The sequence below is a fragment of the Rahnella laticis genome (genome assembly GCF_015644585.1).
Classification (GTDB): domain Bacteria; phylum Pseudomonadota; class Gammaproteobacteria; order Enterobacterales; family Enterobacteriaceae; genus Rahnella; species Rahnella laticis.
The window spans coordinates 1-57,671 of the sequence record NZ_JADOBI010000004.1 but is presented as its reverse complement, the minus strand read 5'-3'; the positions used below and the strand labels follow the sequence as shown (position 1 = coordinate 57,671).

Sequence of the window (57,671 nt, the reverse complement as noted above, 5' to 3'; positions counted from 1 at the left end):
ATGTCGATAGCCGTCAGGGCTTCAGTGCTGTCGATAACAATCGAGCCGCCAGAAGGCAGGCGCACTTCACGCTGGAAAGCAGATTCAATCTGGGATTCAATCTGATAATGGCTGAACAGCGGGATCTCACCAACGTAAGGTTTGATTTTGCTGCTGAAATCAGGACGGCCAAGTGCAGCAATGTGCTCTTTTGCCAGATCGAGAATTTTAGGATTATCGATGAGGATTTCACCGATGTCCGGGCGCAGGTAATCACGGAATGCGCGGACGATAACATTACTTTCCTGATGGATCAGGAAAGGAGCAGGGCGGCCTTCAGCGGCTTTCTTGATGGCTTCCCAATGTTTGAGGCGGAAAGTCAGGTCCCACTGCAGAGCTTCAGCAGATTTGCCAACGCCTGCGGTACGAACAATCAGACCCATGCCATCAGGTAATTGCAGTGAAGACAGCGCTTCTTTCAATTCTGTACGGTCGTCGCCTTCAATACGGCGGGAAATTCCCCCAGCACGTGGATTGTTTGGCATCAGAACCAGGTAACTACCGGCCAGGCTGATAAACGTCGTCAGCGCTGCGCCTTTATTTCCACGCTCTTCTTTATCAACCTGAACGATCACTTCCTGACCTTCGCGCAAAACATCTTTAATGTTCGGGCGGCCATGGGAGGAATAGTTACTTGGGAAATATTCGCGGGAAATTTCTTTCAGAGGGAGGAAACCATGCCTTTCCGCACCGTAATCTACGAATGCCGCTTCCAGACTTGGTTCAATGCGGGTGATTTTACCTTTGTAAATGTTCGCTTTTTTCTGCTCATGGCCCGGACTTTCAATATCCAAATCATACAGTCGCTGTCCATCTACCAAGGCAACGCGCAACTCTTCTTGCTGAGTCGCGTTGATCAACATTCTTTTCATCTTAACTTACTCATTATTATTCCATTATTGACAGAGCTGCGGGCAAAATGACCTCATGACCGGATAAACCGTTGGCCCCGAGTCTTCTCGCAAATCGTCAACCTCACGGCTGTCGCTTGCATAGGGGCGCATTATTTCGGTAAGTCTGCTTTTGCTGTATTAAAGACACCAGCGTTATGAAAGCAGCACTTTTATTAGGGGAATAGCTTCTGAATTTACGTTAACAGATCTCATTCCGTTCGCCGGCCAAGCTGCAACCCGCAGCCCGCTAATTGCTTGATTTCACATTACGTCTTACGCCATTGCTGCGTTTTTGTGCGATCAGGCAAATCTATAATTCCTGCGTTTTCCCTAACTTAAGAGAAACAACGCCGAAAGTGACTTCATTATTCCATTGCAGGCACTCTGATAGCAAGGTGACTTTTCCCATGCGGGTAAGATATTTACCTCAATGAGATATGTGCCGCATTGTCTTAACTTTTGTATTCTTTAAAAACGGGGGAAGCAGGCAGGTTTTCCTCGGCAGTTACTGGTAAAGTAAGAGTTAAGCACATAAAAATCAGTGGCGCGAACCGTGCCGGATATTTAGAATCGCGAGCCATGAAAACTGAGAACCCAACTGTACAATTAATCCCCATTTCTGAAGATGAAGCCGGTCAGCGCATCGACAACTTCTTACTCAAAATCCTGAAAGGCGTGCCGAAAAGCATGATCTATCGCATCGTGCGTAAGGGCGAAGTCCGGGTTAATAAGAAAAGAATTAAGCCAGAATATAAGTTATTAGCTGGCGACGAAGTGCGTGTGCCGCCTGTTCGCGTAGCCGAAAGGGATGAAGCGCCGGTTTCTGCCAAACTGGATAAAGTAGCCGCACTAACCGACTGTATATTGTATGAAGACGATTACTTATTAATTCTGAATAAGCCGTCTGGTACCGCTGTTCATGGTGGTAGCGGCCTTAGCTTTGGTGTTATCGAAGGTTTACGCGCACTTCGCCCTGAAGCGCGTTTTCTGGAATTAGTCCATCGTCTGGACCGTGATACCTCAGGCGTATTGCTTGTCGCTAAGAAACGTTCAGCATTGCGTTCCCTGCACGAACAACTGCGTGTGAAAAGCATGCAGAAGGATTATCTGGCGCTGGTGCGCGGTGAATGGCCGTCACATTGTAAAGTTGTGCAGGCCCCCTTGCTGAAAAACATTTTGCAAAGTGGCGAGCGTGTTGTGCGCGTTAATGCAGAAGGTAAACCCTCTGAAACGCGATTCAAAATTGAAGAGCGTTATGAATTCGCGACACTGGTAAAAGCCAGCCCGGTAACCGGCAGAACGCACCAGATTCGTGTTCACGCCTTGCATGCAGGTCATCCGATTGCTTTTGATGACCGTTATGGCGAGCGTGATTTTGACGCAAAACTGGCAGCCACGGGGTTGAATCGTTTATTCCTGCACGCTGCGGCTTTGCGGTTTGAACATCCGAACACCGGTGAAACGCTGCGTATTGAAGCGCCGATGGATGCCAAACTGCGTAATTGCCTGAAAGTTCTGCGCAGTAAAAGCACTTCACGTTAACGCTTCTGGATTCGTTAATAAGGGGCGCACAGGTTGCGCCTCTTTTCTTTTCATCTACACCAGCGGATTCACACCGTGCGCCCGTAGCAAACCCAGCAGGGCAATAAGGGGTAATCCAATCAGCGTATTCGGGTCGCGCCCTGAAAGGCTGTCAAACAGCGTGATACCCAGCCCCTCAGATTTAAAACTTCCGGCACAATCGTAAGGCTGTTCGCGATGCAAATAGCCTGAGATCTCTTCGTTTGTTAATGCCCGGAAGACGACGTCAAAAGTTTCACACAGCGTTTGTGCCTGTTGCTTCTGGCTATCGTAAAGGCTGAGGCCTGTATAAAACGTCACGGTTTTCCCGCTCGCCGCGCGTAACTGGCGGAAGGCATTTTCGAAGGTATGTGGCTTGCCGGTAATATGCCCGTCGATCACGCAAACCTGGTCAGAGCCTATAATCAGGTGCTCCGGGTAGTTTGCGCTGAGTGCGGAAGCTTTAGAACGGGCCAGCCGTTTAACCAGTTCATCAGGTTTTTCGCCTGCAGATGGTGTTTCATCAATATCGGGCGATGCGCATGAAAAGGCGAGACCGGCCTTCGCCAGCAGGGCTTTTCGGTAGACTGAAGTAGAGGCCAAAAGTATTTTTTTCGTGGATGTCTGCATAATTTTTTTTCACAAAGCGTAGCGTTATTGAATCGCACATTTTAAACTGTCGGCCGCTGTGGAAGCGAATATTGGTGAAAGGTGCGGTTTAAAGGCCTTTTTCTTTGACTCTATGTCGTTACAAAGTTAATATGCGCGCCCTATGCAAAAAGTAAAATTACCCCTGACCGTTGATGCGGTCCGCACAGCCCAGAAGCGTTTAGACTATACAGGTGTCTATGCTGCAGAACAGGTAACGCGGGTAGCCCAATCAGTGGTTAGCGTGGATTCTGACGTACAAACCTCTTTGTCGTTTAATATCGACAATCAGCGCCTGGCTGTGATTACCGGCCACTCCGATGTTGCTGTAACTCTGGAATGCCAGAGATGCGGTAAGACGTTTGAACATCAGGTTCACACAACGTATTGTTTTAGTCCTGTCCAAAATGATGAACAGGCTGAGGCATTACCGGAAGCGTACGAGCCGATCGAAGTCGATGATTTTGGCGAAGTTGATTTGCTGGCAATGATTGAAGACGAAATTATTCTTTCTCTGCCTGTCGTTCCGGTACATGAATCTGAACACTGTGAAGTGTCCGACGCGGACATGGTGTTTGGTAAACTGCCTGCAGAGGCGGAGAAACCAAATCCATTTGCCGTATTAGCGAGTTTAAAGAAAAGTACTTAAGGAGTAAGGTCCATGGCCGTACAACAGAATAAACCAACCCGTTCTAAACGTGGCATGCGTCGTTCACATGACGCTCTGACCACTTCCACTCTGTCTGTGGACAAGACTTCTGGTGAAACTCACCTGCGTCACCACATCACTGCCGACGGTTTCTACCGCGGTCGCAAGGTAATCGGCTGATATTTGCCTGCAACTTATTCACGTGATAAGTGCTGGCAAGGCGATACCTTGACTCGTCTAACCGTCGCGTTAGATGTAATGGGCGGGGATTTCGGTCCTTCCGTCACAGTGCCTGCTTCATTGCAGGCACTGATTTCTAATTCTGAATTAGACCTTCTTCTGGTCGGTGATCCCGACGCAATCACACCTTTCTTAGCCAAAGCCGATCCTTCTTTAACAGAACGAATTCGGATAATTCCTGCTGAATCAGTAATAGCCAGTGACCTTCGCGCGTCGCAAGCTATACGGGCCAGTAAAGGAAGCTCAATGCGTGTGGCGTTGGAACTGATCAAAAGTGGTGACGCGCAGGCGTGCGTCAGTGCCGGGAATACCGGTGCGCTGATGGGATTAGCAAAACTGGTTGTAAAGCCTCTGGATGGCATTGAGCGCCCGGCGCTGATGAGCGTATTGCCCAATCAGCAGCGCAGTAAAACCGTGGTGCTGGATCTGGGGGCGAACGTTGAGTGTGACAGCACAATGCTGGTTCAGTTTGCCGTTATGGGTGCAGTGATGGCCGAACAGGTGGTGGGTATTAATAACCCCCGAGTTGCCTTGCTGAATATCGGTGAAGAGGAAAGCAAAGGGCTGGACAACATCCGTGAAGCCGCTGCCATTTTAAAAAATACCGCACTAATCAACTATATCGGCTATCTTGAAGGCAATGACCTTCTGACCGGTAAGACTGACGTGATGGTGTGTGACGGCTTTGTCGGTAACGTGACGCTCAAAACCATGGAAGGTGTAATAAGGATGTTTTTGTCACTGTTAAAATCCTCAGGCGAGGGTGGCAAGAAGGCCTGGTGGCTGAAATGGTTAGGTCGGATAGTACAGAAGAAATTGCTAAAGCGTTTTAGCCATCTCAACCCCGACCAGTATAATGGCGCATGTTTGTTAGGATTACGGGGCATCGTTATTAAAAGCCACGGCGGAGCAAACCAGCGTGCGTTTGCTGTTGCTATCGAACAGGCTGTGCAGGCGGTGCAGCGGCAGGTCCCTCAGCGGATCGCCGCGCGCCTTGAAGCTGTATTACCCAAGAGTGACTGATCGTACATGTATACAAAGATTCTCGGTACGGGGAGCTATTTGCCCGTGCAAGTTCGGTCTAATGCCGACTTAGAAAAAATGGTGGATACCTCCGACGAGTGGATTGTCACCCGCACAGGTATTCGTGAACGTCGTATCGCTGCACCGGATGAGACTGTGGCCACAATGGGCCTGCACGCAGCAGAAAAAGCACTCGAAATGGCCGGCGTCAGCGCGAGCGACGTAGGCCTGATCATTGTTGCAACAACCTCATCTTCACATGCATTCCCGAGTTCAGCCTGCCAGGTGCAGAACATGCTGGGCATCAAGGATTCTGCAGCGTTCGATTTGGCCGCCGCTTGTGCAGGTTTCACCTACGCACTGAGCGTTGCCGATCAGTACATTAAAAACGGCGCCGTGAAATATGCGCTGGTGATCGGCTCTGACGTGTTGTCCCGTAAACTCGATCCTGAAGATCGCGGTACGGTGATCCTCTTTGGAGATGGTGCTGGCGCAGTATTGCTGGGTGCATCCGAAGAGCAGGGCATTATTTCCACGCACATGCATGCAGATGGCCATTACGGCAACCTGCTGACGCTGGCTTACCCAAGTCAGTCTGAGCCTGAAAAACCGGCTTACGTCACCATGGCGGGTAATGAAGTCTTCAAGGTAGCCGTGACTGAACTGGCGCATATTGTTGATGAAACCCTGACGGCTAATAATCTCGACCGTTCCGAACTCGACTGGCTGGTTCCGCATCAGGCGAACCTGCGCATCATCAGTGCGACAGCGAAAAAGCTGGGTATGGGGATGGATAAAGTTGTCGTCACTCTCGATCGTCACGGTAATACTTCAGCGGCTTCTGTGCCTGCTGCGTTTGACGAAGCGGTGCGCGATGGCAGAATTCAGCGCGGGCAGTTAGTGCTGCTCGAAGCATTTGGCGGTGGCTTTACCTGGGGCTCGGCGCTGGTACGTTTCTGATTTAACAGGAAGATAAAAATGACAAAAATTGCAGTTGTTTTCCCTGGTCAGGGTTCTCAGACGCTCGGTATGCTGGCTGATTTAGCGACAGCACACCCGATTGTTGAAGAAACATTTGCCGAAGCTTCTTCGGCGCTGGGGTATGATTTATGGCAGTTGGTGCAGCAGGGGCCAGCTGAAGAATTGAATAAAACCTGGCAGACACAGCCTGCCTTGCTGGCAGCGTCCGTCGCTATCTGGCGCGTCTGGCAGCAGCAGAACGGCACTCAGCCTGTTCTGATGGCCGGCCACAGCCTGGGCGAATATTCAGCGCTCGTTTGCGCGGGTGTGCTGGATTTCAAACAGGCTATTTCCCTGGTTGAACTGCGCGGCAAACTGATGCAGGAAGCCGTACCCGCGGGTACCGGCGCAATGTACGCCATTATCGGTCTGGACAACGATGCAATCGCTAAAGCGTGTGAAGAATCTGCGCAAGGCCAGGTTGTTTCGCCGGTGAACTTTAACTCACCGGGCCAGGTCGTTATCGCCGGTAACAAAGAAGCCGTTGAGCGAGCAGGTGCTGCTTGTAAAGCCGCTGGCGCAAAACGTGCTCTGCCGCTGCCTGTCAGCGTGCCTTCACACTGCGCATTAATGAAGCCAGCTGCTGATAAACTCGCTGTTGCGCTGGAAAATGTGACTTTTAGTGCGCCACAATATTCCGTCGTGAACAACGTAGACGTGAAAGTTGAAACGTCTCCGGAAGCGATCCGCAGTGCTCTCGTTCGTCAGTTATACAGCCCGGTTCGCTGGACTGAATCTGTCGAATTCATGGCAGCACAAGGCGTTGAACAGTTATTAGAAGTGGGACCAGGCAAAGTTCTGACCGGTCTGACTAAACGTATTGTAGACACCCTGACGGCGGCCGCGGTAAACGACACGGCAAGCCTGACTGCGGCGCTTGAGCAGTAATTAAGAGGATGAGTATGAGCTTCGAAGGCAAAATTGCACTGGTAACGGGTGCGAGCCGTGGCATTGGTCGCGCAATCGCTGAAAAGCTGGTTGCTGGCGGCGCAAAAGTGATCGGCACCGCGACCAGCGAAAAAGGCGCTGAAGCAATCGGCGAATATTTAGGCGAAAACGGCAAAGGTATTATGCTCAATGTGGTTGATTCTGCATCTATTGAGCAAGTATTGGCGACGATTCGAGCTGAATTTGGCGAAATTGATATTTTAGTTAATAATGCCGGCATTACCCGTGATAACCTTCTCATGCGAATGAAGGATGATGAGTGGCAGGATATCCTGGACACGAACCTGACTTCAGTGTTTCGGCTGTCAAAAGCTGTCATGCGGGCTATGATGAAGAAACGGTGTGGACGGATTATTACAATTGGTTCCGTTGTTGGCACCATGGGTAACGCAGGGCAGGCGAACTATGCGGCGGCTAAAGCTGGCTTGATTGGTTTTAGTAAGTCTTTGGCACGTGAAGTCGCTTCACGTGGCATTACTGTCAACGTCGTCGCTCCCGGCTTTATTGAGACGGATATGACAAGGGCGTTGACAGATGATCAACGCGCAGGCATTTTGTCATCAGTTCCAGCCAACCGGTTGGGCGATGCCAAAGAAATTGCCAGCGCCGTTGCTTTTTTAGCCTCTGACGAGGCCAGCTACATCACGGGTGAAACATTACATGTCAATGGCGGCATGTACATGATTTAAAAATTACGAAATTATTTGCGTTTTTTGCGGTAAAAACCGCAAAATAGAGCAAATTCGTGGTTTGACCAGCCTGGATTTAGTTGCATCTTTTTCAACATTTTATACACTACGAAAACCATCGCGAAAGCGAGTTTTGATAGGAAATTTAAGAGTATGAGCACTATCGAAGAACGCGTTAAGAAAATCATCGTTGAACAGCTGGGTGTTAAACAGGAAGAAGTAGTGAATGCTGCATCTTTCGTAGACGACCTTGGCGCTGATTCTCTCGACACCGTTGAGCTGGTTATGGCTCTGGAAGAAGAGTTTGATACCGAGATCCCTGACGAAGAAGCTGAAAAAATCACTACTGTTCAGGCAGCTATTGATTTTATCAACGCTAGCCAACAGTAAGCGTACATGCTTTAAGTTTAGATAGTTAGGCGGTCATTCGACCGCCTAAGTTTTTTATATCCCACGGTATTACTACTTTTTCCCTCCCTGGAGGACACACGTGTCTAAGCGTCGAGTTGTAGTGACTGGACTGGGCATGCTGTCTCCTGTCGGCAATACTGTAGAGTCCACTTGGAACGCTCTCCTTGCCGGTCAGAGTGGCATTAGCCTAATCGACCATTTTGATACTAGTGCCTATGCAACGCGTTTTGCTGGCTTAGTTAAAGATTTTAACTGTGAAGACTTCATCTCCCGCAAAGATGCACGCAAGATGGACGCCTTTATTCAGTATGGTATTACTGCCGGTATTCAAGCGATGCAAGACTCCGGGCTTGAAGTAAATGCTGAGAATGCGACGCGTATTGGTGCGGCGATTGGTTCTGGTATTGGCGGCCTTGGTCTGATTGAAGAAAACCATTCCTCATTGGTTAACGGCGGACCTCGTAAAATTAGCCCTTTCTTCGTTCCCTCAACCATCGTTAACATGATTGCCGGTCATCTGAGCATTATGTTTGGGTTGCGCGGACCGAGTATTTCTATTGCTACGGCTTGTACCTCTGGCGTGCACAACATTGGTCATGCGGCACGTATCATTGCTTATAACGATGCGGACGTCATGCTGGCCGGTGGCGCAGAAAAAGCCAGTACACCGTTGGGTGTGGGTGGTTTTGGCGCGGCACGTGCACTTTCAACCCGTAACGATAATCCTCAGGCGGCAAGCCGTCCGTGGGATAAAGATCGTGATGGTTTCGTCCTCGGCGACGGCGCAGGCATTATGGTGCTGGAAGAGTACGAACATGCCCGTAAACGCGGTGCGAAAATTTATGCTGAGATTGTTGGTTTCGGTATGAGCAGCGATGCTTTCCATATGACTTCACCGCCGGAAGATGGCGCGGGTGCGGCTCTGGCTATGGAAAATGCACTTCGCGATGCCGGTATTTCTGCTTCCGAAATTGGTTATATTAACGCGCACGGGACATCTACCGCTGCCGGCGATAAAGCTGAAGCGCAGGCGGTTAAATCTGTTTTTGGTGCGGATGCAAAGAAAGTGCTGGTCAGCTCGACCAAATCCATGACCGGACACTTACTGGGCGCCGCTGGCGCAGTGGAATCTATCTTTACCTTACTTGCTTTACGCGATCAGGCCGTTCCACCGACCATCAATCTGGATAATCCGGATGAAGGCTGTGATCTGGACTTCGTGGCACATGAAGCGCGTCAGGTAAAAGATCTGAATTACTCACTGTGTAACTCGTTCGGTTTTGGCGGCACTAATGGTTCGCTGGTATTCCGCAAGATCTGAATCCGGTAAAAATCTGTCCGTCTGTAAAAGGCCCGTTATTGGGCCTTTTTGCTGTCTGCATAAAAGGTCTGACTTGTGCCAAACGGCAGTTCAACAAAATGCGTGTTCCAGCACTCTGCCTGGCCCGGTACGATAAAGTAAGAATGCTCCACTTGATGCAACAGGCCCGCTCGCGCAGGCTCTTCAGTCAGAGAATCTTAACGCCCGGAGGAAGTAACCATGTGGATCAACGGTGTGGCGCAAGCTGCATTGCCGGCAGGAGATCGTTCGGTGCAATTTGGCGATGGCTGTTTTACGACGGCCAGAGTGATGAACGGCGAAATTCAGTTTCTGGACGCCCATCTGCAACGTTTGCAGCGTGCGGTTGACGTATTACGAATTGAGGGCGTGGACTGGCAGGCGCTGGAGCGTGAAATGGTTGGGGCCGCGCAGCATGAGCAAGAGGGCGTGGTGAAAGCCATTTTGACGCGCGGGCAGGGCGGGCGTGGCTACAGCACGGCAGGATGCAGCGGCCCGACACGTATTGTGTCGGTATCGGGTTACCCGGCGCAGTATCACCAATGGCGCGAGCGCGGCGTGAAGCTTGCGTTAAGCCCGGTGATGCTGAGCAAAAATCCCCTGCTGGCAGGAATTAAACATCTCAACCGTCTTGAACAGGTCATGATCCGCATGCATCTTGACCAGACAGACGCCAATGAAGCGCTGGTGGTTGACACCTCCGGTTGCCTGGTGGAATGCTGTGCGGCCAATTTATTCTGGCGCAAAGGAAATCAGGTCTTTACGCCGGATTTATCGCAGTCGGGCGTCGACGGGATTATGCGTCAGCATCTTATCCGCGTGATTGAATCAGCCTCTCCCTGGGTTTTACATCAGGTCTCTGAAACGCCCGAAACACTATCGGATGCTGACGAAATCCTGATTTGTAATGCACTGATGCCCATTTTACCGGTGGCAGAAGCCTGTGAACGTCATTACGCCGGGCGGCATTTGTACAATTTCCTGCACCAGAGCTTTTAAAAAGTGAACAAACAATGACGAACAAAAAAACGAAATTTTTCGCCCTGATTGTCCTGATCCTGCTTGGGCTGGCGGCGCTGAGTTACCATAAAGTGAAGCAGTTCGCCGACCGCCCGATCAACGTCAGCAGCGAAACCATTTTCACCCTGCCAGCCGGTACGGGGCGTGTGGCGCTGGAAACGCTGCTCATTGATAAAAAACTGATTAAATCAAGTCACTGGTTCCCGTGGTTATTACGCCTTGAGCCTGAACTGAGCGAGTTCAAAGCCGGCACGTATCGTCTCGAAAAGGGAATGACCGTCCGTCAGATGCTGGAATTACTGAAAAGCGGCAAAGAAGCGCAGTTCAGCATCCGCTTTGTGGAAGGTTTCAAACTGAGTGACTGGATGAAAGTGATGGAAAAGTCGGAATATCTGAAGCATGAGCTGAACGGCAAGAGTGGCGAAGAGATTGCGGCGGCATTAGGCATTACCGACACCAAAAATGCAGAAGGCTGGCTCTATCCCGATACCTATCATTACACCGCCGGGATGACCGACATTTCTCTGCTCAAACGTGCGCACGTGCGGATGGAAAAAACCGTTGCCGACATCTGGAAAGGCCGCGCGGACTCACTGCCGTATAAAACGCCCGCCGATATGGTGACGATGGCGTCGATTATCGAAAAAGAAACCGCCGTAAAAGATGAACGCCCGGAAGTGGCTTCCGTCTTTATCAACCGTCTTCGTATCGGCATGCGTTTGCAAACTGATCCGACGGTCATCTACGGTATGGGCGAAAACTACACCGGTAATATCACCAAAAAAGATTTGGAAACGCCGACGCCTTACAATACTTACGTCATTACCGGTTTGCCGCCATCGCCAATCGCGATGCCGAGCGAAGCTTCGCTCCAGGCTGCAGCGCATCCCGCAAAAACGCCCTATCTTTATTTTGTCGCAGACGGCAAAGGCGGGCATACTTTTAGTACTAACCTTGTGAACCACAACAAGGCGGTTCGTGTGTATTTAGAGGCTCTGAAAAACAAGAATGAAAAGTAACTTCATTGTAATCGAAGGCCTTGAAGGGGCAGGAAAGACCACCGCACATGACGTGGTTGTGAATGCGCTGCGCCAGCATGGTGTGGAAGACATTGTGTTTACCCGTGAGCCGGGCGGTACGCCGCTGGCAGAAAAGCTGCGTGACTTATTCAAATGTGGCGTGGACGGCGAAAAACCTACCGTAAAAGCGGAAGTGCTGATGCTTTATGCCGCGCGCGTTCAGCTGGTTGAAACCGTGATTTTGCCTGCTCTGGCGCGTGGTGCCTGGGTTGTGGGCGATCGCCATGATCTCTCGTCACAAGCCTATCAGGGCGGCGGACGCGGTATCGATGCAAAACTGATGAGTTCATTGCGCGACACCGTGCTGGGCGATTTCCGTCCTGATCTCACGCTTTATCTCGATCTGCCACCGGCTGTTGGCCTGCAACGCGCCCGTGCGCGCGGTGAGCTGGATCGTATCGAACAGGAAGCGCTGCCATTCTTTGAGCGTACGCGTGCGCGTTACCTCGAACTTGCCGCCGCCGACAGCCGCATCAAAACTATTGATGCGTCGCAGACCATCGGACAGGTTAAAACTTCCATCGAGCTGACGCTGAAAAACTGGTTCGACGAACAGGCAGCAAAAGGCCTGATGTCATGAGTTGGTATCCGTGGCTCAGCGGCCCTTACCGCCAGTTAATCGGGCAATATCAGACCGGGCGTGGTCATCATTCCCTGCTGATGCACGTTGCGGCGGGAATGGGCGATGACGCACTGGTCTATGGCCTGAGCCGCTGGTTGCTTTGCCAGCATAAAGACGGTGAAAAGAGTTGCGGTAAATGCCACAGCTGCCAGCTGATGATCGCCGGAAACCATCCTGACTGGCATACCTTGCTGCCTGAAAAAGGCAAAAACTCGCTGGGCATCGACCCGGTTCGGCAGCTCATTGAAACGCTCTACAATTACTCGCAGCAGGGTGGCGCGAAAGTGGTGTGGATCCCGCAGATGGAATTGCTGACGGAAGCCGCGGCCAACGCCTTGCTCAAAACGCTGGAAGAACCGCCTGCCGGGACCTATTTCCTGCTGGGCTGCCGTGAACCTTCGGCGTTGCTGGCCACTATCCGCAGCCGCTGTTTCTACTGGCATCTGCCGGTGCCGGAAGAGGCGTTATCCGTACAGTGGATCAACCGCCAGCTCAGCGCGGATCCGGTGGCGATTAAGACCGCATTGCGGCTGACCAACGGTGCGCCGCTCTCTGCGCTGGAACTATTACAGCCGGAGCGCTGGAAACAACGTGTGGCGCTGTGCCAGCAGCTTTATACCCAATGCCAGCAGCAGGATATGCTCTCGTTACTGCCGCAACTCAATCATGACGATGCCGCTGACCGGCTGTACTGGCTGGCAACGCTGTTGCTTGATGCCATCAAATGGCAGCAACAGGCCGGACATTTCATCATTAACCACGACCAGCAGCCCCTGATAAGCCTGCTTGCCAGTGCGCAATCCAATGCTTCACTGCAACAATCCGTCAATGCGTGGATGCACTGCCGCCAGCAGTTACTTTCCATCGTGGGCGTGAATCGCGAACTGCTGCTGACCGAGCAGTTGCTGGAATGGGAGCAAATGTTGCGCGGCTCCGTTCCTTCCTCATTTTTCAGTTCGTCACTGACGCGCTGAAACCGAATTATCATCAACAGACCGTAACGAGTTAATACTATGTTTTTAGTCGATTCCCACTGCCATCTCGACAGCCTGGATTACAACGAGCTGCACTCCGGCGTTGATAACGTGCTGGAAAAAGCCCGCGAGCGTGACGTGAAATTTATGCTGGCCGTTGCGACCACATTACCGGGATACGAGGCCATGGCACAGCTGATTGGCGACCGTCCTCAAGTGGCTTTTTCCTGCGGCGTACATCCGCTGAACATTGATGACGGCTACGATTTTGCCGAGCTGCGACATCTGGCTGCCAGCCCGAAAGTGGTGGCGATGGGCGAAACAGGTCTGGATTATTTTTATCAGAAAGAAGCACATCAGCTGAAATTGCAGCAGGACTCTTTCCGTGAGCACATCCGCGTTGGCCGTGAGCTGAACAAACCGGTGATCGTCCACACCCGCGATGCGCGTCAGGATACGCTCGATATTCTGAAAGAAGAGAAAGCCGGTGAATGCGGTGGCGTTCTGCACTGCTTCACCGAAGATATCCCGACCGCAGAATTCCTGTTAGATCTCGGTTTCTACATCTCCTTCTCCGGCATCCTGACTTTCCGAAATGCTGAATCCTTACGCGAAGTCGCCCGTTATGTGCCATTAGACCGTCTTCTGGTAGAAACCGATTCTCCGTATCTGGCACCGGTTCCGCATCGCGGTAAAGAAAATCAGCCTGCCTACGTGCGTGATGTGGCCGATTACATGGCTGTTTTGAAAGGCGTCAGCGTCGAACAGCTGGCCGAAGTGACAACAGCAAACTTTTCACGATTATTTCACATCGATGCATCCTCTCTGACCTAAGCTTTCGCTAAGTCATATATTCCGGATTTATTTTTCATCTCGTAATTAATCGCCATATTGAGGTATCTTGGCACCGTTTTTCACGGTGTCAGGGCCACGTTTTTCGGATTTTGTGCGGGTAAGTGCGGGTTTTTAATACGCTCTTACTGCATTTTTCAGAAAAACGTGACTGCCATCAAACATTAACAAAGGGAATTATTTTACCCTGCGTAAAAATTAAAAGGGGTGCTTAGACACCCGACAGCAAAAGGCTCTCAGAGCCTTTGCAAAGCGGTTCGCTACTAAGCGAAATCGCATGAAGTATCAAAAAGCATCATTACTCAGGAGCACACTCAATTATGTTTAAGAACGCGTTTGCAAACCTTCAAAAGGTCGGTAAATCGCTAATGCTGCCAGTTTCCGTACTCCCAATCGCAGGTATCCTGCTGGGCGTCGGTTCTGCAAACTTTAGCTGGCTGCCAATGATCGTTTCCCATGTTATGGCCGAAGCCGGTGGTTCAGTCTTCGCTAACATGCCTCTGATTTTCGCTATCGGTGTGGCATTAGGCTTCACCAATAACGACGGTGTATCTGCACTGGCATCGGTTGTTGCGTACGGCATCATGGTGAAAACCATGGCGGTTGTCGCACCTCTGGTTCTGCATTTGCCGGCTGAAGAAATCGCAGCTAAGCATCTGGCGGATACCGGCGTACTGGGCGGTATCATCTCCGGTGCGATCGCGGCATACATGTTCAATCGTTTCTATCGCATCAAGCTGCCTGAATACCTGGGCTTCTTCGCGGGTAAACGTTTTGTTCCGATCATTTCTGGTCTGGCTGCCATCATTCTGGGTGTGGTTCTGTCCTTCATCTGGCCTCCAATCGGTACAGGTATCCAAACCTTCTCACAATGGGCTGCTTATCAGAACCCGGTGGTTGCGTTCGGTATCTACGGTGTGGTTGAACGTGCGCTGGTTCCGTTTGGTCTGCACCACATCTGGAACGTTCCATTCCAGATGCAAATCGGTGAGTACGTGAACTCTGCCGGTCAGGTCTTCCACGGCGATATCCCACGTTACATGGCGGGTGACCCAACTGCAGGTAAACTGTCAGGCGGCTTCCTGTTCAAAATGTACGGTCTGCCAGCAGCGGCTGTTGCTATCTGGCATTCAGCAAAACCTGAGAACCGTGCCAAAGTCGGCGGTATCATGATTTCCGCTGCTCTGACCGCGTTCCTGACCGGTATCACCGAGCCAATTGAATTCTCCTTCATGTTCGTGGCGCCGATCCTGTATGTGATCCACGCGATTCTGGCCGGTCTGGCATTCCCAATCTGTATCCTGTTGGGTATGCGTGACGGTACCAGCTTCTCCCACGGTCTGATTGACTTCATCGTACTGAGCGGCAACAGCAGCAAAATCTGGCTGTTCCCAATCGTTGGTGCAGTGTATGCGGTGATTTACTACAGCATCTTCCGTTTCCTGATTGCGAAACTGGATCTGAAAACGCCTGGCCGTGAAGACGCTACCAGCGAAACTTCTACTCAGGGCGGTTCTGAAATGTCTGCTTCTCTGGTTCAGGCTTTCGGCGGTAAAGAAAACATCACTAACCTCGATGCCTGTATTACGCGTCTGCGCGTCAGCGTAGCCGACGTCTCTAAAGTTGATCAGGCTGGCCTGAAAAAACTGGGTGCGGCAGGTGTGGTTGTGGCAGGTTCTGGTGTTCAGGCAATCTTCGGTACCAAGTCCGATAACCTGAAAACAGACATGGATGAGTACATGCGTAACCATTAATGGTGAACGCTGTCTGGTTCTGAGAAAGGAGGCTTCGGCCTCCTTTTTTCATTCCTGCGGTTTGTGGATAGAGACAGCGCCGCCTTCGGGTGGCGTTTTCTGCGTCAATTAAGCATCAAAAAGCGTAATCAGGTTGAAAGGAATGGAAATTCTAACCCATACTGCGTACAACGCTTTTTACTTTGTTAAGGACAGTTAAGATGGCCGAAGAGACAATTTTCAGCAAAATTATTCGCCGTGAAATCCCTGCCGATGTGGTTTACCAGGATGAGTTAGTCACGGCGTTCCGCGATATTTCTCCCCAGGCGCCAAGCCATATTCTGATTATCCCGAATGTCCTGATCCCAACGATGAACGATGTTGATGCCAGCCATGAAGCCGCTCTCGGCCGCATGATGACGGTCGCGGCGAAAATCGCCGAACAGGAAGGGATCGCAGAAAGCGGCTACCGTCTGATCGTCAACTGCAACCGTGACGCAGGGCAGGAGGTTTATCATATCCACATGCATCTGGTCGGTGGCCGATCGCTCGGTCCATTGCTGTCACGTCAGTAAGGATAAACATGCGTTTATTGATGGCGTTATTGCCGGTCGTTTTGCTGATAGGTTGTAGCAGCAAACCGGGCATTGCACTGAACAATCAGCAACGGGTGGTGATGGAATCTCCCGTCCTGACGGCGGGAATCATCCCAGGTTCGCCATCGGTGTCGGATTCAGGCGGGCAGAAAAAAGCCACCAGCACACTGGATAACAACCAGCCACATCCTGTGACCTTACATTATCGTTTCTACTGGTACGATAAACAGGGGCTGGATTTATTCCCGGTCGCTGAAGCGCGGACGGTGACGGTGCCGGCAAACAGCAGCGTAAAGATCAGTTCGCAGAACGGTAATCTTGATGCGTACAGCGTGCGTGTTTACCTTTATCTCTAATTTTTCGTACGGAGAAGGTTGATGAAAAAGTATTTTCTCATTGTGGCGATGGCCGCACTGATCCTGGGCGGTTGTACTTTGCCAAACCAACAACAAACGCAGCCACAGCAGCCTGAACAACCTCAGCAGCCGCAACAACCCCAGCCGCCGGTCAATCCGCCGGTTCCTGAGCAGCCGCAGATTCAGCCGGTTCCGCAGCCGCCGAAACTGGCCAGCATTGACTGGACTTCCACCGTTGAGCCGATGCTGGCAAAAATGCTCAAGGCCAATGGCGTCCAGGCTGGCAGCGTTCTGCTGGTCGATGGCGTGAAAAACAGCACTAATGGCACACTGCAAACCTCCAAAGCAACCGATGCTTTACGCAGTGCGCTGGCCAATAACACAACGTTCCAGCTGGTGCCTGCGGATCAACTGGCTTCCGCCAAGCAGTCACTCGGCTTATCTCCGGATGACAGCCTGTCGTCTGTGAGCAAAGCCATCGGGCTGGCCAACATCGTCAAAGCGCAGTACGTGCTTTACAGCACGGTGAGCGGCGATGTGAAAGCGCCGACAATGTCGATGCGTTTACTGACAGCGCCGAGCGGCGAAATTGTCTGGTCAGGTCGCGGTGCGGTTCAAAATTAAGGCTGAACTCAGCCCTGAAAATCAGCTACAGCAACTGATTGAGCAACATTATCCGGCGGTGAAAACCGCCGGTTTTCATTTATCACCCGTGGCCGGTCTGACGGGTGAAAGCTGGAAAATTGCTTCTCCGGCAGGCGATATGCTGGCGCGTCATCAGTCAGGTGAACGCCGGAACGCCGGTGTGGAAAGACAGCGTGAACATGCCATTTTGCGGCGTATTGCGCGGCAGAGTCTGGGGCCTTGTGTCAGACTCAGTTCACCGCCGTGGTTACTGGTGGAATGGATTGCAGGTGTGCCGCTCAGTGAGGCGGCGTTTGTCTCCGTGCAGGGGCAGAAATCCGTCTGCGGGAGCCTGGCAAAACTGCACCGGCTGGCATGTTCCGGTTATCCGCTGGATTTACGCCGTCAGTTTGCCCGTTACTGGCAGCATATTGACCGGCGCAGGCTGACACCGCGCTGGCTGGCGCTACACCAGAAAATGATACGGCGTAAATTGCCCGTGCCACTGAAAATGGCGCTTCTTCATATGGATATCCACGCGGGAAACCTGCTGGAAACGGAGAAGGGCGTGCGGATCATTGACTGGGAATATGCCGCCGACGGCGATATTGCGCTCGAATTTGCAGCGCTGTTTCGTGGCAATGGTTTAGATCCGCTTCAGCAGGACGCGTTTCTTCGTGAATATGCTGAGGTGGGCGGTTATCAGGATCTCCCGCTTTTCCGCCAGCAGATTAGCCGCTGGTTGCCGTGGGTGGATTATCTGATGCTGCTGTGGTTTGAAGTCCGCTGGGCGCAGACCGCTGATAAGAAATACAGTGAATGGGCGCAGCCGCTGCGGGTCAGGCTGTTTGGCCGTGCCCATGATTAACATGTGAAAACTTAAAAGGAGCGTCCATTTTGCTGGGACCTGTAATGCTGGATGTGGCTGGCTACGAGCTGGATGCCGAAGAACGTGAAATTTTGCAGCACCCGCTGGTTGGCGGGCTGATTCTGTTCACCCGAAACTACCATGACGTTGACCAGTTACATGAACTGATCCGCCAGATCCGCGCCGCTTCGCACGATCGTCTGGTGCTGGCCGTTGACCAGGAAGGCGGCCGTGTACAGCGTTTCCGCGACGGTTTCACCCGCCTGCCTGCCGCCCAGTCTTTTGCGGCGCTCAATGAAGCGCACGAGGCCGGACGTCTGGCACAGGAATCGGGCTGGCTGATGGCGTCTGAAATGATTGCGATGGACATCGACATCAGTTTCGCGCCGGTGCTGGATATCGGCCATATCAGTGCAGCGATTGGCGAACGTTCTTTCCACGCCGAACCGCAGAAAGCGCTCGACATGGCGGAGCAATATATTCTCGGCATGCATTCGGCGGGCATGAAAACCACCGGCAAACATTTCCCGGGGCACGGCGCGGTCACCGCCGATTCTCATAAAGAAACACCGCGCGACGACCGTCCGCTGGACGTAATCCGCGAGCACGACATGGCAATTTTCCGCCAGCTGAATGCGCGTAAATTGCTCGACGCCGTAATGCCGGCGCACGTCATTTATACTCAGGTTGATCCGCGTCCGGCCAGCGGTTCGCCGTACTGGTTACAGGAAGTGTTACGTAAAGAACTGAAATTCGACGGCGTGATATTCTCCGATGACTTATCGATGGAAGGCGCTGCGATTATGGGCAGCTATGCCGAACGCGGGCAGGCTTCTCTGGATGCCGGATGCGACATGATCCTGGTGTGCAATCACCGTGAAGGTGCCGTCAGCGTGCTGGATAACCTGTCACCGGTCAAAGCTGAGCGTGTTGCACAGTTGTATCATCGTGGGCTGTACAGTGGAAAACAGGCCCGTCAGGACCTGATGAATTCAAGCCGCTGGAAACAGGCGAACCGTGAATTAACGACGCTTGATGCCCGCTGGCAGGAGCACAAACAGGCGACCCGTTAACATTTTTCAGCGGGTCTGAGGGTGTCAACGCACATTCAGGATGAGGTAAACGATGATTATCTATTTACATGGTTTCGATTCAACCAGTCCCGGTAACCACGAGAAAGTGCTGCAACTCCAGTTTATTGACCCGGACGTGCGCTTTATCAGTTACAGCACGCTGCACCCGCGTCATGACATGCAACATTTGCTGAAAGAAGTCGATAAAGTGCTGCACGAAACCACCGATAAACTGCCGCTGATCTGCGGAGTAGGGCTCGGCGGATTCTGGGCTGAACGCATCGGTTTTCTGTGCGGCATCCGTCAGGTGATGTTCAACCCGAACTTATCGCCGCAGGATAATATGGCCGGGAAAATAGACCGGCCGGAAGAATACGAAGATATCGCCACCAAATGTATCAGTGATTTTCGCGAGAAGAACCGCGACCGTTGTCTGGTCATTTTATCCCGTGAAGATGGCGTACTCGACAGCAGCAAAACGGCGGAGAAATTGCACCATTATTATCCGGTTGAATGGGATGAACATCAGACCCATAAATTCAAGGATATCTCGACCCATCTGCAACGTATCAAAGCCTTTAAAAATATCATTTGATTAACATTTACCGCTGAAAACCACTGCCATTGTGCGGTGGTTTTTTTATATCTGAATCTCACGCCAAAAAGTTTTTTACCTGCATACCCAGTCCTAACTCCCTGATTTAAAAAAGTCAAAATACATGCCATTTCACTAAGTCAAATTAATCAAATGAATTTAAATTGACCTATATCAATTTTGGTATGACCAAATCACCACGCATGATATCCTCCATCTCAGATACCGATTTAACTTAAGCAACCCTATGTAATATAAGGATAATATTTTTACTCTTATATAACAATTGGTTCACATTTGAGGGGGTCATTTTGACATCACCAATGAAGAAAATTGTGATTATCGGCGGTGGCGCCGGCGGTTTGGAACTGGCTACCAGCCTGGGCCATAAACTTGGCCGCAAGAAAAAAGCGGAAATCATTCTGGTCGATCGTAACCACAGCCATTTATGGAAACCGCTGTTGCACGAAGTGGCAACCGGCAGCCTGGATGACGGCGTGGACGCGCTGAGCTATCTGGCGCATGCCCGCAATCACGGTTTCACTTTCCAGATTGGCTCGCTGACCGATATCGATCGCGAAAATCAGACCATCAAACTGGCTGAAATCCGTGATGAAAGCGGCGAAGTTCTGGTGCCCGTTCGCGACATCGCGTACGACACATTGGTTATGGCGCTGGGCAGTACGTCGAACGACTTCGGTACGCCGGGCGTGAAAGACAACTGCATTTTCCTGGATAACCCGCATCAGGCGCACCGTTTCCATAACGAAATGCTGAACCTGTTCCTCAAATTCTCTGCAAGCGCTGACAAGCAGAAGAAAGTAAATATCGCGATTGTCGGCGGCGGCGCGACCGGCGTTGAGCTGTCTGCCGAGCTGCATAATGCAGTGAAACAGCTGCACAGCTACGGTTTTGAAGGGCTGGACAGCGATGCGCTGAACGTCACGCTGGTGGAAGCGGGTGAACGTATTCTGCCTGCATTGCCTCCGCGCATTTCCGGTGCTGCTCATCAGGAACTGACCAAACTGGGCGTTCGCGTGCTGACGCAAACCATGGTGACCAGCGCCGATAAAAACGGCCTGAACACCAAGTCCGGCGAATTCATTGATGCTGACCTGATGGTTTGGGCTGCCGGGATCAAGGCACCTGATTTCATGAAAGATATCGCAGGTCTGGAGACTAACCGCATCAACCAGTTAGTGGTCGAACCGACGCTGCAAACCACGCGTGATCCGAACATTTATGCGATCGGCGACTGCGCGTCCTGCCCGCAGCCTTCCGGTGGTTTTGTGCCGCCGCGCGCGCAGTCCGCGCACCAGATGGCGTCCCGTTGCTTCGCTAACATCATGGCGCAGCGTAAAGGGCAGAGCCTGAAACCGTACGTCTACAAAGACCATGGTTCACTGGTTTCTCTGTCGCGTTTCAGTACAGTCGGCAGCCTGATGGGGAACCTGATGCGTGGCTCGATGATGATCGAAGGGCGTATGGCGCGTCTGGTTTATGTTTCCCTATACCGCATGCACCAGATTGCGCTGCACGGTTACATTAAAACCGGCCTGATGATGCTGGTCGGCGGGATCAACCGTGTGATCCGTCCGCGTCTGAAACTGCACTGATTCTGAACAGCCGGCTTTTTTTCTGAGCTGGCTGAATCGTTTCATACCTAAAAGCCTGTTTCTTACAGGCTTTTTTCATTTTTCACATTCTCCATACAAAAAGCATAAGATTCTGCCGTTTTTACTTTGTCAGCTAAGAATTCTCTGAAACACCCCGTTACACCCGTCATTCCTCTCACTTACAGAGTTCGTCTTATTGTTCACTTACGTTTCCTTGTGCAGACTTAACAATAAGTTTACAGAAGGCGATTCACGCACGCCGCTCCTCAGATGTGTTGCTGTCCGCTGAGGTGTCCCCGAAACCGGGACAATTGCGTGGTAACATTTTCGGAGGAAGTCCTGTGAACAAGTCAATGTTAGCTGGGGTCGGTATCGGAGTGGCTGCGGCGTTGGGCATTGCTGGCGTTGCGAGCATGAACGTTTTTTCATCGGGTCCGGAGTACGCGCAGGTTGTCAGCGCGACGCCAATCAAAGAGACCACTAAAACCCCGCGTCAGGAATGCCGCAACGTAACGGTGACTCACCGTCGTCCTGTGCAGGATGAACATCAGATTACCGGTTCCGTGCTGGGTGCCGTTGCCGGTGGCGTATTGGGACACCAGTTTGGCGGTGGCCGCGGACGTGATGTCGCGACGGTAGCCGGTGCGCTGGGTGGTGGTTACGCCGGTAACCGTGTGCAGAGCAGCATGCAGGAAAATGATACCTACACGACTCAGCAGCAGCGCTGTAAAACCGTGTACGACAAAGAGGACAAAACGCTCGGGTATGATGTGACCTACAAAATAGGCGATCAGCAAGGGAAAGTTCGTATGGACCACGATCCGGGCACTCAAATTCCGCTGGATAAAAGCGGTCAGCTGCAGCTTACCCGTTCGTAATCTCCGGTAAACCGGATAAAAAAGCCTGAGGTTTCCTCAGGCTTTTTTTGTGCGCCGGAATCAGCCATTGTTTCAGGCTGCGGCGTTTTCCTGCGCTATTCCGTTCTTGTGTTTCACAATGTCAGCCATCACTGCCAGCGCAATTTCAGCCGGGGTTTTGCTGCCAATAGCTAAACCCACCGGCGCGTGAAGCCGTGCGAAATCCTGCGTCGTGAAATCAGCAATAGTTTGCAAGCGCTCTCGTCGCCTTGCGCTGTTGCGCTGTGAGCCCATCGCACCGATATAAAACGCCGGTGTATTAATGGCTTCCATCAGCGTCAGATCATCCATTCGCGGATCGTGCGTCAGCGCCACAATCGCCGTGTTGGCGTGGCAACCTTGCTGCTCGAGATACCGCGCCGGAAACTGTTTTTCCAGCCTGATCTCCGGTTTCAGCGCGGGCAAAAAGTTTTCCAGAATCTCTTCGCGGCATTCACAAATCACCACTTCAAAACCCAGCGCACAGGCGAAATCCGCACAATACAGCGCGACGTTCGACAGCCCGGCGATCAGCAACTGCGGCGGGGCGGCAAGATGCAACATCACACAGTCGCCGTCGCGCATCACCTGAGTGGAATTACGGTAAGTCGTCAGCGCCAGATGATCACAGGCCGCAGGCAGCGTGAGCGATTTATCCAGTGCGTAATGTCCGGCCAGCGCCATGCCCATTTTTTGCAGATACTCGCGGTTTCCGGCCGTGGCAGGGAGATATTCAATCAGTACGTCGAGCGAACCCCCGCACGGCAGCGCGATATTGGGCGTGAGGCCACCTTCGCCATAACGCACAATCTGACTGGCCTGCTGATATTCACCCGCCGCGATGCGTTGTAAGAAATCTTCTTCCACACAGCCGCCGGACAGCGAACCGCAGTATCGCCCGTCGCTGGCAGCAACCAGCAGCGCACCGGGCGCTCGCGGGGAAGAACCGTAAGTTGTCAGCACGGTACACAGCCAGACCGGATGGCGCGTCAGCCAGTCGCTGGCCTGCGCGATGACCTGATTATCAAGATGTTGCATACATATTTCCGTCTGAAACGCGTGCTGAAAGTTGGGAAGGCAGATCGATATCGCGGATCAACGCCGGATTATTAAAATCTACGCGCAGCATTTCATGGCTGTGGAGCAGTTCCCGCGCGCCCTGGTCGCCGCGCAGTTGCAGCAACTTTTCCCTGAGCAGGCAGGCAAATCCTACCGGATGCCCCGGTTCGTTTTGCCAGTAAGGGCGAACAATCGAAGTGCTGCGCAAGGTATCAGCCACGGCGATAAAAATATCCGGTGTCACAAAAGGCATGTCCGCAAGATGAATTAACCAGCCGTCCCAGTCCGGTGTATCCCGCACGCCTGCTGCAATAGACTCACCGGTTCCGCCCGTTTCGGCCAGCGTCACCGGCACCTTCGCGCGTGCGCAACTGGCCTGAACCGGCACATTATCCGGGCGGGTAATGACGTGAACCGGCATTCCGCTGGCTATTACCTGCGCCAGCGTGGCGTCGAAAACCGTCACAGAATTTTCTGCTGTTTCCGTCATTACCGCATTGAGTTTATTGCCCGTGCCGCCCGCTGCGAGAAACCGGTTTCCTGAACCCGCCGCGAGAAGAAGAATGCCTGCCATATCTGCGTCTATCCCTTTTGTACATTGTTTGCGCAACACAAATAATTATCCCATTTTTTTGCGCAAGTTTGTGAACGAAATATTAAAAATGTGTATTCGATCATTACTTAATTCGAACTGAAAACCTATAATCACCCGCGATAAGCGGTATTTACAGCATTTGTTGCAAGCTGTAAATGTGCCGAAAAATAAGAAAGACAATAAGAAGCAAGGAAATTTATGAGCAATTTCAACCCGTCCAGGCGGCGCTTTGTCAAAGGCGCTGTGATCGCTGGCGTCTCTGTTTATCTCGCCCCGTTGCACAGCAAGGCCTACGCCGCGCTGTTCGAAGAGAAAATTCTCCAGTCACCACAATGGGATGCGCAAAACAAACGCGTCCGTTTCCGTATCGATGGCAAAGCGAAGGTTATGGGGCAAAAAGTCTTTGCCCGCGATATCCGCGCCAAAGACATGCCGCACTGGCCGCAAAAACAGGCCCATGCCTTTATCCTGCGCGTAACGCAGGCTGACCGTGTTTATTCCGGGCTGGATTTATCGCTGCTCGGCGATGATTTACAGCCAGATCAGCTGGTCACTGCCGATGTGCTGGCGCGCGACGGTCTGGCGTTCCCGGCGTTTTACGGCGAAGACATGCTCCTGCCGGAAGGCAAAACGCCCGCCTATCTCGGGCAGGCCGTGGCGATTCTGGTCTATCAGGATTTTGCCAGATTCCGTTTCGCTAAAAATGCCCTGAAATTTAAAGATGGCGTGGTGCGTTATGGCGAAAAAACCGGGCCGCTTGAACGTGATCCGTGGGGGACTTTCCGCTTTGTTCGCGTCGGGGGTGAAACGGCGTATGAAGACGATGCGTTCTCCAGCCTGAAAGATATGCCGGTCTTCCCGGTGGGCATGCGCAAACATCTGCCGGTCTGGCCGGAAGGGCGCGAAGGCGGCAAGCTGGACGAGCAGGGGATGTTCTATGCCGGTGAAATGGCTGACGAGCTGAAAACGCCACCGCCGGGCTGGCTGGTGATGTCGCGCCGTTTTACCACGCAATCGGTGGATACGTCTGCGCTTGAACCGGATAACGCCAACGGCTGGTACGACGCCGCTTCGCAAACGCTGCATATGGTGGTGCCAACGCAATCGCCGCAGGAAGTGGCTGACGAAATGCCGCGCATGATGGCAAAAGGTCACCGCACGGTGAAAACGCTGATCCTGCATCCGTGTTATACCGTCGGTTACGGTTCGAAAGATCACTATAACTTCCCGTACTACGGCGCTGTGGCGGCGATGTACGGCGACGGCGCGCCGGTACGTCTGGCGAACGACCGCTTCGAACAGTTCCAGTCTTCGCTCAAGCGCCATGCGTTTGATATGAACTACGACATTGCCGTGAACCGCGAAACCGGCATGCTTCAGTCATTTCACGCCGCGATGACCGCAGACGGCGGCGGCCGCAGCAACTTTACGCCGTCCGTTGTGATGGTCGGCGCAACCGCTGCGCAGTCGATTTACTACTTCCCGAAAAGTGATTTATCCGCCGTCGGACTGGCCTCCCGGGCGCTGGATGCCGGTTCCGCACGCGGTTACGGCACGCTGCAAAGCATGGCCGCCACCGAAATGATGATGGATGAACTGGCCGCTGAACTGAAACTGGATCCGATCGCATTCCGCATGCGAAACGTCCTGAAATCCGGCATGAAAAATACCCAGGGCGCCATTCCGGCGGGCGCAATCCGTGCGGATGAAGTACTGGAAAAAGCTGCTGTTCATCCGTTATGGACGGAGCGTCAGAAGCGCAAGGCAGACTTTGAAAGCCAGAATCCGGGCAAGCGCTACGGCGTCGGTTTTGGCTGTGTGCAGAAAGACTTCGGCACCGGGGCAGAAACCTCTTTTGCCCGCGTGGAAGTCAGTGAAAACGGGCAAATCAGCCTGTGGCACAGCGGAGCAGAAATGGGCACGGGAATGTCCACGTCTCAGTCCGTGTTATGCGCTGAATGGCTGGGGAAACCGGCTGAACAGGCACATTTCTCGGTAACCGACTGGTCCGTACTGCCGGTGGAAACCAGCGGCGATCCGTACATTATGTCGCAGGAAGATCAGGACAAACTGCAAACCAACCCGCGCTGGTCGCCGTCGTACTGTTCGCCGTCCAGCGCCAGTAACTCGGCCTATTACTTCTCACACAGCACCCGCGAAGCGGCGCGCCTGATCTTCGACCACGGCCTGTGGCCTGCGGCGATGGCAATCTGGCAAACCGGTATTGGCGGCGGACAGGCTGCGCCGTACATCGTGCGCAAAGAAGATGCGCGCTGGGTGGATGGCGGCCTGACGGCTAACGGAATGCAAATTCTCAGCCTCGAAACGCTGGCAAAAAAAGCTTATGAAATGAAAGGCCTGACCGGCGCGTCCGTTCATGTATTCAACCGCTGGCAGTGGGCAGAAGCCGATTTCACGCTGAACAACACCCGTCAGCGCGTGTCTGTCGACGGGATGTCAGTGCGTCAGGGCGCGGGCGAATACCAGACGCTCAACCGCGACGCCGTCTATTACCCGCCAACCCAGCGTAATAACGCGTCGGTGACCTATTACAGCGCGGTCGGCACACTGGCCGAAATCTCAGTGGAAATCGCGACCGGTAAAGTTGAGTTGCTGACGCATCATTCGATTATGGAGTGCGGCAATCTGATCGTGCCTGAACTGGTTTCCGGCCAGTTGCAGGGCGGGCTGGCGATGGGCATCGGCCATGCATTACACGAGTATTTGCCACTGTACGAAGACGGGCCGGGCAACGGAACCTGGAACTTCAACCGCTACCACTTGCCGCGCGCCAGCGACGTCGCCGTCTGGAAACAATCCAGCGACATCCTGCCTGCGCTTTCGGAAACCGATCCGCCGAAAGGCATGGCAGAAGTGGTGATGATCCCGGTCGTCGCCGCGCTGGTGAACGCCATCGCCCATGCCACCGGCCACCGTTTCCGTGATTTGCCCGTCCGTGCTGAAAATATTCGTGAGGTTTTACAATGAGCATCAAAACGCAGCCTTTAGAGCTGACTATCAACAATCAACATTACGGCCCGCTGGACGTTCCCGAAGGCCTGATGATGATCGACTTTCTTCACGAATATGTGGCGCTGACCGGTTCCCGCCTCGGCTGCGGGCAGGGGATTTGTCACGCCTGCGTGGCGATTGTCGATCATGAAAGCGGCACCAGCGAAGAAGTGCGGACCTGCATTACCGGCGCACATTTCTTTAACGGCAAAAAAGTGCGTACCGTCGAAGGACATGCCAAAACCGATGACAAAGGCGAAGTCACGCTGTCGCCGGTTCAGCAGGCATTTCTGGAACATTACAGTTTCCAGTGCGGTTACTGCACGCCGGGCTTTGTCAATGCGGCAACGTTGCTGCTTGAGCGTCTGGAAAAAAATCCAATCGCACTGAATGAGCTGGAAGGCGCGATTGAAGCGGCGCTGGAAAATCACATCTGCCGCTGTACCGGTTACGTGCGGTATTACGAAGCGGTGCGTGATGTCGTGATGAAAACTCCAGGCCTGATCCGGGAGCACGCGTGATGAAAAAACGTCTTTTTTTCCTGCTGCTGGCGGTGATTATCATCGTCGTGGCGGTGCTCTGGTGGCGTGAAAACCGCACGCCGGACGCGCCGGTGCAAAAAGTCACGGCTGACATCACGCAGATTGAACGTGGCCGCTATCTGGTTCAGGCGTCCGACTGTGCCGCGTGCCATACCGCGTCCGGCGGCGCACCGCTGGCGGGTGGTTATCCGCTGGAAACGCCGTTCGGCAAAATCTTTGGCAGCAACCTGACGCCGTCCGCAGATGACGGCATCGGCCGCTGGACGTCGGATGATTTCTATCTGGCGCTGACCCAAGGCGTTGCGCCGGGCGGGCGTCATCTGTATCCGGCGATGCCTTACACCTCGTATAAAGGCGTGACCCGCAAGGATTCTGACGACATGTACGCATTTCTGATGACGCGTCCGGCTGTGAATCAGCCGGTGCCGGAAAACGAAATGCCGTTCCCGTTCAACCAGCGTATGGCGATGATTGGCTGGAACCTGTTGTTCCGCACCGCCGATCCGATCCCCGCCAGTTCGCAGGGCGATTCTGCTGACTGGCAGCGCGGGCAATATCTGACGGATGTGCTCGGCCATTGCGGCGAATGTCATACGCCACGCGGTGCGCTGGGGCAGATGCATACCGATAACAACCTGAAGGGCGGAACGTTGGGGCGGATCACCGCGCCGGACATCACCCCGCAGGCGCTGGCGCAGCGCGGCTGGAACCCGGCAGATCTCAGCCGTTTCCTCGCCACCGGCATTGCACCGCAGGGATCGGCATTTGATGAAATGCACAAAGTCGTCGATCTCAGCACCCGTCATCTCACCGAAGACGATCACCGTGCGATCGTCACTTATCTGCTGGGCGACAAACCGCCTGCGGCTGTCCCGGTGGTTATCGGGCAGGGCGGCAATGATGCCGGGCGCATCACGTATCTGGATCAGTGTTCCGGGTGTCATATGGCTGACGGTTCCGGCAAACCGCACGTTGCCGTGGCGATGCAAAACAACGCCACGCTGCGTCAGCCTGATGGCCGTAACCTGATTGTTTCGGTACTTGAAGGCTTACCGGCGCAGGAATTCCCTAGCGGCGAAAGCATGCAGCCGATGCCGGGCTTCGCGGAGCGCCTGAACGACGCGCAGATTGCCGAAATGGTGAATTACCTGCGCGTAACGTTCGGCGGATTGCCGGGAGATATCACGGCAGAGCAGGTGAAGTCGCTGCGTAAACCGTAGCTTAACGCGTTGATAAAGCATAAAATAAAAAGCCCGGTGAATGTTTCATTCACCGGGCTTTTTATTTTATGACGATAGCCGTCAGATCAGATGCTCTGCGAACTCCCCGAGCATGTCGCCGACAAACTTCAGGCGTTTTGGCCGGTCGGTGAGATCGAGCATAAACTTCAGTTTGGTCGGGCCATCAAGGCGGTAAACCTGCGGCTGTTTTTGCAGCAGGCCAATCAGGAAGCCAGGATCTACACGGTTTTTATCGCCAAATTCAATGAATCCACCACGTTCGTTGCCTTCAATACGTTTGATGCCCAGCGTTTTTGCTTTCAGGCGCAGTACGGCAATCTGCAACAGATTACGCGCACCGTCCGGCAGCGTGCCGAACCGGTCAATCAGCTCGACACGCAGCTCATCCAGCTCGCCTTCGGTTTTGGCACTGGCGATACGCTTGTACAGCGACAGACGCGTGTTGACGTCAGGAATGAAATCTTCCGGCAACAGCGCAGGCATGCGCATTTCAACTTCGGTCTGGCTGGTGGTGAGATCTTCCAGCGACGGCTCGCGGCCTTCTTTCAGCGCTTCGACGGCGTTTTCCAGCAGTTCCATATAGAGCGAGAAACCGATGCTGGTCATCTGGCCGCTCTGGCCTTCGCCGAGCAGTTCACCGGCCCCGCGGATTTCAAGGTCGTGCGTTGCCAGCGCAAAACCGGCACCCAGGTCTTCGAGCGACGCGATGGCTTCCAGACGTTTGTGCGCATCCGTTGACATCGCTTTCGGCGGCGGCGTCAGCAGATAAGCATACGCCTGATGATGCGAACGCCCGACGCGGCCACGCAGCTGGTGCAACTGCGCCAGCCCGAAGTGATCCGCGCGCTCAATAATGATGGTGTTCGCCGTCGGAATATCGATCCCGGTTTCAATGATGGTGGTACACACTAGTACGTTAAAACGCTGATGGTGGAAATCATTCATCACGCGTTCGAGGTCGCGTTCGCGCATCTGGCCGTGGCCGATGGCAATACGCGCCTCGGGCACCAGTTCCGCCAGACGCTGCGTGGCTTTCTCGATATTTTCGACATCGTTGAATAAGTAGTAAACCTGCCCGCCGCGCAGGATTTCACGCAGAATGGCCTCGCGAACCACCAGGCTGTCGTACTCACGCACGAACGTTTTGACCGCCATACGGCGCGCCGGTGGCGTGGCAATAATCGACAAATCGCGCATGCCGCTCATCGCCATATTCAGCGTGCGCGGAATTGGTGTGGCGGTAAGGGTGAGAATATCGACGTCCGCACGCATCGCTTTGATGCGCTCTTTATGACGCACGCCGAAGCGGTGTTCTTCATCGACAATCAGCAGGCCGAGGTCTTTCCAGCGCAAATCACTTTGCAGCAATTTATGCGTCCCGATGATGATATCGACCTTGCCTTCGACCGCATCTTCCAGCACCGCGTTTTGCTCTTTGGCGCTGCGGAAACGGGACATCATTTCAATGCGCACCGGCCAGCTGGCAAAACGGTCGCGGAAGTTATCGAAATGCTGTTGCGCCAGCAGCGTGGTCGGCACCAGAACCGCGACCTGTTTGTTGTTGGAGACCGCGAGAAACGCCGCGCGCATCGCCACTTCGGTTTTACCAAAGCCCACGTCGCCGCACACCAGACGATCCATTGCGAGAGGCTGCGTCATGTCTGTGAGAACGGCGTTGATGGCCTGCGCCTGATCCGGCGTGGTTTCAAACGGGAATGCCTGGCAGAACAACTGGTACTGCTCTTTATCATGCTTAAACGCAAAACCGGCTTTCGCTTCGCGCTGGGCGTAGATATCCAGCAGCTCGGCGGCCACGTCGCGCACTTTCTCGGCGGCTTTCTGACGGGCTTTCGACCAGGCTTCACCGCCCAGTTTATGCAGCGGCGCACTTTCATCCGCGCCTCCGGCATAACGGCTGATCAGATGCAGGGATGACACCGGCACGTAAAGTTTGTCTTCACCGGCATAAGTCAGAATCAGGTATTCAGCGGTAATCCCGCCGGTTTCCAGCGTGGTCAGGCCAAGATAACGGCCTACGCCGTGCTCAACGTGGACCACCGGCTGACCGGGGCGCAGTTCTGCAAGGTTGCGGATCAGCGTATCGGTGTTAATCGAGCGGCGGGTGTCCTGACGACGACGTGCCACACGCTCACCGAGCAAATCACTTTCACAAATCAGCGCCAGCTGTTTATCTGAATCAAGAAAACCGCGTTCACACGCACCGATCATGATGTAGCGACCGGCCGTTTCGGCTTCTTCAATGCGGGTAATCAGCGCGGGCATCAGTTTGATGCGCGCCAGCAAATCTTGCAGCGTTTCGCGGCGGCCTTCACTTTCCACCGAGAACACCAGGCTGCCCGCGAAAGATTCATTGAACCGGCGCAGGTTATCCATCGGCGCTTTGTTTTGCGGCTGAACGGATAAATCCGGCAGTTTCTCGTAGCTCAGATTGGTGTTGGCGGCTTTCTTCGGCAGTGAATCCGTACGCAGCTGAACGCGAGGCCAGGCTTTCAGTTCGGCGTGCAGCGCATCGACGCGCAGCCAGAGATTTTCCGGTTCGAGCAGCGGACGCATCGGATCCACGCGACGGCTTTCATAACGCTGGCAGGCGTCCTGCCAGAAACGTTCGGCGGCGGCTTCCAGATCGCCGGTATTGAGCACCAGCGTGTTTTCCGGCAAATAGCTGAACAGCGTGGTCAGCGGCTGGCTGAAGAACAACGGCTGCCAGTATTCGATACCGGCGGGGAAGGTGCCTTTGCTGACCTGCTGGTAAACGTGCTCAGCGTCGCGGCGTACCTCGAACTTCTCACGCCACTGGCTGCGGAACAGTTCGATGGCGTTTTTGTCGGTCGGGAATTCGTGCGCAGGCAGCAGGTTAATGTGGTCGACTTCGGTCAGCGTACGCTGGGTATCCACGTCGAAAATGCGCAGGCTGTCGATTTCATCGTCGAAGAAATCGATGCGGTACGGCTCCTCGCTGCCCATCGGGTATAAGTCGAGCAGGGCGCCACGGGTGGCAAACTCACCGTGTTCCATCACCTGATCAACGCTGCGGTAACCCGCCTGTTCCAGCTGTGACCGCAGTTTGTCACGCGAAAGCTGCTGGCCTTTTTTCATCACCAGCGCATGGCCGTGCAGGAACTCATGCGGACAAACGCGCTGCATCAGCGTATTCACCGGCAGAATGATAATGCCGCGCTCCATCGTCGGAAGCTGATACAAACTGGAAAGGCGCGACGAAATGATTTCCTGATGCGGTGAAAAACTGTCGTAAGGCAGCGTTTCCCAGTCCGAAATACTCAGGACTTTATGATCGGTAAATTGTTGAATTTCATCGCGCAGGCGCAGGGCATTTTGCATATCCGGCGCAATCAGCAGGATAGGACCCGCGTGGCGTTCACTGATTTGGGCGCATTCAAGCGCGCAGGCGGAGCCGGTAAGCTGCCCTAACTGGCGGGTATCGCCCGGGCGTTCAGGCAGCGAATAACGATAATCTTGAGACATAGGCTGTTTTGCGTTCTCGTTTTTGGCGGCTGTCGGAGGCCAATTAGCAGACCGTATCTTGCTTTGCAGGGGTAATCGGGGTCAACCCGTTGTCTGTATAAAATGGTCAACGGCGTCACAAACTTAAACCGATTACTTTGGGTTAGTGGTTCCATAAAGCGGTGCTAGCCTTTATTATCCTTGATCACTTTAGTCTGCGCCATGCACTTATTTGCGGCCAAGCACTTAAAACGGAAGTCATGTATCAACCTGTCGCGTTATTTATAGGCCTGCGCTACATGCGCGGGCGTGCTTCGGACCGCTTTGGGCGGTTTGTCTCCTGGTTATCCACCATCGGCATCACTCTCGGGGTGATGGCGCTGGTAACCGTCTTGTCTGTGATGAACGGTTTTGAGAAGGATCTGGAAGGTAACATTCTGGGTCTGATGCCTCAGGCGCTGATCACGGCACCGAACGGTTCAATCGACCCGCAGAAAATCACCCACGATCAGGTTTCCGCGCTGAAAAGCGTGAACCGCGCCGTGCCGCTGACCACCGGTGACGTGGTGCTGCAAAGCCCCGGCAGCGTGGCGGTGGGCGTCATGCTCGGCGTCGATCCTGACCAGAAAGATCCGCTGGCGAAATACCTGATTGGCGTCGCCCAGCAGGAACTGCAACCGGGCAAATACAACATCATTCTCGGCGACCAGCTGGCGCAACAGCTTAAAGTCCGTCGTGGCGATCAGCTGCGTCTGATGGTGACCAGCGTCAGCCAGTTCACGCCGGTCGGGCGGGTGCCTAGCCAGCGCCTGTTTACCGTAATCGGAACTTTCTCCGCCAACAGTGAAGTCGATGGTTACCAGATGCTGGTGAACATTCAGGACGCGTCGCGCCTGATGTTATACCCGAAAGGTAACGTCACAGGCTGGCGTTTATTCCTCGATAAACCGCTGGACGTCGATACCCTGAGCCAGCAAAAACTGCCGGACGGTGCCAGCTGGAAAGACTGGCGCGAGCGCCGCGGCGAGCTGTTCCAGGCCGTGCGCATGGAAAAAAATATGATGGGCTTGCTGCTCAGCCTGATCGTTGCCGTTGCCGCGTTTAACATTATTACATCGCTGGGTTTACTGGTGATGGAGAAACAGGCCGAAGTGGCGATTTTACAAACGCAGGGCCTGAGCCGCCGCCAGATTATGGCGCTGTTTATGGTGCAGGGCGCGAGTGCCGGTGTCATTGGCGCACTGCTCGGTGCCTTGCTCGGCGTGCTGCTCGCCACGCAGCTCAACTCGATTATGCCGGCCCTCGGTCTGATGCTGGATGGCGGTTCGCTGCCGGTCGACATTGAACCGGTACAGGTAGTGGTCATCGCGATTGTTGCGATGGCTATCGCTTTATTGTCAACGCTTTACCCTTCCTGGCGCGCTGCTGCCACCCACCCCGCAGAGGCTTTACGTTATGAGTAATTCTTTATTATTGCAGTGTGACAACCTCTGTAAGACTTATCAGGAAGGCAAAATGCATACCGATGTATTGCGCGACGTGAGTTTCGCGATGCAGCCGGGTGAGATGATGGCGATTGTCGGCACGTCCGGTTCCGGTAAAAGTACACTGCTGCATTTGCTGGGGGGGCTGGATTCTCCGACGTCTGGCGAGGTGATTTTTAAAGGCAAGTCGCTGAACGCGATGTCTTCTTCGGTGAAATCAGAACTGCGTAACCGCGAACTGGGCTTCATTTATCAGTTCCACCATTTGCTGCCGGACTTCACCGCGCTGGAAAACGTGGCGATGCCGCTGCTGATCGGCAAAAAGAAATCTGCTGAAGTGCAGGAGCGCGCAATGGCGATGCTGGAAGCAGTGGGTTTACAACATCGCAGCAATCACCGTCCTTCTGAGCTTTCCGGCGGCGAACGTCAGCGTGTGGCGATTGCCCGTGCGCTGGTCAATAATCCTTCTCTGGTGCTGGCGGATGAACCGACCGGTAACCTGGATCAGCGCAACGCCGACAGTATTTTTGAACTGCTGGGCGAGCTGAATGTGCGTCAGGGCACGGCATTTCTGGTGGTGACGCATGATTTGCATCTGGCGAACCGTCTGACACGTCAGCTGGAAATGCGTGACGGCAAGCTGCAGCAGGATTCGATGTTGCTGGGAGCGAAGTAATGTCAGGCATTCCATTTTCTTTAACGATTGGCCTGCGGTTCAGTCGTGGCCGTCGTCGCAGCGGCATGGTTTCACTGATTTCAGTGATTTCAACGTTGGGTATCGCGCTGGGCGTGGCGGTGCTGATCGTCGGGCTGAGTGCGATGAACGGCTTTGAGCGCGAGCTGAAAGAGCGTGTGCTGGCCGTCGTGCCGCACGGTGAAATCCGTCCGGTGAATCAGCCGTTTAATGACTGGCAGGGCGTGCTCGACCGTGTTGAAAAAGTGCCGGGTATTGTGGCCGCTGCGCCGTACATTCAGTTCAACGGACTGATTGAACACGGAGCAAAACTGCGTGCAATCCAGCTGAAAGGCGTGGATCCGCAGAGCGAACCGCGTGTCAGCGCTGCGCCGAAATTTGTGCAGAATAACGCCTGGCAAAACTTTAAAGCCGGGCAGCAACAGCTGATCCTCGGCAAAGGCGTGGCGGATGCGGTAGGAGTAAAACAGGGTGACTGGGTGACCGTGATGATCCCTAACAGTGACCCTGAAATGAAACTGTTGCAGCCAAAACGCATCCGTTTGCAGGTCGCCGGGATTTTACAACTCAGCGGCCAGCTTGATCACAGCCTCGGCATGGTGCCGCTGGCCGATGCGCAGCAATATCAGGATATGGGCACCAGCGTCACGGGCATTGATATCAAAGTGAATGATGTCTTTGCCGCGCAAAAACTGGTGCACGACGCCGGTGAAGTCACGCATGCTTACGTCTACATCAGTAGCTGGATTGGCACGTACGGCTACATGTACCGCGATATTCAGATGGTCCGCGCCATTATGTACATGGCGATGGTGCTGGTGATCGGCGTGGCCTGTTTCAACATCGTGTCGACTCTGGTGATGGCGGTAAAAGATAAAAGCAGTGATATTGCGATTTTGCGCACACTGGGCGCGAAAGATGGACTTATCCGCGCTGTCTTCATCTGGTACGGTTTACTGGCGGGGCTGGTCGGCAGCGTCGCGGGCGTGGTGATTGGTGTGATTGCGTCATTCCAGCTCACCAATATCGTCAACGGTTTGCAGAAACTTACCGGCCATCAGTTCCTGTCCGGGGATATTTATTTCATCGACTTCCTGCCTTCTGAAGTTCACTGGCTGGACGTCGGAGGCGTGCTGTTAACCGCGCTGGTGCTGAGTTTGCTGGCGAGCTGGTATCCGGCACGCCGCGCCAGCCGTATTGATCCCGCCCGCGTACTCAGCGGCGGCCAGTAACCATGGTCTACGCAACACAATCTTTCAGACACAGAGAGTAAGGAGCACTTCATGCGCACACGTCATCGTCTGTGTCGGTTTCGCAAAAACAAACGTATCCGGCATCAGCGTTTCCGGTCGAATATTTTCCACCGTGACTCAATGGCGGCGGCTTCGCTGAAAAAGCCGTTCGTGGTGGTGCTGACCGGTGCCGGGATTTCCGCAGAATCGGGGATCCGCACTTTCCGCGCCGCCGATGGTTTGTGGGAAGAACACCGCGTGGAAGACGTGGCGACGCCGGAAGGGTACCGCCGTGATCCGGAGCTGGTGCAGCGTTTTTATAATGAACGCCGCCGCCAGTTGCAGTCGGAAGATCTCAAACCGAACGCCGCGCACTATGCGCTGGCGACGCTGGAAGAAGCGCTCGGCGATAACTTTCTGCTGGTGACACAGAATATCGACAACCTGCATGAACGCGCAGGCAGCTCCCGCGTGATCCACATGCACGGCGAATTGCTCAAAGTGCGCTGCACGCAGTCAGGGCAGATTCTGGACTGGCCGGGCGATTTAACCGTCGATGACCGGTGCCATTGCTGCCAGTTTCCTGCGCCGCTGCGTCCGCACATTGTCTGGTTTGGCGAAATGCCGCTGGGTATGGACGAAATTTATGATGCGCTGGCAAAAGCTGATTTCTTTGTGGCTATCGGTACGTCCGGGCATGTTTATCCGGCTGCCGGATTTGTACATGAAGCACGGATTGGCGGTGCCTGTGCCGTTGAGCTGAATCTGGAACCGAGCCAGGTTGAAAGCGAATTCGACATGAAGCATTACGGGCTGGCAAGTGAAGTGGTGCCCGAATTTGTGCATAAATTCCTGACCAAAAAAGATGAAGCTTGGCAATAAACCCGCCAGACCTGACGTTGCAGCCGAACTGGCGATGCCTGTTTCCCATATTCATCGGGAGTTCATCGCCAGTTGCAACGCTGGTAACTTAAGCGTTATTCATCTTTATCGCTAAAATTGCGCCCGCCCCGAAGAGTTATCCCGTTAAACTTGGTGAAAAATGACCTGACGCAATATTCACGGTTTTCATGCTGCGCATAATAAAACCCAGCCGCCAGAGGATACCTATATGGATAAGTTGCTTGATCGTTTTCTGAATTATGTTTCTTTCGATACCCAATCTAAGCCCAATGTTAAACATACGCCGAGCACCGACGGTCAGCTGAAGCTGGCGCAGGCACTGCGTAATGAACTGACTGAACTGGGATTTTCACAAGTTACGCTCAGCGATAAAGGCTGTGTGATGGCGACATTACCGGGCAATGTGGCCTGGAAAGTGCCGGTCATTGGCTTCATCTCTCATCTGGATACCGCCCCCGATTTCACCGCGAAACACGTTAATCCGCAGATTGTGGAAAATTACCGTGGTGGCGATATTGCGCTGGGAAATGGCGATGAAATTTTATCTCCGGTGATGTTCCCGGTTCTGCATCAGTTGCTTGGCCATACGATCATTACCACCGATGGCAAAACGCTGCTGGGGTCTGACGATAAGTCTGGCATTGCCGAAATTATTACCGCGATGGTGCGGCTGAAAAACAGCAATATCGCGCACGGTCCGGTGCGTATTGCCTTTACGCCGGATGAAGAAATCGGCAAGGGCGCGCAGAGTTTTGATATTCCGGCCTTTGGCGCGGAATGGGCGTATACCGTGGACGGCGGGGGCGTGGGTGAGCTGGAGTTTGAGAACTTTAATGCCGCTTCGGCGACCATTAAGATTGTCGGCAATAACGTTCACCCTGGCAGCGCGAAAGGCGTGATGGTCAATGCGCTGTCGCTGGCGACGCGTTTCCACAATGAACTGCCGGTGGAAGAAACGCCTGAACATACTGACGGTTACGAAGGTTTCTATCACCTGACCACCATCAAGGGCAACGTTGAACGCGCGGAAATGCACTACATCATCCGTGATTTCGACAAAACGCAGTTCGAAGCCCGCAAACAGAAAATTATCGATATTGCGCACGTCGTGGGCAAAGGCCTGCACCGTGATTGTTATATCGAAGTGACGCTGGACGATCACTATTACAACATGCGCGAGAAAGTGGCCCAGCATCCGCACATTATTGCGCTGGCGCAGCAGGCGATGAAAGACTGCGATATTGAGCCGATCATGAAGCCAATCCGCGGTGGCACCGACGGCGCGCAGTTATCTTTCCGCGGCTTACCGTGCCCGAACATTTTCACCGGCGGCTATAACTTCCACGGTAAACATGAGTTTGTGACGCTGGAAGGCATGGAAAAAGCGGTATCCGTGATCATGCGTATCGCCGAGTTAACGGCGAAAGAAGCGCTGAAACACTAAGTTTCCGCAAACAAAAATCGGGTAAAACTGGCGGCAAAAAAAGGGGCGATGTCTGATGACATTGCCCCTTTTGTATTTGAATCAGTCGCGACGGTTAGTCGTTAAAGTACCAGTAACCGCTGTTCACCAGCGCGGAAAGCAACGCCAGAAATGACGGGTCATCCAGCGCATCGCCCAGCATTTCTTTGGTCACGGTTTTGTGACGGGCAATCGCGTCCACCGCACCGATATGTTCGGTAGTCATCGCTTCACCGTTGACATAACAAACGTCGCCGACGCGCAATACGCGCAGCCCGCCCAGACGTTCCAGTGTTTCGCCGGAGTCGAGCAGTTCGTAGATTTCACCGGCCTGATACGGCGGTTCCGGCGGGGCCAGATCCAGTTCGTGGCGCGACTGGGAAATAAACTCACCAAACCAGCTGTTGAAGTGCGCCGGGTTGCCAATCAGGTCCAGCATCATGCCGCGCAGTTTATCCAGTTCGGCAGGCTGAACTTCCGCCGGATTTTCGCGTTCCGCCAGATCCGGATCGCTGTAACGGTGGCTGCCCAGTTCACGGGAAAGCACGAAGTCGGCGAAACCGCTGACCATTTCACGCGCATTCGGCGCGCGGAATCCGACAGAATAGTTGAGGGAATTTTCCAGTGAATAGCCGTCGTGCGGGAAACCCGGCGGAATATATACGATATCGCCCGGTTCCAGTTCTTCATCGATAATGGCTTCAAACGGCTCAACCTGAAGCAGGTCCGGGTGCGGACAATGCTGTTTCATGGCTACTTTCTCGCCCACGCGCCAGCGGCGACGGCCCGTACCCTGAATGATAAAGACGTCGTACTGATCCAGATGCGGGCCAACGCCGCCGCCCGGAACAGAGAAGGAAATCATCAGGTCGTCCATCCGCCAGTCAGGAATATGGCGGAACGGCGTCATCAGATGGGAAGATGGCTCGTGCCAGTGATCAACCGCCTGAACCAGCACTGACCAGCCGTTTTCGCCCAGATGATCGTAGCTTTCGAAAGGCCCGTGGCTCACATTCCAGCGTCCGTCCTGATTACTGACCAGACGGCTGTCGACTTCGTTTTCCATCGCCAGACCCGCCAGCTCATCGGGAGAAATGGGATCGACGAAATTCTTGAAGCCGCGTTTTAAGACGACAGGACGTTTTTGCCAGTAGCGCTGAAGGAAATCGTTCCAGTCGAGGTCGAGTTGATAATCCATAATATATCCATGAGGGGAGGGAACTGTTAAGGATTATAACGGAAGGTGTTGCTGGTGCATTGGGCAATTACCCGCAAATTTAACGTTACGTGCAAGAAAGCAGCGAAATTTGCGGGCGAATGCAGCAGCATTTTGATTTGCGGACGGTTACTCCAGTTCAATGCCGTGCTGTAATCCGAAATGAACGTGCATGCTGGCACCGCCGAGCGGGCTGTCGCCGATAACAATTTTACCGTCGTATTGCTCGATAATGTCATTCGCCAGCGACAGGCCAAGACCTTGTCCCGGACGCAGCGTATCGGCGCGCTGACCACGCTGGAAGATGACTTCACGCTTACTTTCCGGAATGCCGGGGCCGTCGTCTTCAATCAATATCACCAGTTCGTTTTCGGTATGAACGGCGCTGATTTCCACGAACTCAAGGCAGTATTTGCAGGCGTTATCGATGACGTTGCCCATGACTTCCATGAAGTCATTTTTCTCGCCGACAAAGGTAATTTCCGGCGAGATATCGACCGTAATCACCACGCCTTTGCGCTGATACACTTTGTTGAGGGCAGAACATAATCCGTCAAGAATTGCGGGTACGGAATGCACTTCGCGGATCAGTAAATTCTGTTCCGAGCGCAGCGTGGCGCGGTGCAGGTAATAGCCAATCTGCTGAGAGATGCGGCTGATTTGTTCCAGCATGACCGGCTCGGCTTCTTCAATGGTCATCTGTTTGCCATTTCGCAGCGCGCGCAGCGTGGACTGCAACACCGCCAGCGGCGTTTTCAGGCTGTGCGTTAAATCTGCCAGCGTGGTGCGGTAACGGTCATATCGTCCGCGCTCGCCGTGCAGCAAAATATTGAGGTTTCGCACCAGCCCGCGCAGTTCGCGTGGAGGATTTTCATCGAGCGATTCACGCTCGTGCGTCTCCAGTTCGGCGACCTGATGAATCAGCTGTTTGATTGGCCGCAGGCTCCAGTAAGCCGCCAGCCACAGCAACGGAACCACCAGCAACAGGTTCGCCAGCAGCACATAGCTGAACCATTCCCAGACCAGATCCGAGCGCTGTAATTCCTGCGGAATGGTATCGACCACCACGATATTGAGCGCCGGTAAACGCGATGTGGCGTTATACGTGTTGACCGCGATGGAGTGGGTCATCGCGTTGGCATCGGTGTCGTCGTAACTTTTCAGCTTGTCCTGTGCTTTCGGGTTATTGCCCAGCACTTCGCTGCTGATTTGCGTGTCGGTATCCAGTTCATAAAAGCCCGGTTTATTCATCCAGGCTTTATCGATATGCGCTTCGAGTTCGGGGATCCGGCGTTCTGCCCACAGCAGATTGCCTTCACCGTCGTAAATAAACACCAGCGTCGGGGAATTAAGGTCCAGATCAGGCGGCACGTTAATGCTCAGCTTGTTGTCACGCCACTGCGCCAGACTGAAGAATAAGTTACTTTCACCGCGCAGGAGGCGGTAAGCAGTTTTGTCGAAACTCACCATATAACCCACCACCGCCACCAGCCCGTAAGCCAGTGACAGTGCGAGCACGACCGCAGCGGTCGCCATCATAAAGCGGACGCGAAGAGAAAAAGGGTTCTTGGTACGTCCTTTCATGGCGCGTCCTTTTGAGGCGAAAACAGGTAATTACGGGCGGATATCGAAACGATAACCCTGGCCGCGCACGGTGGTAATAACATCAACCGGATGTTCGGCTTGCAGCTTTTTACGCAGGCGCCCCATCAGCACGTCGACCGTGTGGCTTTCGCGCAGCTCGGCGTCCGGGTAAAGCTGAAGCATCAGGGAATCTTTGCTGACGACTTTACCGGCGTTGCGGATCAGGGTTTCAATAATGGTGTATTCGAAAGCGGTCAGTTTGATCGGCTGCTCGTTGACGGTCAGCTCGCGGCGCGACAGATCAATCTGGAACGGCTGAAGAGTGATGACCTGCGAGGCCAGGCCGCTGTTACGACGCATCAGCGCCTGCATGCGTGCCAGCACTTCTTCGAGGTGGAAAGGTTTGGTGACGTAATCGTCGGCACCGGCTTCCAGCACCGCGACTTTGTCCTGCCAGCTTTCACGGGCGGTCAGTACCAGAATTGGCAGATTGGTCTGATGACTGCGCCAGCGGCGGATCAGGCTCAGGCCGTCTTCGCCCGGCAGACCGAGATCGACAATCGCGATATCAGGCGCATGTTCGTGCAGGAAGTAATCCGCCTCTTTGGCGTCTTCCGCCGCATCAACCTGATGACCCATTTCCCGCAGTTGTACCGAGAGGTGGTGGCGTAGCAGTGCGTTATCTTCAATGACTAAAATTCGCATGGTGATTCCTTGTTCTCAGTACGCGGAAAATGATGACTAATTTGATGCGGTTAAGTCTAAATGATCCTGAAACATTTTAATCAACCCAGGCTCAACACAGGGCGGAGAAACCTCAACAAAACATAAACGAATTATAAACGCCCTGAGCCGGGAGAAACATAAATTGTGAGGCAGATCGCTGATTAATATCAAAGGTATCATTAAGGTATTGTAAAGGTATCTCGAATGCCTGATTTCATCCGTTGCTTCCGGTGCCAGGGCACCGCGCGGATCCCTTACTCAGCAAGGATATAATAATGAAACGTACCCATCTGAAGCTGTCCGTTATGATGTTTATTGAGTGGTTTATCTGGGGCGCCTGGTTTGTGCCGCTCTGGCAATACCTCAATAAATTAGGTTTTAGTCCGTCGGAAATTGCCTGGTCTTACAGCAGCACGGCGATTGCGGCGATCCTTTCTCCGGTTCTGGTGGGCGTGATCGCAGACCGCTATTTTGCCGCTCAGAAAGTGCTCGGCTGGCTGTTGCTGGCCGGTGGCGTGCTGATGGGATTCATCGCGCTGCAAACCGAATTTTCGACGTTCTTCCCGCTGCTGGTGGTGTACGCGATTACTTATATGCCGACCGTCGCACTGACCAACAGCATTGCGTTCGCCAATATCAATGACACCGAAAAGGATTTCCCGCGTATTCGTGTGCTCGGCACGCTGGGGTGGATTGCGTCCGGTCTGGTAATTGGTTTTGTGCTGCCGCCGCTGCTCGGCATGGGCAATATCTCTGATACCAGCCAGCCGCTGTGGATCACGGCGATTGCGTCATTTGCGCTGGGGATTTACAGCTTCTGGCTGCCGGATACACCGGCAAAAGGCAAAGGGCCGGTGGATATCAAAGCCCTGTTTGGCCTGAATGCGCTGGGTTTGCTGAAAGACCGTTCGTTCGCCATTTTCGCTTTATGTTCGTTTCTGTTTTGCATGCCACTGGCGTTCTATTACCAGTTCGCCAACGGCTATCTGACGCAGGTTGGCTTGCCAAATGCAACCGGCTGGATGACGCTCGGGCAGGTGTCGGAAATCTTTGCAATGCTGGCGCTGCCGTTCCTGCTTAAACGCTTTGGCATCAAAAAAGTGCTGATGCTGGGCTTCATCACTGCCGCCATCCGTTACGTCTTCTTCATCTACGGCGGCACGGCTGACGTGTGGGCCTACAGCATGTTGTTCCTCGGCATTTTGCTGCACGGCGTCAGTTACGATTTCTATTTCGTCACCGGCTATATCTACGTCGATAAAAAAGCGCCGCCGCATATGCGCACCGCCGCGCAGGGCCTGATCACGCTGATTTGTCAGGGGCTGGGCAGTTTTATCGGCAACTGGCTCGGTGGCCGGGCGATGACCACCTTCGCGCTGAGTACACCAAAAAATGGCATGACCTTCGACTGGTTTGCCGTCTGGGGTGTCGGCGCGATTATGGTGGCGGGCGTGATGCTGTTGTTCCTGCTGTTCTTCCGTGAACGCAGCAAAACAATTACGCCGGTCAGCCTGAGCGCCTCTTCTTAAACGACACATTTTTCATTTCTGGCGGGCAGGCAGCCCGCCGTAATTTTATTTCGGGAGACATATCGATGACACAACCAGGACTTGAGAGCCGCATGCTCGGCGCGTTGTACGGACAAATGCTGGGCGATGCGCTGGGCATGCCGTCGGAGCTGTGGCCGCGTGAGCGCGTCAAAAAACATTTCGGCTGGATCGACCGTTTCCTCGATGGCCCGGCGGAAAACAATGCGGCCTGTTATTTCACGGCGGCGCAGTTTACCGATGACACTTCGATGGCACTGGCGCTGGCCGATGCGCTGCTGGAAGCGGAAGGCAAAGTTGTACCGGAGCTGATCGCGCGCAACGTGATCCGTTGGGTAGACAGCTTCGACGCCTTCAACAAAAACATTCTCGGACCAAGCTCCAAACTGGCGCTGGCGGAGCAAAAGAAAGGTGTTGCGATTGATGCGCTGGAAAACAATGGCGTGACCAATGGTGCGGCGATGCGCGTTTCCCCGCTCGGCTGCGTGCTGCCTTCGGCTCCGCTGAAACATTTCTGTGAGCAGGTCTGGCTGGCCTCCAGCCCGACGCACAAATCAGATATTGCCGTTGCCGGCGCGGTGGTGGTTGCCTGGGCGGTGTCGCGCGCCATTGAAGGGGCGAGCTGGGCGGAAATCCGTCTGGCGCTGCCGGACATCGCAAAATACGCGCAAACTCGGGAATCGACCACGTTCAGCGCGTCTCTGGCGGCACGTATCGAACTGGCGTTTGATACGGTGGCGAAAGCCGAAGGCACGGAACAGGCATCGGAAGCGGTGTATCAGCGGGTTGGCGCGGGCGTCAGCACCATTGAATCTGTACCTGCGGCGCTGGCGATGGTGGAACTGGCGGGAACCTGCCCGAACCAGTGTGCCATTTTATGCGCCAATCTTGGCGGTGACACCGATACCATCGGCGCGATGGCGACGGCCATTTGTGGTGCGCTAAACGGCATTGAAGCATTCAAAAAAGAGTGGCTGGATGAACTGAAACGGGTGAATCCTCAGGACATGACCCGCTACAGCGACGCATTTCAGCGTTTTCGCCGCAACGCGCAGGAGGCCGGATGAGCCAGACGCACCGTGAACTTTTGCAGACACTGACGCAGGGCGACTGGCACCAGCAATCGCCGGTTCTCGTCATCGGTGCGGCGGTGATGGATATGGTTGCGCGCGCGGATGCGTTGCCGGAGCGCGGCGGTGATATTGCCGCCGACGTGACCGGTTTTCATCTCGGCGGCTGCGCACTGAATATCGCGCTGGGGCTGAAACAACTGGGAATTCACAGCCAGAATCTTTTGCCCGTCGGCGAAGGGATGTGGAGCGACCGTCTGCGCAAGGAGATGGCGGCGCGCGAAATTGTGTCTGATTTGCAGGTGAAAGGCGCGGACAACGGCTGGTGTCTGGCGCTGGTGGAACCTGACGGCGAGCGCACGTTTATCTCCGTCGATGGTATCGAAAATCAGTGGCAGCCTGCATGGCTGGCGCAGGCAACACCGCAAAACGGGCTGGTGTACGTTTCCGGTTATCAGTTGGGCGCAAAGCAGGGCACGGTGCTGACGGACTGGCTCGACACCTTACCGGAAGCCGTGCAGGTGCTGGTGGATTTTGGCCCGCGTCTGGATGTGATGCCCAAAGAGCGCGTCGAACGGCTGATCCGCCCCGGTGTGATCCTGACGCTGAATCAGCGCGAAGCGGCCATACTCGGTTTTGCCGGTGACGCAGAAAGTTTCTGCCGTCAGTTGCACGAGAAAACCCGCGAACTGGTGGTTTTACGCTGCGGTGAGCAGGGCAGTTATTATTATGGTTCCGCGGACGATTGCGGATGGATCGCGGCGCGGAAAATTACCGTGGCCGACAGCATCGGGGCGGGCGATAGCCATTGCGCCGGTTTACTGGCCGGGCTTTCGCTGGGGCTGACGCACTGGCAAAGCATGATGCTGGCGAACTGCGTGGCGGCTTACGTGGTTTCACAGCCGGGCGGAGATTGCGCGCCAACGCTGTCGCAGCTGATTTCTTCACTGGACAGCGTCAGTTAGAAAACGGTCAGTCTTCGCTGACGAATTCGTACATGTCACTGCGGCAGAAACTTTCGCTGTACTCAATCGGGCGGTTTTGCCCGTCGAACAACGTTTGTTTGATGATAAGCAGTGGCATCGCCTCTTTCAGCTGTAATGCCTTCAAGTTTTCCGCGTCGCTCATCGCCGCACTGACGCGGCTTTGCAGCGCGCCGAGCTCAATATTATTGCGACCAAAATAGTCATAGAGCGAAACGCCGATTTCCTCGACGTCGCGGATAGCGTCCATGATGACGTAGGAAACTGCTACCGACATCGGGCGTGTATCAATGTAGTGAATGCGTTTAAGCATGTAGACCGGCGTGTTTTCAATAATCGCCAGTTTGCTGGCAATCAGCGCCGAGGCGGGCACCTGATCGCGGCTGATCCATAGCGTATCCGGCTTGCGCCCCTGAAGCATCACTTCCCGGGAAAACCCTTTCACTCCGGCCAGCGAATAAGCCAGGCGGGCATCGGTCGCTTTTTTGATAAAGGTGCCGTAACCCCGCGAGCGCCCGATATGGCCGTCTTCTTCCAGCCTGGCGAGCGCCTTTCGCACGGTGATACGCGAAATGCCCAGAATTTCAGTGAACTGGCGTTCGCTCGGCAGAAAATCACCATCCTGCAAGATGCCTGCTTCCATTGCCTGACGTACCGATTCGTTAAAGCACAAATACAGGGGCATTGTGCCCGCCTGAGCCAGATCGGTTTTCAGTTTTTCCAGCACCTGCTGGTTGGTGTCCATGCTCATGAAGTCGGTCTTCCAATGCGGAGGGAATGGGCTCTATTTTAGAAGGACAGAGATTTTTTGCAGTGACATTTTGCGCGTCGCGGTCACATAAAAAAGGCGACCCGGAGGTCGCCTGATAGAGGTCACACATAATACGTGAGCAAAGATTTACTTCAGCTCGTCAACCATGGTCGTCGCGCGGCCAATATAATTGCCCGGCGTCATGGCTTTCAGGCGCACTTTCTCTTCTTCCGGTAATTCCAGAGAATCGATAAAGGCCTGCATACCTGCCGCATCAACACGTTTACCACGGGTCAGCTCTTTCAGCTTCTCGTAAGGTTTTTCGATGCCGTAACGACGCATCACGGTCTGGATTGGCTCAGCCAGCACTTCCCAGTTGTGATCCAGTTCATTTGCCAGATTCGCTTCGTTCACTTCCAGCTTGCTGACGCCTTTCAGGGTGGCCTGATATGCAATCAGCGCATAACCCAGACCCACGCCGAGGTTACGCAGCACGGTGGAGTCGGTCAGGTCACGCTGCCAGCGGGAAACCGGCAGTTTGCTGGCCAGATGCTGCAACACCGCGTTGGACAAGCCAAGGTTGCCTTCGGAGTTTTCGAAGTCAATCGGGTTCACTTTGTGCGGCATAGTAGAAGAACCGATTTCGCCAGCAATGGTGCGCTGTTTGAAGTGGTTCAGGGCGATGTAACCCCAGATGTCGCGGTCGAAGTCGATCAGGATGGTGTTGAAACGCGCCACGCAGTCAAACAGTTCGGCGATGTAGTCGTGCGGCTCGATCTGTGTGGTGTACGGGTTCCAGTTAATACCCAGAGAAGTCACGAACTCTTCGCTGAATTTATGCCAGTCCACTTCCGGGTACGCCACGATGTGGGCATTGTAGTTGCCCACGGCACCATTGATTTTGCCGAGGATTTCGACGTTTTGCAGTTGTCTGAACTGGCGAACCATACGGTAGGCGACGTTAGCCAGCTCTTTACCGATAGTGGATGGCGTAGCAGGCTGACCGTGGGTGCGCGACAGCAGCGGAATGTCACGGTGTTTGTGCGCCAGATCTTTAATCCCATCAATGATCTGTTTCCAGTACGGCAGCACCACGTCCTGACGTGCGGTTTGCAGCATCAGCGCGTGGGAAAGGTTGTTGATGTCTTCAGACGTACAGGCAAAGTGAATGAACTCGGACACCGCGTGCAGGGCAGGGATACCGGCCACTTTTTCTTTCAGGAAATACTCAACCGCTTTGACGTCATGGTTGGTGGTTTTTTCGATGTCTTTAATGCGCTGAGCGTCATTCACATCAAAATTGGCCACTAACTGGTCGAGGAAAGCGTTTGCGTCGGCATCAAAAGCAGGAACTTCCTTGATTTCTGCACAGGCTGCCAGTTTTTGCAGCCAACGTACTTCAACCTGCACACGGAATTTCAGCAGGCCAAATTCGCTGAAAATAGTACGCAGCGCGCTGACTTTATCACCGTAGCGTCCATCAACGGGGGAAACGGCGGTCAGTGAGGATAATTCCATCGGTAGCAACTCCTGGGGTCTTATTAACAATGAGCGAGAATACTTTTCGCCTGTTCAAACAAGCGATTACGGGAAAACATCAGTTGCAGGCGTCCACCGCCCACCTGGTGCCACAGCACGGCGGAACGGATGCCAGCCAGTAAAATGGCGCGGACCTTCGCCTGAACCTGCGGATTTTGCAAAATTGTCGGTGAACCGGTGACCTGAATTCGTGGTCCCGCCGGGCTGACGACGTCGACATAAATCGAGGCCAGCGAGCTAATCATCGTGTCGGATTCGAGCTCGAAATGCGCCAGCTGGCGGTCGAGCTGATCGATACGTTCACCGAGCTGATTCATGGCGGCTTTATTGGCATAGAGCTTGCGCTCAAGCACCATCAGGCTTAATGCGTAACGCGTTAACTCAGCGCCCGGCCCCTGACGGTTGGCGTTCAGCACGCCCAGCAGCGTTTCCAGCCCCATCTTCAAATTCGCTTCATTATTACCGTACACCGCCAGCGTGGATGCCGGATTCATCTCCAGCAGGCTGCGCAGTGACACTGACATTTCTTCCTGAGCGCAATTGCCTTCATGGGCAAGTTGCTGGACCAGGCGCGCCGCCTGACAGATCCCCGCCAACGCCAGCGTAATGTCATAATAATTTTTAGCCACGTTTACTCCTGTAAGCGTTTTGAAACGATGAGACGCAGTGACAAAGAAGATAGCCCAAACTAATGGCGACAGATCATGCCATAAAACTGACCCTAAACACAGTTCGGAATCAGTGCAGATCGTCACAGGCGGGCAGAAAAAAAGCGGGACGCCCGAAAGCGTCCCGTTTTCATACACCTGTTGGCGCGGTATCAGGCCTGAAGCGGCAGGTGCTGTTCAATGACACCGCCGCCGAGGCAGATTTCGCCGAGGTAAAACACGGCAGACTGGCCCGGTGTGACGGCAGCAACCGGCGCGTCAAAGCGCACTTCAATGCGGTCTTCGCCCAGCGGCGTGACGACGCACGGAATGTCTTCCTGACGATAACGGGTTTTGACGGTACACGTCAGCGGCGCGGTCAGCGGTTTGCGATCAACCCAGTGAAGCTGTTGCGCAATCAGCCCGACGGACATCAGACGCGGATGTTCATGGCCCTGAGCAACGTACAGAATGTTATTTTCCACATCCTTTTCAACGGTGTACCACGGCTCTTCGCTGCCTTCTTTCTGGCCACCGATGCCCAGACCTTTGCGCTGGCCGAGCGTGTGGTACATCAGCCCCTGATGTTGCCCCATCACCTGACCATCAACGCTTTTAATCACGCCAGGCTGCGCCGGCAGATAGCGGCCAAGGAAATCGCGGAATTTACGCTCACCAATAAAACAAATGCCGGTGGAGTCTTTTTTCTTCGCGGTGATGAGATCGAGCTCTTCGGCAATGCGGCGCACTTCCGGTTTTTCCAGCTCACCGACCGGAAACAGGCTTTGTGCAACCTGTTCGTGACCCAGCGTGTAGAGGAAATAGCTTTGATCTTTATTGCCATCGACGCCGCGCAGCAGGTGGCTGATGCCGTCGATATCCTGGCGGCGCACGTAGTGACCGGTCGCGATGTAATCGGCGCCCAGATCTTCTGCGGCAAATTCCAGGAAAGCTTTGAATTTAATCTCTTTATTGCACAGGATATCCGGGTTTGGTGTGCGTCCGGCTTTGTATTCCTCGAGGAATAATTCGAACACATTGTCCCAATATTCCGCCGCGAAATTCACGGTGTGCAGTTCGATGCCCAGCTTGTCGCACACGGCCTGCGCGTCGGCAAGATCGGTGGCTGCTGTGCAATACTCTTCGTCGTCATCCTCTTCCCAATTTTTCATGAAGAGGCCCTCAACCTGGTAACCCTGCTGTTGCAGAAGGTACGCAGAGACTGAGGAATCGACACCGCCGGACATCCCGACGATCACTTTTTTCTGGCTGTTGTCAGACATAATTGTCCCGAAACACATGAATTAATTGTCCGGTACTGACGGTGTTTTTCTGATGCTTGTCCCACGAGGATGAAGGCCGCGTGCAACAAAAACACCACAGAAACCCGAACAGAGAGGTACTACGTAAATACTGAAGCGCGAAATTTTATCACGTCAGGCCGGTTGCTGCATCGCTGATTCTCAGCACGGCAACAACCGGACGAAAGGCTTTTCTGCGCGCTTACTCCGGCAGATTAAAATTGTGCAGGATTTCCAGAGGGTAACGCGGTGATTCCTGATAACAGCGGATGCTTTCCGCCACCAGCGGCGAGCGTAACTGAGCCGAGCCGATAATTTCTTCAGCACTGACCCAGCGGCACTGATCGATATCGTCATCCTGTGGCTCGGTGTCCAGAATTTCGGGTAAATCAATCACAAACGCGAAGCGCAGAAACGGCGTGCCGTCCGGCGCCTGCCACTGATGCAATCCGAGAAAAGACTGCGGTTCGGCGTGAATACCCGTTTCCTCATACAGTTCGCGTTTGGCTGCGCTGACCAGCGTTTCGTCGGCTTCGAGATGGCCAGCCGGTTGGTTCCAGGTCACTTTTCCGTGAATGGTTTCTTCAACGACCAGAAACTTTCCCTGTGCCTGAACGACGCAGGCGACGGTAACGTGCGGTTTAAACATGCGGGATCTCCTTCCATTGGCCGGGTTGTAAGTCGCCGAGGGAAAATTCGCCCATGCTGTAGCGGATCAGGCGTAACGTCGGGAACCCGACATGTGCCGTCATGCGACGAACCTGACGGTTCCTTCCCTCGTACAAAGTGATTTTCAGCCAGGTCGTCGGGATCGCTTTACGTTCGCGGATTGGCGGATTGCGCGGCCAGAGCCATTCCGGCTCACCGACAATTTCAGCACCGGCGGGCAGGGTGGGGCCATCTTTCAACGTGATACCGCGGCGCAATGCTTCAACGGCGGCGGTATCCGGTTCTCCCTCGACCTGCACGTAGTAAATCTTGCCGGTGCGTTTACCTGGCTGTGTCAGTGCAGCTTGCAGTTTGCCATCGTTGGTCAGCACCAGTAAACCTTCGCTGTCCCGGTCGAGACGACCGGCGGCATAAACATCTGTTAATGAAATGTAATCTTTAAGTGTGGCCCGGCACGCCTCATCAGTGAATTGTGGCAGTACATCAAACGGTTTATTGAAAAGAATCACCTTTCTGGGCCCTTTTGGGGCAGATTGTTCTTTGGCAGGCCTTTTGCTGAAACGTTTAACGTTGTGATTTTTAAAAGATAGCGGGTTCATAGGCATTGAAGTTAGAGAGAATTAGCGCATTATACTTGAAAAATGTTTCGGATTGGCTAGCGAGAAATATTCGAGTAATATCGACCGGCATCTTACAAATTTTTAACAAAAATGCGCTCGAAGGAGAGGTTAATGGAAAGCAAAGTAGTTGTTCCGGCTGAAGGTAAAAAGATTACAGTAGACGCTCAGGGTAAACTGGTCATTCCTAATAATCCTGTTATCCCATTCATTGAAGGTGATGGCATCGGTGTTGACGTAACGCCTGCCATGATCAAAGTCGTTGATGCGGCTGTTCAGAAAGCCTATAAAGGCGAGCGTAAAATCTCCTGGATGGAAATCTACACCGGCGAGAAATCCGTAGAACTGTACGGCAAGGACGTATGGCTGCCAGAAGAAACTCTGGACCTGATCCGTGATTACCGTGTTGCTATCAAAGGCCCACTGACCACTCCGGTTGGCGGCGGAATTCGCTCCCTGAACGTGGCACTTCGTCAGCAACTCGACCTGTACATCTGTCTGCGTCCGGTTCGTTATTACACCGGCACACCAAGCCCGGTAAAACGTCCTGAAGATACCGACATGGTGATCTTCCGTGAAAACTCCGAAGATATCTACGCAGGTATCGAGTGGAAAGCCGGTTCTGCTGAAGCGGACAAAGTCATCAAATTCCTGCAAGACGAAATGGGCGTGAAGAAAATTCGTTTCCCACAGGAATGTGGTATCGGTATCAAACCTTGCTCCGAAGAAGGCACCAAACGTCTGGTTCGTGCGGCGATTGAATACACCATCACCAATGACCGTGATTCCCTGACGCTGGTTCATAAAGGCAACATCATGAAGTTCACCGAAGGTGCCTTCAAGGATTGGGGCTACCAGCTGGCGCGTGAAGAGTTCGGCGGCGAGCTGATCGACGGCGGTCCTTGGGTGAAAATCAAGAACCCGAACAACGGCAAAGACATCATCATTAAAGACGTTATTGCTGACGCATTCCTGCAACAGATCCTGCTGCGTCCGGCTGAATACGACGTTATCGCCTGTATGAACCTGAACGGTGACTACATCTCCGACGCCCTGGCGGCGCAGGTTGGCGGTATCGGTATCGCTCCGGGTGCAAACATCGGTTCTGATTGTGCGCTGTTCGAAGCCACTCACGGTACTGCACCGAAATATGCCGGTCAGGACAAAGTGAACCCGGGCTCAATCATTCTGTCCGCAGAAATGATGCTGCGTCATATGGAATGGTTCGAAGCCGCAGACCTGATCGTGAAAGGCATGGAAGGCGCTATCGCCAACAAAACTGTGACTTACGATTTTGAACGTCTGATGGAAGGCGCTAAGCTGCGCAAATGCAGCGAGTTTGCCGACGACATGATCGCAAATATGTAATTGCGAAATTGTTGAAGTAGACATCGGGGGCATCATGCCCCCTTTTTTTTCCTCTGGAAAATTTTCTGTAACCTAAACAAAAACATGCAAACTGAACTTTCAAAGTCTTACCTATTTTTTTAATGAATTATCTGAAGCTGTCCATGGCCATTTATTTTTACAGCTTTAATTACGCCTTAAATGGCGGAATTTTTCCTATAGCTATAAGTATCGAGTTCTACATGATCATGATGCTAAGGAGTGAGTTCACTCGGAAGTGGCTTACTAAAGCTAACAAGATAGAGTTGAATTATCACCTCATAGTTGAAATAGACGACACACTGACCAGAATCAGCAGACGTAATTTAAGCCCATCGTTCATATTTGAAACCAGCCTGTTAGGCCTTGAGCCGCGTTGCGCAGCTATGGCAATGAATGTCAGGAAGTTCGCTGTGAGTAAAAGGGGGGATCAACTTAATATATATCTATTTTATTGCAAAGTGGTTAAGCGGTTGTCTATCTAAGGAACTTATTATCTGAATCAGTATATCGCTCCTATTGAAGTCCCCTGATTTTAAATCAATAGGCATCATGATACTTGTAATTTTTAATACAAGCATCATTTTTTAGAACATATAGATATTAGCCAGCTAAGATAGCTTAAGTAACTTAGGGCGCTTCAACAAAATAATAGCTATTTACTACCATCTAAGCCAAGGGTTTTGATATTGAAGTTCCGAAATTTCTCGTATTCATCATATTTATGTATCATGTTGTTTTTTGATGCACTGAAACCAATCTTAGTTCGCTCAAGGACATTTAATAACCCTAAGTTGCTAATCATTTTTCGGAGTGGGATTTTTGAATGAATCTCATCAATTTTTAATACAGTCGGTCTTCGATACATATAATTGACAATGTCTGTGCATACAAAAGGCACTCGGGCTTCTTTCGATGCAGCCATAGAAGAGTAATCCATTCTGCGTAATAGCCCGACAAGGTGTACATCTAACATAAAATCTTCTAAGAATTCGATAGGTGACTTATCTTTTGCTGTTTCTACTAGATAATAATGCATCCTTTCAGTTAGGTCGTCAGCGGATAATTTATCTGACCCATAGCCATATCTAGATATGAAATCTTCAGGATTTATTTTTTTTTCATTCATCGCCCATCTGTAAATTTTGTCATATCCAAAAAATATCTCATCAGCCCCCTCGCCAGTAAGTAATACTTTTTGGTCAGACTTAAATTCTTTACAAATGAGATATATTAGAGCTTCATTAGGAACTGAAATAGGCTCATTACGTAATAAGATTAATTTTTCCCAAGCTTGCAATAACCTATTCTCATCAATTATATGAGTATGGATGTTCTTGTTAATTTTAATCCCAGTTTCTTGAGCATATGCGCATTCATTGTTTCCCTCCAGACCAATGGAATAACAGTCCTGAGTGTTAGATATAGCTGATATTATAGAACTATCAATGCCGCCGCTTAACAAAGCGACTACAGGATAGTCGCTCAATTCATGTCGATTTATAGAGTTTTTAATTTTGTATTCCAAATGGTCATACTCGAATTTCTCCGAAGATTTTTTTCTTTGCCAGTATTTTACGGGGAAAGTCTCCCGGCTATGAAGATAATGGCCAGGCAATAATTCATTAATATTTTTATAAAAACTAAAGCCAGGCAAAGGCCTTCGAATCAATGTCCACTCGATCATTGATTCGCTGTCTAAGCCATTGTCAGTCAATTTCGAAATTGTTGAAGATTCAGAGGCTATAACTAAATCTTCTGAATTCCTATAATAATATAAAGGTTTTATTCCTAAATGATCACGTGCTGCAAACCATTCACCATTATTAATATTTAAGACAACAAAGGAGAACATGCCATCTAAAAGGGATAATACAGATATTCCAACCTGGCTAAACGCTTCAACTAATGTTTCAGTATCTGAAGTTGTTCTGCAATTTAATGATAATTTCTTTCTTATGTCTAAATGATTATAGATTTCCCCATTGAATACTATTAAGAAATTTCCGCATGATGAATACATAGGTTGGTTGGCCATAGAGGTTTTATCCAGAATAGCAAGTCTGTTATGTCCAGCAATAAATAAATCAGCTTGAATCGAAACTGATTCTCTATTATCCGGTCCTCGCCAAGCCTGACTAATCAACGCATTATTAAATTTCTCTAAGCTAAATCTTCTGCTTAAACTACTACTAAATAATATTCCACACATATATTTATCCTTTGACCACAGATTGGCATGAGTCAATTATGATATTTGCACATCTTTCTGATGCTTTCGCATCATGATACTCATGGTAGCGATAAAGAGCACTATTTACATTACTTATATCGAAGTTATCAAAAACAGATGTAATAGATTGAACTAACTCCTCGCTATTTTTGGAAATCAGAGAGTTTATACAATTATCCCTGTCTGGTGAAACCTGTCTTAAGTTAGAAATATAACTTTCATGGTCTGGCCTAAATAAAATAATAGGCTTTTGAGTGTGTAAAAAATCGAAAATTATTGATGAGTAATCAGTAATTAATAGGTCAGCATTTTTTAATATTGGATAGGTATCACTATCAGGGTTTAAAAGAGTTAAATATTGGATATTGTATAAGTAATCCATATTTATTTTAAACTCAAAAGGATGAAGGTTTACTATTAATAAATATCCCATGCTATGTAGTGATTTTGAAATACTCTCGAGGTTAATTTCTTCAACCCATTTTGGGTTGTCCTCTCTCCATGTAGGAGCATAATAAATAACTCTGCATTCAGGTTTTTTATGGCAAACTAAATCGAAAGCAGTCTTATCGACATTTACCATATCTAGGTCATTTAAGTCTCTATAGAATATATCGTTACGAGCATAACCTGTAACCTCATATCTATCGCTGACCATTGCTTCGTCAAACATTTTTTTATCGTTACCAGAAGAAGAGCACAATACATTATTCATTGACCAAGATGCAAAAACAGCTGAATGGTGATAATCAATTTTTTTTCTGAAATCAAATTCATTTAAACCTATTAAACGCATTGGTGTACCATGCCAAAGGTTTATACGATAGGCCGATGACAAAATATTATAAAGCATTGTTGGTGTAGGTGCTGTTTCAACAAAAAAACCTTCATCAACAACAACTGCAGCAGACATGATTTTTTTAATGTTAGAACTATTATTACCATCCCAAAAAATAGCACTATAACCAAGATTAATAACTAAATCATATGATTTTTTATCAAGGGTTAATAAATGGCACTCAATGTCTTTATTTTCCTTCCTTATTATTTCATTGGTTTTGAAAAAAGATTGCTTTATATTTCCCTCTAAAAATTTATGGGAGTAAAATAATATTATTTTTTTCTTGGTGAGCCTTTTTGATATTATCTTTAAATTATCTATTATTCGTCTATCGTTCAGTTCATTTTCAATTTTCTTAATTTTGTTATAGATGTCATTAACGAGATTAGTAGCGGGCATTAGCTTTTTTGGTGCGTGACGACCTTCATATTTACCATGGTTTTCATAATGCTCATATCCAGATGAAATCTGGCCATTTTCAATGGCATCTTTAACGTCTTGATACAGCTCAAGATATTTATCTTGATCGAAAATACTCAAACTTTCATTCATTTTTGGAAAATCCTCATAACCCAAATATTAATTTTGATCTCTAAGTAACATTAGCGTATTGTTAATTAGTGTTGAAGAGGTCGTTTTTGTATAGGGGAAGTATATGATTCTTACATTCCGTTCTTTCAATGCATGTTCAAAATGCTCCCACTTTGGGTTTTCGAACCAATCATCACCGACCAACATAATATCGAATTTGTACCTATTATAAGCTTCAATTTTATCCATATTAAATTGAGGAACGGCAACATCAACGTATTTGCATGTCCTGACTATTTCGATTCTTTCTTCAAATGGGATGATTGGTTTCTTGTTTTTATATAGGACTAATTCATCGGTAGATACACCAACTATTAATTTGTCACATAAGCCTTTTGCATTTTTTAGTATGTTAAGATGTCCTATATGGAATAAGTCAAAAACACCTGTTGTATATCCGATTATCATTTTGCTATCCTATATCTATCGTTTGAAGACATGAAGTGTTAAACATTATATTATGTTTCATAGTTGAGGTGGTGTCAATAAATTTTTCTTCTCATAAGGGAAAAAATAAAGTATAAAATTACATGCTGTTAAATAGTAAGCATGCACGTTCAGTTCTTCGCACTTTTTGAGATTCTTAGGTTTTCAACTATCAGTCAGCCCATTTTCCGATGTCAGATTATTAAGGTATGCATGAGGTTTTGCTCGGTTTTTCTCTGTCAGAGAGTTGGTATTTCGCGTGATTATTTTTGTCATTGGTACTAGCGTTAATAACTCAAAAGCTATAATTGACCACTGGTCAGACAGTTGCTTTATAACAGGAAGGCCTCTTCCCAAACGTATATTGAATAACATGGTGATCGCAGCAATAGAGCCCGGATGTTTCCCCTTAGCTTTTTCTCTCGCTTAACACTCATGGTTCCCTCCTTATCCTGTCGTTTGCCAATTAATGGCATCATCTGATAATAACGACGGACTGGTTCTTTGAAGGACTTGCCAAGATTATCCGCTCTTGAGATTTGCAACATGAAAACAGTGGAACGAATACTCTCAGGCGGTCTTCACTGATTATTAGGATTCCCACGGAGAAGAAAAATATTACTTTCTGAAGAACATGGACTGCGTAAAATAGGAGATAGGTATGGAGTTTTAAATTGCCAGTAAGTGAATTTATTGAGTTACCCTTAGATTAAACCATATCTGCCAGTTCACAGTCCCATCTTGTATAGCATTCACGGCCTTGCATTATCTTGATATGAGCATTAAGTCTGAAGCGATGTCGTTTGTGAATAACTCCAAAAAGCCGGTGAGCAGCAATCTGTTTCTGAACATCATAAATGATGAGTGTAGGTTTTACGGTAGGTGACGGTTCTTCGTGGAAGGCTGGAGTCTCTGCAAGACCAGAACAACTTCATTCTATACGGTGAGGAGATCATTGATGATGAAATTGTGAGCGACGCGTGGTGACGTCCATCATTTAACGATGCTAACAATTGAAGTTTTCGCCGGAACTATTGTATTTTACTCTGCGCGGTACTGGGAAAGTTTTCTGTAAAACTAAATTTATTCTTTTTGAATTCATGATGTCGTAATCAACCATCTTTGTAGTTTAGGTGATATCGAAATAGTGTCATTTTTCTTCTAATCAAAGTATTAAGTAATTTAATTCGCTCAGCTGCTGCGTCATATGGAATGGTTCGAAGCCGCAGACCTGATCGTGAAAGGCATGGAAGGCGCTAAGCTGCGCAAATGCAGCGAGTTTGCCGACGACATGATCGCAAATATGTAATTTCAGTTCGCTGAAACAGAAGAACGGGAGCCTGGTGCTCCCGTTTAATAAGATGGTCACCCCCACCCTGTGAGCGGTACGCTGACAGGGTGTTTTTCTTTCTGAAGGGGATCATCATGCAAAACGTTACGCTCATCGGTATTGACCTCGGCAAGCATTCGTTCC

52 protein-coding genes and 1 pseudogene (1 of these 53 running past the window's edge) are annotated in these 57,671 nt (G+C 52.0%); 36 read left to right on the top strand and 17 right to left on the bottom strand.

Annotated elements, in window-relative coordinates:
* A protein-coding gene (gene rne, locus IV433_RS09650; RefSeq protein WP_195814035.1) for a ribonuclease E crosses the window boundary here: on the bottom strand, positions 1-911 show its beginning. The gene continues 2,380 nt to the left of window position 1, outside the view; the window shows 911 of its 3,291 coding nt (coding positions 1-911); its start codon is at positions 909-911; the stop codon falls past the left edge of the window.
* Positions 912-1,511: 600 nt separating this feature from the next.
* Here rne and rluC point away from each other — a divergent pair.
* Positions 1,512-2,474 (top strand): 23S rRNA pseudouridine(955/2504/2580) synthase RluC, encoded by a 963-nt coding sequence (rluC, locus tag IV433_RS09645; RefSeq protein ID WP_195814034.1) that lies wholly within the window; start codon positions 1,512-1,514, stop codon positions 2,472-2,474.
* Between the two features lie 54 nt (positions 2,475-2,528).
* Here rluC and IV433_RS09640 read toward each other — a convergent pair whose 3' ends face one another.
* Positions 2,529-3,122, bottom strand: a complete 594-nt coding sequence (locus tag IV433_RS09640; protein ID WP_195814033.1) for a Maf family protein — start codon at positions 3,120-3,122, stop codon at positions 2,529-2,531.
* Between the two features lie 142 nt (positions 3,123-3,264).
* Here IV433_RS09640 and yceD point away from each other — a divergent pair, with 142 nt between their 5' ends.
* The 22 genes from yceD to IV433_RS09530 all read left to right on the top strand — a co-directional run bounded on the left by yceD (position 3,265) and on the right by IV433_RS09530 (position 22,345).
* Complete coding sequence (gene yceD, locus IV433_RS09635) at positions 3,265-3,789, top strand: 23S rRNA accumulation protein YceD (RefSeq protein WP_195814032.1); 525 nt, start codon at positions 3,265-3,267, stop codon at positions 3,787-3,789.
* A 12-nt stretch (positions 3,790-3,801) separates the two neighbouring features.
* Positions 3,802-3,969, top strand: a complete 168-nt coding sequence (gene rpmF, locus IV433_RS09630; protein ID WP_013576249.1) for a 50S ribosomal protein L32 — start codon at positions 3,802-3,804, stop codon at positions 3,967-3,969.
* Positions 3,970-4,017: 48 nt separating this feature from the next.
* Positions 4,018-5,052: a phosphate acyltransferase PlsX gene (plsX, locus tag IV433_RS09625; protein ID WP_195814326.1), complete on the top strand. Its 1,035-nt coding sequence runs from the start codon at positions 4,018-4,020 to the stop codon at positions 5,050-5,052.
* A gap of 6 nt (positions 5,053-5,058) precedes the next feature.
* Positions 5,059-6,012: a beta-ketoacyl-ACP synthase III gene (locus IV433_RS09620; RefSeq protein ID WP_195814031.1), complete on the top strand. Its 954-nt coding sequence runs from the start codon at positions 5,059-5,061 to the stop codon at positions 6,010-6,012.
* A gap of 18 nt (positions 6,013-6,030) precedes the next feature.
* On the top strand, positions 6,031-6,960 hold the full coding sequence (fabD, locus tag IV433_RS09615; RefSeq protein ID WP_195814030.1) for an ACP S-malonyltransferase: 930 nt from the start codon (positions 6,031-6,033) through the stop codon (positions 6,958-6,960).
* A gap of 14 nt (positions 6,961-6,974) precedes the next feature.
* Entirely contained in the window at positions 6,975-7,709 is a 735-nt protein-coding gene (gene fabG / locus IV433_RS09610; RefSeq protein ID WP_013576245.1) for a 3-oxoacyl-ACP reductase FabG, read from the top strand.
* A gap of 153 nt (positions 7,710-7,862) precedes the next feature.
* Positions 7,863-8,099 carry an acyl carrier protein gene (acpP, locus tag IV433_RS09605; protein WP_015690190.1) on the top strand — a complete coding sequence of 79 codons (237 nt, stop codon included), beginning with the start codon at positions 7,863-7,865 and terminating at the stop codon, positions 8,097-8,099.
* Positions 8,100-8,199: 100 nt separating this feature from the next.
* Positions 8,200-9,441, top strand: a complete 1,242-nt coding sequence (gene fabF / locus IV433_RS09600) for a beta-ketoacyl-ACP synthase II (protein ID WP_195814029.1) — start codon at positions 8,200-8,202, stop codon at positions 9,439-9,441.
* 219 nt (positions 9,442-9,660) lie between these two features.
* On the top strand, positions 9,661-10,458 hold the full coding sequence (gene pabC / locus IV433_RS09595; RefSeq protein ID WP_195814028.1) for an aminodeoxychorismate lyase: 798 nt from the start codon (positions 9,661-9,663) through the stop codon (positions 10,456-10,458).
* Between the two features lie 14 nt (positions 10,459-10,472).
* Positions 10,473-11,498 (top strand): endolytic transglycosylase MltG, encoded by a 1,026-nt coding sequence (gene mltG / locus IV433_RS09590; protein WP_195814027.1) that lies wholly within the window; start codon positions 10,473-10,475, stop codon positions 11,496-11,498.
* Positions 11,488-12,138: a dTMP kinase gene (gene tmk, locus IV433_RS09585; protein WP_195814026.1), complete on the top strand. Its 651-nt coding sequence runs from the start codon at positions 11,488-11,490 to the stop codon at positions 12,136-12,138. The genes mltG and tmk overlap by 11 nt, the downstream gene beginning before the upstream one ends.
* A complete protein-coding gene (gene holB, locus IV433_RS09580) occupies positions 12,135-13,154 on the top strand; it encodes a DNA polymerase III subunit delta' (RefSeq protein WP_195814025.1) in 1,020 nt (339 codons plus the stop codon). Before tmk ends, holB begins: the two co-directional genes overlap by 4 nt.
* 39 nt (positions 13,155-13,193) lie before the next feature.
* A complete protein-coding gene (locus IV433_RS09575; protein ID WP_195814024.1) occupies positions 13,194-13,988 on the top strand; it encodes a metal-dependent hydrolase in 795 nt (264 codons plus the stop codon).
* 338 nt (positions 13,989-14,326) lie between these two features.
* Positions 14,327-15,760 carry a PTS glucose transporter subunit IIBC gene (gene ptsG, locus IV433_RS09570; protein ID WP_195814023.1) on the top strand — a complete coding sequence of 478 codons (1,434 nt, stop codon included), beginning with the start codon at positions 14,327-14,329 and terminating at the stop codon, positions 15,758-15,760.
* Positions 15,761-15,960: 200 nt separating this feature from the next.
* Complete coding sequence (gene hinT, locus IV433_RS09565) at positions 15,961-16,314, top strand: purine nucleoside phosphoramidase (protein WP_195814022.1); 354 nt, start codon at positions 15,961-15,963, stop codon at positions 16,312-16,314.
* Positions 16,315-16,322: 8 nt separating this feature from the next.
* Positions 16,323-16,691, top strand: a complete 369-nt coding sequence (locus IV433_RS09560) for a YcfL family protein (RefSeq protein ID WP_195814021.1) — start codon at positions 16,323-16,325, stop codon at positions 16,689-16,691.
* Between the two features lie 21 nt (positions 16,692-16,712).
* Positions 16,713-17,315: a penicillin-binding protein activator LpoB gene (gene lpoB / locus IV433_RS09555; RefSeq protein ID WP_195814020.1), complete on the top strand. Its 603-nt coding sequence runs from the start codon at positions 16,713-16,715 to the stop codon at positions 17,313-17,315.
* Positions 17,281-18,183, top strand: a complete 903-nt coding sequence (locus IV433_RS09550; protein WP_370530256.1) for a phosphotransferase — start codon at positions 17,281-17,283, stop codon at positions 18,181-18,183. Before lpoB ends, IV433_RS09550 begins: the two co-directional genes overlap by 35 nt.
* Before the next feature lie 32 nt (positions 18,184-18,215).
* Positions 18,216-19,256, top strand: coding sequence for a beta-N-acetylhexosaminidase (nagZ, locus tag IV433_RS09545; protein WP_229893326.1), 1,041 nt, complete (start codon positions 18,216-18,218; stop codon positions 19,254-19,256).
* Between the two features lie 52 nt (positions 19,257-19,308).
* On the top strand, positions 19,309-19,851 hold the full coding sequence (gene ycfP, locus IV433_RS09540; RefSeq protein ID WP_195814019.1) for an alpha/beta hydrolase YcfP: 543 nt from the start codon (positions 19,309-19,311) through the stop codon (positions 19,849-19,851).
* Positions 19,852-20,162: 311 nt separating this feature from the next.
* Positions 20,163-21,467 (top strand): NAD(P)/FAD-dependent oxidoreductase, encoded by a 1,305-nt coding sequence (locus IV433_RS09535; RefSeq protein WP_195814018.1) that lies wholly within the window; start codon positions 20,163-20,165, stop codon positions 21,465-21,467.
* A 341-nt stretch (positions 21,468-21,808) separates the two neighbouring features.
* Entirely contained in the window at positions 21,809-22,345 is a 537-nt protein-coding gene (locus tag IV433_RS09530) for a glycine zipper 2TM domain-containing protein (RefSeq protein WP_152325613.1), read from the top strand.
* Positions 22,346-22,417: 72 nt separating this feature from the next.
* On the opposite strand, the gene IV433_RS09525 is transcribed toward IV433_RS09530, so the two are convergent.
* Together IV433_RS09525 and IV433_RS09520 are read right to left on the bottom strand one after the other, a co-directional pair.
* Complete coding sequence (locus IV433_RS09525; protein ID WP_195814017.1) at positions 22,418-23,401, bottom strand: XdhC family protein; 984 nt, start codon at positions 23,399-23,401, stop codon at positions 22,418-22,420.
* Entirely contained in the window at positions 23,388-23,996 is a 609-nt protein-coding gene (locus IV433_RS09520) for a nucleotidyltransferase family protein (RefSeq protein WP_195814016.1), read from the bottom strand. Before IV433_RS09520 ends, IV433_RS09525 begins: the two co-directional genes overlap by 14 nt.
* A gap of 219 nt (positions 23,997-24,215) precedes the next feature.
* Between IV433_RS09520 and IV433_RS09515 the strand changes: the two genes are divergently transcribed.
* From IV433_RS09515 to IV433_RS09505, 3 genes are read left to right on the top strand one after another with little or no spacing between them, the layout of a single operon-like run.
* Positions 24,216-27,005, top strand: a complete 2,790-nt coding sequence (locus tag IV433_RS09515) for a xanthine dehydrogenase family protein molybdopterin-binding subunit (RefSeq protein WP_195814015.1) — start codon at positions 24,216-24,218, stop codon at positions 27,003-27,005.
* Positions 27,002-27,550, top strand: coding sequence for a (2Fe-2S)-binding protein (locus IV433_RS09510; protein ID WP_195814014.1), 549 nt, complete (start codon positions 27,002-27,004; stop codon positions 27,548-27,550). The genes IV433_RS09515 and IV433_RS09510 overlap by 4 nt, the downstream gene beginning before the upstream one ends.
* Positions 27,550-28,791, top strand: a complete 1,242-nt coding sequence (locus IV433_RS09505) for a cytochrome c (protein WP_195814013.1) — start codon at positions 27,550-27,552, stop codon at positions 28,789-28,791. The genes IV433_RS09510 and IV433_RS09505 overlap by 1 nt, the downstream gene beginning before the upstream one ends.
* 81 nt (positions 28,792-28,872) lie before the next feature.
* On the opposite strand, the gene mfd is transcribed toward IV433_RS09505, so the two are convergent.
* The gene (gene mfd / locus IV433_RS09500) at positions 28,873-32,316 is read right to left on the bottom strand and encodes a transcription-repair coupling factor (RefSeq protein ID WP_195814012.1); all 3,444 of its coding nucleotides are present in this window, start codon (positions 32,314-32,316) and stop codon (positions 28,873-28,875) included.
* Positions 32,317-32,555: 239 nt separating this feature from the next.
* Here mfd and lolC point away from each other — a divergent pair, with 239 nt between their 5' ends.
* From lolC to pepT, 5 genes are all read left to right on the top strand, one after another.
* Positions 32,556-33,758 (top strand): lipoprotein-releasing ABC transporter permease subunit LolC, encoded by a 1,203-nt coding sequence (gene lolC / locus IV433_RS09495; protein ID WP_195814011.1) that lies wholly within the window; start codon positions 32,556-32,558, stop codon positions 33,756-33,758.
* Positions 33,751-34,455: a lipoprotein-releasing ABC transporter ATP-binding protein LolD gene (gene lolD / locus IV433_RS09490; protein ID WP_195814010.1), complete on the top strand. Its 705-nt coding sequence runs from the start codon at positions 33,751-33,753 to the stop codon at positions 34,453-34,455. Before lolC ends, lolD begins: the two co-directional genes overlap by 8 nt.
* Positions 34,455-35,705, top strand: a complete 1,251-nt coding sequence (gene lolE / locus IV433_RS09485) for a lipoprotein-releasing ABC transporter permease subunit LolE (protein ID WP_195814009.1) — start codon at positions 34,455-34,457, stop codon at positions 35,703-35,705. The genes lolD and lolE overlap by 1 nt, the downstream gene beginning before the upstream one ends.
* Positions 35,706-35,756: 51 nt before the next feature.
* Entirely contained in the window at positions 35,757-36,587 is an 831-nt protein-coding gene (cobB, locus tag IV433_RS09480) for a Sir2 family NAD+-dependent deacetylase (RefSeq protein ID WP_195814008.1), read from the top strand.
* Between the two features lie 229 nt (positions 36,588-36,816).
* Positions 36,817-38,052 carry a peptidase T gene (pepT, locus tag IV433_RS09475; protein WP_152325624.1) on the top strand — a complete coding sequence of 412 codons (1,236 nt, stop codon included), beginning with the start codon at positions 36,817-36,819 and terminating at the stop codon, positions 38,050-38,052.
* A 94-nt stretch (positions 38,053-38,146) separates the two neighbouring features.
* On the opposite strand, the gene IV433_RS09470 is transcribed toward pepT, so the two are convergent.
* The 3 genes from IV433_RS09470 to phoP all read right to left on the bottom strand — a co-directional run bounded on the left by IV433_RS09470 (position 38,147) and on the right by phoP (position 41,575).
* Positions 38,147-39,268 (bottom strand): ribosomal protein uL16 3-hydroxylase, encoded by a 1,122-nt coding sequence (locus IV433_RS09470; protein WP_195814007.1) that lies wholly within the window; start codon positions 39,266-39,268, stop codon positions 38,147-38,149.
* A 147-nt stretch (positions 39,269-39,415) separates the two neighbouring features.
* Positions 39,416-40,870, bottom strand: a complete 1,455-nt coding sequence (gene phoQ / locus IV433_RS09465) for a two-component system sensor histidine kinase PhoQ (RefSeq protein ID WP_195814006.1) — start codon at positions 40,868-40,870, stop codon at positions 39,416-39,418.
* A gap of 30 nt (positions 40,871-40,900) precedes the next feature.
* Entirely contained in the window at positions 40,901-41,575 is a 675-nt protein-coding gene (gene phoP / locus IV433_RS09460) for a two-component system response regulator PhoP (RefSeq protein ID WP_095921366.1), read from the bottom strand.
* A 296-nt stretch (positions 41,576-41,871) separates the two neighbouring features.
* Between phoP and IV433_RS09455 the strand changes: the two genes are divergently transcribed.
* From IV433_RS09455 to IV433_RS09445, 3 genes are all read left to right on the top strand, one after another.
* Positions 41,872-43,125: a nucleoside permease gene (locus IV433_RS09455; RefSeq protein WP_195814005.1), complete on the top strand. Its 1,254-nt coding sequence runs from the start codon at positions 41,872-41,874 to the stop codon at positions 43,123-43,125.
* Positions 43,126-43,190: 65 nt separating this feature from the next.
* Complete coding sequence (locus IV433_RS09450) at positions 43,191-44,210, top strand: ADP-ribosylglycohydrolase family protein (protein ID WP_195814004.1); 1,020 nt, start codon at positions 43,191-43,193, stop codon at positions 44,208-44,210.
* Complete coding sequence (locus tag IV433_RS09445; RefSeq protein ID WP_195814003.1) at positions 44,207-45,178, top strand: PfkB family carbohydrate kinase; 972 nt, start codon at positions 44,207-44,209, stop codon at positions 45,176-45,178. Before IV433_RS09450 ends, IV433_RS09445 begins: the two co-directional genes overlap by 4 nt.
* Before the next feature lie 7 nt (positions 45,179-45,185).
* Here the strand turns inward: IV433_RS09445 and IV433_RS09440 are convergent, their stop codons facing one another.
* The 6 genes from IV433_RS09440 to rluE form a co-directional block, all read right to left on the bottom strand.
* The gene (locus tag IV433_RS09440; protein WP_195814002.1) at positions 45,186-45,947 is read right to left on the bottom strand and encodes a GntR family transcriptional regulator; all 762 of its coding nucleotides are present in this window, start codon (positions 45,945-45,947) and stop codon (positions 45,186-45,188) included.
* Between the two features lie 147 nt (positions 45,948-46,094).
* Positions 46,095-47,465, bottom strand: coding sequence for an adenylosuccinate lyase (gene purB, locus IV433_RS09435; protein WP_195814001.1), 1,371 nt, complete (start codon positions 47,463-47,465; stop codon positions 46,095-46,097).
* 23 nt (positions 47,466-47,488) lie between these two features.
* Entirely contained in the window at positions 47,489-48,115 is a 627-nt protein-coding gene (gene hflD, locus IV433_RS09430; RefSeq protein WP_195814000.1) for a high frequency lysogenization protein HflD, read from the bottom strand.
* Positions 48,116-48,306: 191 nt separating this feature from the next.
* A complete protein-coding gene (gene mnmA, locus IV433_RS09425) occupies positions 48,307-49,416 on the bottom strand; it encodes a tRNA 2-thiouridine(34) synthase MnmA (RefSeq protein WP_195813999.1) in 1,110 nt (369 codons plus the stop codon).
* Between the two features lie 220 nt (positions 49,417-49,636).
* Positions 49,637-50,083: an NUDIX hydrolase gene (locus IV433_RS09420; RefSeq protein ID WP_195813998.1), complete on the bottom strand. Its 447-nt coding sequence runs from the start codon at positions 50,081-50,083 to the stop codon at positions 49,637-49,639.
* Positions 50,076-50,702 carry a 23S rRNA pseudouridine(2457) synthase RluE gene (gene rluE, locus IV433_RS09415; protein WP_195813997.1) on the bottom strand — a complete coding sequence of 209 codons (627 nt, stop codon included), beginning with the start codon at positions 50,700-50,702 and terminating at the stop codon, positions 50,076-50,078. The genes IV433_RS09420 and rluE overlap by 8 nt, the downstream gene beginning before the upstream one ends.
* A gap of 132 nt (positions 50,703-50,834) precedes the next feature.
* On the opposite strand from rluE, the gene icd reads away from it, so the two are divergent.
* A complete protein-coding gene (gene icd, locus IV433_RS09410) occupies positions 50,835-52,088 on the top strand; it encodes an NADP-dependent isocitrate dehydrogenase (protein WP_095921371.1) in 1,254 nt (417 codons plus the stop codon).
* 673 nt (positions 52,089-52,761) lie between these two features.
* Here the strand turns inward: icd and asnB are convergent.
* From asnB to IV433_RS09395, 3 genes are read right to left on the bottom strand one after another with little or no spacing between them, the layout of a single operon-like run.
* Positions 52,762-54,318, bottom strand: coding sequence for an asparagine synthase (glutamine-hydrolyzing) (asnB, locus tag IV433_RS09405; protein ID WP_195813996.1), 1,557 nt, complete (start codon positions 54,316-54,318; stop codon positions 52,762-52,764).
* Between the two features lie 4 nt (positions 54,319-54,322).
* Positions 54,323-55,732: a CDP-glycerol glycerophosphotransferase family protein gene (locus tag IV433_RS09400; RefSeq protein WP_195813995.1), complete on the bottom strand. Its 1,410-nt coding sequence runs from the start codon at positions 55,730-55,732 to the stop codon at positions 54,323-54,325.
* A 27-nt stretch (positions 55,733-55,759) separates the two neighbouring features.
* Complete coding sequence (locus IV433_RS09395) at positions 55,760-56,179, bottom strand: adenylyltransferase/cytidyltransferase family protein (protein ID WP_195813994.1); 420 nt, start codon at positions 56,177-56,179, stop codon at positions 55,760-55,762.
* A 1,213-nt stretch (positions 56,180-57,392) separates the two neighbouring features.
* Here IV433_RS09395 and IV433_RS26140 point away from each other — a divergent pair.
* Positions 57,393-57,506 (top strand): annotated as a pseudogene (locus IV433_RS26140) (hypothetical protein); the annotation flags it as partial.
* Between the last annotated feature and the right edge of the window lie 165 nt (positions 57,507-57,671).

Excerpts from the sequence above, each read along its gene's own strand:
- rluC (WP_195814034.1), top strand. The coding sequence starts at position 1,512 with ATGAAAACTGAGAACCCAACTGTACAATTAATCCCCATTTCTGAAGAT.
- IV433_RS09640 (WP_195814033.1), bottom strand. The coding sequence starts at position 3,122 with ATGCAGACATCCACGAAAAAAATACTTTTGGCCTCTACTTCAGTCTAC.
- yceD (WP_195814032.1), top strand. The coding sequence starts at position 3,265 with ATGCAAAAAGTAAAATTACCCCTGACCGTTGATGCGGTCCGCACAGCC.
- rpmF (WP_013576249.1), top strand. The coding sequence starts at position 3,802 with ATGGCCGTACAACAGAATAAACCAACCCGTTCTAAACGTGGCATGCGT.
- IV433_RS09620 (WP_195814031.1), top strand. The coding sequence starts at position 5,059 with ATGTATACAAAGATTCTCGGTACGGGGAGCTATTTGCCCGTGCAAGTT.
- fabD (WP_195814030.1), top strand. The coding sequence starts at position 6,031 with ATGACAAAAATTGCAGTTGTTTTCCCTGGTCAGGGTTCTCAGACGCTC.
- fabG (WP_013576245.1), top strand. The coding sequence starts at position 6,975 with ATGAGCTTCGAAGGCAAAATTGCACTGGTAACGGGTGCGAGCCGTGGC.
- acpP (WP_015690190.1), top strand. The coding sequence starts at position 7,863 with ATGAGCACTATCGAAGAACGCGTTAAGAAAATCATCGTTGAACAGCTG.
- pabC (WP_195814028.1), top strand. The coding sequence starts at position 9,661 with ATGTGGATCAACGGTGTGGCGCAAGCTGCATTGCCGGCAGGAGATCGT.
- mltG (WP_195814027.1), top strand. The coding sequence starts at position 10,473 with ATGACGAACAAAAAAACGAAATTTTTCGCCCTGATTGTCCTGATCCTG.
- tmk (WP_195814026.1), top strand. The coding sequence starts at position 11,488 with ATGAAAAGTAACTTCATTGTAATCGAAGGCCTTGAAGGGGCAGGAAAG.
- holB (WP_195814025.1), top strand. The coding sequence starts at position 12,135 with ATGAGTTGGTATCCGTGGCTCAGCGGCCCTTACCGCCAGTTAATCGGG.
- IV433_RS09575 (WP_195814024.1), top strand. The coding sequence starts at position 13,194 with ATGTTTTTAGTCGATTCCCACTGCCATCTCGACAGCCTGGATTACAAC.
- ptsG (WP_195814023.1), top strand. The coding sequence starts at position 14,327 with ATGTTTAAGAACGCGTTTGCAAACCTTCAAAAGGTCGGTAAATCGCTA.
- hinT (WP_195814022.1), top strand. The coding sequence starts at position 15,961 with ATGGCCGAAGAGACAATTTTCAGCAAAATTATTCGCCGTGAAATCCCT.
- IV433_RS09560 (WP_195814021.1), top strand. The coding sequence starts at position 16,323 with ATGCGTTTATTGATGGCGTTATTGCCGGTCGTTTTGCTGATAGGTTGT.
- lpoB (WP_195814020.1), top strand. The coding sequence starts at position 16,713 with ATGAAAAAGTATTTTCTCATTGTGGCGATGGCCGCACTGATCCTGGGC.
- ycfP (WP_195814019.1), top strand. The coding sequence starts at position 19,309 with ATGATTATCTATTTACATGGTTTCGATTCAACCAGTCCCGGTAACCAC.
- IV433_RS09525 (WP_195814017.1), bottom strand. The coding sequence starts at position 23,401 with ATGCAACATCTTGATAATCAGGTCATCGCGCAGGCCAGCGACTGGCTG.
- IV433_RS09520 (WP_195814016.1), bottom strand. The coding sequence starts at position 23,996 with ATGGCAGGCATTCTTCTTCTCGCGGCGGGTTCAGGAAACCGGTTTCTC.
- IV433_RS09515 (WP_195814015.1), top strand. The coding sequence starts at position 24,216 with ATGAGCAATTTCAACCCGTCCAGGCGGCGCTTTGTCAAAGGCGCTGTG.
- IV433_RS09510 (WP_195814014.1), top strand. The coding sequence starts at position 27,002 with ATGAGCATCAAAACGCAGCCTTTAGAGCTGACTATCAACAATCAACAT.
- IV433_RS09505 (WP_195814013.1), top strand. The coding sequence starts at position 27,550 with ATGAAAAAACGTCTTTTTTTCCTGCTGCTGGCGGTGATTATCATCGTC.
- mfd (WP_195814012.1), bottom strand. The coding sequence starts at position 32,316 with ATGTCTCAAGATTATCGTTATTCGCTGCCTGAACGCCCGGGCGATACC.
- lolC (WP_195814011.1), top strand. The coding sequence starts at position 32,556 with ATGTATCAACCTGTCGCGTTATTTATAGGCCTGCGCTACATGCGCGGG.
- lolD (WP_195814010.1), top strand. The coding sequence starts at position 33,751 with ATGAGTAATTCTTTATTATTGCAGTGTGACAACCTCTGTAAGACTTAT.
- lolE (WP_195814009.1), top strand. The coding sequence starts at position 34,455 with ATGTCAGGCATTCCATTTTCTTTAACGATTGGCCTGCGGTTCAGTCGT.
- cobB (WP_195814008.1), top strand. The coding sequence starts at position 35,757 with ATGCGCACACGTCATCGTCTGTGTCGGTTTCGCAAAAACAAACGTATC.
- pepT (WP_152325624.1), top strand. The coding sequence starts at position 36,817 with ATGGATAAGTTGCTTGATCGTTTTCTGAATTATGTTTCTTTCGATACC.
- IV433_RS09470 (WP_195814007.1), bottom strand. The coding sequence starts at position 39,268 with ATGGATTATCAACTCGACCTCGACTGGAACGATTTCCTTCAGCGCTAC.
- phoQ (WP_195814006.1), bottom strand. The coding sequence starts at position 40,870 with ATGAAAGGACGTACCAAGAACCCTTTTTCTCTTCGCGTCCGCTTTATG.
- phoP (WP_095921366.1), bottom strand. The coding sequence starts at position 41,575 with ATGCGAATTTTAGTCATTGAAGATAACGCACTGCTACGCCACCACCTC.
- IV433_RS09455 (WP_195814005.1), top strand. The coding sequence starts at position 41,872 with ATGAAACGTACCCATCTGAAGCTGTCCGTTATGATGTTTATTGAGTGG.
- IV433_RS09450 (WP_195814004.1), top strand. The coding sequence starts at position 43,191 with ATGACACAACCAGGACTTGAGAGCCGCATGCTCGGCGCGTTGTACGGA.
- IV433_RS09445 (WP_195814003.1), top strand. The coding sequence starts at position 44,207 with ATGAGCCAGACGCACCGTGAACTTTTGCAGACACTGACGCAGGGCGAC.
- IV433_RS09440 (WP_195814002.1), bottom strand. The coding sequence starts at position 45,947 with ATGAGCATGGACACCAACCAGCAGGTGCTGGAAAAACTGAAAACCGAT.
- purB (WP_195814001.1), bottom strand. The coding sequence starts at position 47,465 with ATGGAATTATCCTCACTGACCGCCGTTTCCCCCGTTGATGGACGCTAC.
- mnmA (WP_195813999.1), bottom strand. The coding sequence starts at position 49,416 with ATGTCTGACAACAGCCAGAAAAAAGTGATCGTCGGGATGTCCGGCGGT.
- IV433_RS09420 (WP_195813998.1), bottom strand. The coding sequence starts at position 50,083 with ATGTTTAAACCGCACGTTACCGTCGCCTGCGTCGTTCAGGCACAGGGA.
- rluE (WP_195813997.1), bottom strand. The coding sequence starts at position 50,702 with ATGAACCCGCTATCTTTTAAAAATCACAACGTTAAACGTTTCAGCAAA.
- icd (WP_095921371.1), top strand. The coding sequence starts at position 50,835 with ATGGAAAGCAAAGTAGTTGTTCCGGCTGAAGGTAAAAAGATTACAGTA.
- asnB (WP_195813996.1), bottom strand. The coding sequence starts at position 54,318 with ATGTGTGGAATATTATTTAGTAGTAGTTTAAGCAGAAGATTTAGCTTA.
- IV433_RS09400 (WP_195813995.1), bottom strand. The coding sequence starts at position 55,732 with ATGAATGAAAGTTTGAGTATTTTCGATCAAGATAAATATCTTGAGCTG.
- IV433_RS09395 (WP_195813994.1), bottom strand. The coding sequence starts at position 56,179 with ATGATAATCGGATATACAACAGGTGTTTTTGACTTATTCCATATAGGA.